This is a genomic window from Microcystis wesenbergii NRERC-220 (assembly GCF_032027425.1).
GTDB classification, from domain to species: domain Bacteria; phylum Cyanobacteriota; class Cyanobacteriia; order Cyanobacteriales; family Microcystaceae; genus Microcystis; species Microcystis wesenbergii_A.
This window is the reverse complement of the sequence record NZ_JAVSJA010000001.1, coordinates 4511368-4567518: the sequence shown is the minus strand read 5'-3', so window position 1 is coordinate 4567518 and position 56151 is coordinate 4511368. Positions and strand designations below refer to the sequence as shown.

The 56151-nt window shown below is 41.7% G+C and carries 56 protein-coding genes and 11 pseudogenes (2 of these 67 cut by a window edge); 28 read left to right on the top strand and 39 right to left on the bottom strand.

What is annotated here, in order from left to right; translation table 11 throughout:
- Positions 1-1081, top strand: the 3' portion of a protein-coding gene (gene cobQ / locus RAM70_RS22220; RefSeq protein ID WP_312675657.1) for a cobyric acid synthase CobQ. Its footprint begins 395 nt before the window's first position; only the last 1081 of its 1476 coding nucleotides appear in the window; the start codon falls outside the window, past its left edge; the stop codon is at positions 1079-1081.
- Positions 1082-1090: 9 nt separating this feature from the next.
- Positions 1091-1330 carry a 2Fe-2S iron-sulfur cluster-binding protein gene (locus RAM70_RS22215; protein ID WP_002732958.1) on the top strand — a complete coding sequence of 80 codons (240 nt, stop codon included), beginning with the start codon at positions 1091-1093 and terminating at the stop codon, positions 1328-1330.
- 141 nt (positions 1331-1471) lie between these two features.
- On the opposite strand, the gene RAM70_RS22210 is transcribed toward RAM70_RS22215, so the two are convergent.
- Positions 1472-2176, bottom strand: a complete 705-nt coding sequence (locus RAM70_RS22210; protein WP_150975688.1) for a cytochrome b/b6 domain-containing protein — start codon at positions 2174-2176, stop codon at positions 1472-1474.
- A gap of 44 nt (positions 2177-2220) precedes the next feature.
- Between RAM70_RS22210 and RAM70_RS22205 the strand changes: the two genes are divergently transcribed.
- The gene (locus RAM70_RS22205) at positions 2221-2961 is read left to right on the top strand and encodes a TIGR00297 family protein (RefSeq protein ID WP_045360628.1); all 741 of its coding nucleotides are present in this window, start codon (positions 2221-2223) and stop codon (positions 2959-2961) included.
- 24 nt (positions 2962-2985) lie between these two features.
- A complete protein-coding gene (locus tag RAM70_RS22200; RefSeq protein WP_045360629.1) occupies positions 2986-4041 on the top strand; it encodes an amino acid ABC transporter substrate-binding protein in 1056 nt (351 codons plus the stop codon).
- A gap of 2 nt (positions 4042-4043) precedes the next feature.
- On the opposite strand, the pseudogene RAM70_RS22195 reads toward RAM70_RS22200, so the two are convergent.
- From RAM70_RS22195 to RAM70_RS22165, 7 genes and pseudogenes are all read right to left on the bottom strand, one after another.
- Positions 4044-4322, bottom strand: a pseudogene (locus tag RAM70_RS22195) (lipid kinase); the annotation flags it as partial.
- Between the two features lie 91 nt (positions 4323-4413).
- Positions 4414-4899: pseudogene (locus RAM70_RS22190) on the bottom strand (IS630 family transposase); the annotation flags it as partial.
- A complete protein-coding gene (locus RAM70_RS22185; RefSeq protein ID WP_312673834.1) occupies positions 4845-5285 on the bottom strand; it encodes a helix-turn-helix domain-containing protein in 441 nt (146 codons plus the stop codon). The pseudogene RAM70_RS22190 and the gene RAM70_RS22185, both read right to left, overlap by 55 nt.
- A 156-nt stretch (positions 5286-5441) precedes the next feature.
- On the bottom strand, positions 5442-6380 hold the full coding sequence (locus RAM70_RS22180) for a glycosyltransferase (RefSeq protein WP_312675656.1): 939 nt from the start codon (positions 6378-6380) through the stop codon (positions 5442-5444).
- Positions 6381-6395: 15 nt separating this feature from the next.
- A complete protein-coding gene (locus tag RAM70_RS22175; protein ID WP_312675655.1) occupies positions 6396-7025 on the bottom strand; it encodes a DUF6817 domain-containing protein in 630 nt (209 codons plus the stop codon).
- 42 nt (positions 7026-7067) lie between these two features.
- Positions 7068-8204: a glycosyltransferase family 2 protein gene (locus RAM70_RS22170; RefSeq protein ID WP_190381558.1), complete on the bottom strand. Its 1137-nt coding sequence runs from the start codon at positions 8202-8204 to the stop codon at positions 7068-7070.
- A 267-nt stretch (positions 8205-8471) separates the two neighbouring features.
- Complete coding sequence (locus tag RAM70_RS22165; protein WP_045360635.1) at positions 8472-9020, bottom strand: aldolase/citrate lyase family protein; 549 nt, start codon at positions 9018-9020, stop codon at positions 8472-8474.
- A gap of 11 nt (positions 9021-9031) precedes the next feature.
- On the opposite strand from RAM70_RS22165, the gene RAM70_RS22160 reads away from it, so the two are divergent.
- Together RAM70_RS22160 and RAM70_RS22155 are read left to right on the top strand one after the other, a co-directional pair.
- Positions 9032-9535, top strand: coding sequence for a dTDP-4-dehydrorhamnose 3,5-epimerase family protein (locus RAM70_RS22160; protein WP_312675651.1), 504 nt, complete (start codon positions 9032-9034; stop codon positions 9533-9535).
- Positions 9529-9888 (top strand): annotated as a pseudogene (locus RAM70_RS22155) (amino acid ABC transporter substrate-binding protein); the annotation flags it as partial. The gene RAM70_RS22160 and the pseudogene RAM70_RS22155, both read left to right, overlap by 7 nt.
- 2 nt (positions 9889-9890) lie before the next feature.
- Here RAM70_RS22155 and RAM70_RS22150 read toward each other — a convergent pair.
- Positions 9891-10778: a lipid kinase gene (locus RAM70_RS22150; RefSeq protein WP_045360637.1), complete on the bottom strand. Its 888-nt coding sequence runs from the start codon at positions 10776-10778 to the stop codon at positions 9891-9893.
- A gap of 254 nt (positions 10779-11032) precedes the next feature.
- On the opposite strand from RAM70_RS22150, the gene RAM70_RS22145 reads away from it, so the two are divergent.
- Positions 11033-11791 (top strand): sulfite exporter TauE/SafE family protein, encoded by a 759-nt coding sequence (locus tag RAM70_RS22145; RefSeq protein WP_045360638.1) that lies wholly within the window; start codon positions 11033-11035, stop codon positions 11789-11791.
- 261 nt (positions 11792-12052) lie between these two features.
- On the opposite strand, the pseudogene RAM70_RS22140 reads toward RAM70_RS22145, so the two are convergent.
- A pseudogene (locus RAM70_RS22140) lies at positions 12053-12391 on the bottom strand (Rpn family recombination-promoting nuclease/putative transposase); the annotation flags it as partial.
- A gap of 14 nt (positions 12392-12405) precedes the next feature.
- A pseudogene (locus tag RAM70_RS22135) lies at positions 12406-13385 on the bottom strand (IS30 family transposase); the annotation flags it as partial.
- Between the two features lie 308 nt (positions 13386-13693).
- On the opposite strand from RAM70_RS22135, the gene RAM70_RS22130 reads away from it, so the two are divergent.
- On the top strand, positions 13694-14026 hold the full coding sequence (locus RAM70_RS22130; RefSeq protein WP_312675963.1) for a transposase family protein: 333 nt from the start codon (positions 13694-13696) through the stop codon (positions 14024-14026).
- Here the strand turns inward: RAM70_RS22130 and RAM70_RS22125 are convergent.
- The gene (locus RAM70_RS22125; protein WP_312675649.1) at positions 14023-14466 is read right to left on the bottom strand and encodes a F0F1 ATP synthase subunit beta; all 444 of its coding nucleotides are present in this window, start codon (positions 14464-14466) and stop codon (positions 14023-14025) included. The genes RAM70_RS22130 and RAM70_RS22125 overlap by 4 nt on opposite strands.
- Before the next feature lie 125 nt (positions 14467-14591).
- Between RAM70_RS22125 and RAM70_RS22120 the strand changes: the two genes are divergently transcribed.
- Entirely contained in the window at positions 14592-14744 is a 153-nt protein-coding gene (locus tag RAM70_RS22120; protein WP_193745632.1) for a TFIIB-type zinc ribbon-containing protein, read from the top strand.
- On the opposite strand, the gene RAM70_RS22115 is transcribed toward RAM70_RS22120, so the two are convergent.
- Positions 14733-15263, bottom strand: a complete 531-nt coding sequence (locus RAM70_RS22115) for a zinc ribbon domain-containing protein (protein ID WP_045360662.1) — start codon at positions 15261-15263, stop codon at positions 14733-14735. The two genes, RAM70_RS22120 and RAM70_RS22115, sit on opposite strands and share 12 nt — an antisense overlap.
- Positions 15264-15427: 164 nt before the next feature.
- Entirely contained in the window at positions 15428-16504 is a 1077-nt protein-coding gene (gene acsF, locus RAM70_RS22110; protein ID WP_002752007.1) for a magnesium-protoporphyrin IX monomethyl ester (oxidative) cyclase, read from the bottom strand.
- Positions 16505-17008: 504 nt separating this feature from the next.
- Between acsF and RAM70_RS22105 the strand changes: the two genes are divergently transcribed.
- The 4 genes from RAM70_RS22105 to RAM70_RS22090 all read left to right on the top strand — a co-directional run bounded on the left by RAM70_RS22105 (position 17009) and on the right by RAM70_RS22090 (position 21130).
- Positions 17009-18592 (top strand): ApeA N-terminal domain 1-containing protein, encoded by a 1584-nt coding sequence (locus RAM70_RS22105; protein ID WP_288002192.1) that lies wholly within the window; start codon positions 17009-17011, stop codon positions 18590-18592.
- A 430-nt stretch (positions 18593-19022) separates the two neighbouring features.
- Entirely contained in the window at positions 19023-19592 is a 570-nt protein-coding gene (locus RAM70_RS22100; RefSeq protein ID WP_045360664.1) for a hypothetical protein, read from the top strand.
- The gene (locus RAM70_RS22095) at positions 19589-19978 is read left to right on the top strand and encodes a hypothetical protein (RefSeq protein ID WP_045360666.1); all 390 of its coding nucleotides are present in this window, start codon (positions 19589-19591) and stop codon (positions 19976-19978) included. The genes RAM70_RS22100 and RAM70_RS22095 overlap by 4 nt, the downstream gene beginning before the upstream one ends.
- 249 nt (positions 19979-20227) lie before the next feature.
- The gene (locus RAM70_RS22090) at positions 20228-21130 is read left to right on the top strand and encodes a DMT family transporter (protein ID WP_190381576.1); all 903 of its coding nucleotides are present in this window, start codon (positions 20228-20230) and stop codon (positions 21128-21130) included.
- A 5-nt stretch (positions 21131-21135) separates the two neighbouring features.
- On the opposite strand, the gene RAM70_RS22085 is transcribed toward RAM70_RS22090, so the two are convergent.
- Together RAM70_RS22085 and RAM70_RS22080 are read right to left on the bottom strand one after the other, a co-directional pair.
- Complete coding sequence (locus tag RAM70_RS22085; protein ID WP_312675642.1) at positions 21136-22386, bottom strand: vWA domain-containing protein; 1251 nt, start codon at positions 22384-22386, stop codon at positions 21136-21138.
- A gap of 55 nt (positions 22387-22441) precedes the next feature.
- Positions 22442-22543 (bottom strand): annotated as a pseudogene (locus RAM70_RS22080) (ISNCY family transposase); the annotation flags it as partial.
- A gap of 74 nt (positions 22544-22617) precedes the next feature.
- On the opposite strand from RAM70_RS22080, the gene RAM70_RS22075 reads away from it, so the two are divergent.
- Complete coding sequence (locus RAM70_RS22075; protein WP_312675640.1) at positions 22618-23607, top strand: transposase family protein; 990 nt, start codon at positions 22618-22620, stop codon at positions 23605-23607.
- A 70-nt stretch (positions 23608-23677) separates the two neighbouring features.
- On the opposite strand, the pseudogene RAM70_RS22070 reads toward RAM70_RS22075, so the two are convergent.
- The 4 genes and pseudogenes from RAM70_RS22070 to ahcY form a co-directional block, all read right to left on the bottom strand.
- A pseudogene (locus RAM70_RS22070) lies at positions 23678-23846 on the bottom strand (ISNCY family transposase); the annotation flags it as partial.
- An 89-nt stretch (positions 23847-23935) separates the two neighbouring features.
- Positions 23936-24157 (bottom strand): hypothetical protein, encoded by a 222-nt coding sequence (locus RAM70_RS22065; RefSeq protein WP_312675638.1) that lies wholly within the window; start codon positions 24155-24157, stop codon positions 23936-23938.
- Between the two features lie 6 nt (positions 24158-24163).
- Positions 24164-24769, bottom strand: coding sequence for a DedA family protein (locus tag RAM70_RS22060; RefSeq protein ID WP_312675636.1), 606 nt, complete (start codon positions 24767-24769; stop codon positions 24164-24166).
- Positions 24770-24926: 157 nt separating this feature from the next.
- Positions 24927-26204, bottom strand: a complete 1278-nt coding sequence (gene ahcY, locus RAM70_RS22055; protein ID WP_272104153.1) for an adenosylhomocysteinase — start codon at positions 26202-26204, stop codon at positions 24927-24929.
- Between the two features lie 243 nt (positions 26205-26447).
- Here ahcY and RAM70_RS22050 point away from each other — a divergent pair, with 243 nt between their 5' ends.
- Both RAM70_RS22050 and RAM70_RS23145 read left to right on the top strand, forming a co-directional pair.
- Complete coding sequence (locus tag RAM70_RS22050) at positions 26448-27623, top strand: ImmA/IrrE family metallo-endopeptidase (protein WP_312675635.1); 1176 nt, start codon at positions 26448-26450, stop codon at positions 27621-27623.
- Positions 27623-28093 (top strand): annotated as a pseudogene (locus RAM70_RS23145) (PIN domain-containing protein). The gene RAM70_RS22050 and the pseudogene RAM70_RS23145 overlap by 1 nt, the downstream one beginning before the upstream one ends.
- 62 nt (positions 28094-28155) lie before the next feature.
- Here RAM70_RS23145 and RAM70_RS22040 read toward each other — a convergent pair.
- From RAM70_RS22040 to RAM70_RS22025, 4 genes are all read right to left on the bottom strand, one after another.
- Positions 28156-28827, bottom strand: coding sequence for a riboflavin synthase (locus tag RAM70_RS22040; RefSeq protein ID WP_045360680.1), 672 nt, complete (start codon positions 28825-28827; stop codon positions 28156-28158).
- Between the two features lie 15 nt (positions 28828-28842).
- On the bottom strand, positions 28843-30138 hold the full coding sequence (proA, locus tag RAM70_RS22035) for a glutamate-5-semialdehyde dehydrogenase (RefSeq protein WP_312675634.1): 1296 nt from the start codon (positions 30136-30138) through the stop codon (positions 28843-28845).
- Between the two features lie 957 nt (positions 30139-31095).
- On the bottom strand, positions 31096-32268 hold the full coding sequence (gene dxr, locus RAM70_RS22030) for a 1-deoxy-D-xylulose-5-phosphate reductoisomerase (RefSeq protein WP_045360683.1): 1173 nt from the start codon (positions 32266-32268) through the stop codon (positions 31096-31098).
- A 491-nt stretch (positions 32269-32759) separates the two neighbouring features.
- Positions 32760-33593 (bottom strand): acyl-CoA desaturase, encoded by an 834-nt coding sequence (locus tag RAM70_RS22025; RefSeq protein ID WP_002748596.1) that lies wholly within the window; start codon positions 33591-33593, stop codon positions 32760-32762.
- A gap of 119 nt (positions 33594-33712) precedes the next feature.
- Between RAM70_RS22025 and RAM70_RS22020 the strand changes: the two genes are divergently transcribed.
- A complete protein-coding gene (locus RAM70_RS22020; RefSeq protein ID WP_312675633.1) occupies positions 33713-34936 on the top strand; it encodes a methionine gamma-lyase family protein in 1224 nt (407 codons plus the stop codon).
- Positions 34937-35406: 470 nt separating this feature from the next.
- A pseudogene (locus RAM70_RS22015) lies at positions 35407-35988 on the top strand (prohibitin family protein); the annotation flags it as partial.
- Here RAM70_RS22015 and RAM70_RS22010 read toward each other — a convergent pair.
- From RAM70_RS22010 to RAM70_RS22000, 3 genes and pseudogenes are all read right to left on the bottom strand, one after another.
- A pseudogene (locus tag RAM70_RS22010) lies at positions 35989-36491 on the bottom strand (nuclease/transposase family protein); the annotation flags it as partial.
- A 66-nt stretch (positions 36492-36557) separates the two neighbouring features.
- A complete protein-coding gene (locus RAM70_RS22005; protein WP_288016859.1) occupies positions 36558-37574 on the bottom strand; it encodes an IS4 family transposase in 1017 nt (338 codons plus the stop codon).
- Positions 37575-37663: 89 nt separating this feature from the next.
- A pseudogene (locus tag RAM70_RS22000) lies at positions 37664-37795 on the bottom strand (RNA-guided endonuclease TnpB family protein); the annotation flags it as partial.
- Positions 37796-38304: 509 nt separating this feature from the next.
- Here RAM70_RS22000 and RAM70_RS21995 point away from each other — a divergent pair.
- Positions 38305-38529 (top strand): hypothetical protein, encoded by a 225-nt coding sequence (locus tag RAM70_RS21995; protein ID WP_045360691.1) that lies wholly within the window; start codon positions 38305-38307, stop codon positions 38527-38529.
- Entirely contained in the window at positions 38522-38959 is a 438-nt protein-coding gene (locus tag RAM70_RS21990; RefSeq protein WP_045360693.1) for a putative toxin-antitoxin system toxin component, PIN family, read from the top strand. Before RAM70_RS21995 ends, RAM70_RS21990 begins: the two co-directional genes overlap by 8 nt.
- A 268-nt stretch (positions 38960-39227) precedes the next feature.
- On the opposite strand, the gene RAM70_RS21985 is transcribed toward RAM70_RS21990, so the two are convergent.
- Complete coding sequence (locus tag RAM70_RS21985) at positions 39228-40133, bottom strand: metal ABC transporter permease (protein ID WP_045360695.1); 906 nt, start codon at positions 40131-40133, stop codon at positions 39228-39230.
- 135 nt (positions 40134-40268) lie between these two features.
- Here RAM70_RS21985 and RAM70_RS21980 point away from each other — a divergent pair, with 135 nt between their 5' ends.
- From RAM70_RS21980 to RAM70_RS21970, 3 genes are read left to right on the top strand one after another with little or no spacing between them, the layout of a single operon-like run.
- The gene (locus RAM70_RS21980; RefSeq protein WP_149979136.1) at positions 40269-40787 is read left to right on the top strand and encodes a cofactor assembly of complex C subunit B; all 519 of its coding nucleotides are present in this window, start codon (positions 40269-40271) and stop codon (positions 40785-40787) included.
- Between the two features lie 7 nt (positions 40788-40794).
- Entirely contained in the window at positions 40795-41211 is a 417-nt protein-coding gene (locus tag RAM70_RS21975) for an acyl-CoA thioesterase (RefSeq protein ID WP_045360698.1), read from the top strand.
- A gap of 3 nt (positions 41212-41214) precedes the next feature.
- Complete coding sequence (locus RAM70_RS21970) at positions 41215-41853, top strand: DUF1361 domain-containing protein (RefSeq protein ID WP_312675631.1); 639 nt, start codon at positions 41215-41217, stop codon at positions 41851-41853.
- A gap of 8 nt (positions 41854-41861) precedes the next feature.
- Here RAM70_RS21970 and RAM70_RS21965 read toward each other — a convergent pair whose 3' ends face one another.
- The 5 genes from RAM70_RS21965 to brnA all read right to left on the bottom strand — a co-directional run bounded on the left by RAM70_RS21965 (position 41862) and on the right by brnA (position 46620).
- Positions 41862-42326, bottom strand: coding sequence for a DNA phosphorothioation-associated protein 4 (locus tag RAM70_RS21965; protein WP_008201626.1), 465 nt, complete (start codon positions 42324-42326; stop codon positions 41862-41864).
- Between the two features lie 100 nt (positions 42327-42426).
- A complete protein-coding gene (locus tag RAM70_RS21960; RefSeq protein ID WP_045360702.1) occupies positions 42427-44019 on the bottom strand; it encodes an ArnT family glycosyltransferase in 1593 nt (530 codons plus the stop codon).
- Between the two features lie 238 nt (positions 44020-44257).
- Positions 44258-44386 carry a hypothetical protein gene (locus tag RAM70_RS21955; protein ID WP_287999633.1) on the bottom strand — a complete coding sequence of 43 codons (129 nt, stop codon included), beginning with the start codon at positions 44384-44386 and terminating at the stop codon, positions 44258-44260.
- 513 nt (positions 44387-44899) lie between these two features.
- Positions 44900-46201 (bottom strand): glycosyltransferase family 61 protein, encoded by a 1302-nt coding sequence (locus tag RAM70_RS21950; RefSeq protein WP_312675629.1) that lies wholly within the window; start codon positions 46199-46201, stop codon positions 44900-44902.
- A 176-nt stretch (positions 46202-46377) separates the two neighbouring features.
- Positions 46378-46620: a type II toxin-antitoxin system BrnA family antitoxin gene (brnA, locus tag RAM70_RS21945; protein ID WP_002789212.1), complete on the bottom strand. Its 243-nt coding sequence runs from the start codon at positions 46618-46620 to the stop codon at positions 46378-46380.
- Between the two features lie 170 nt (positions 46621-46790).
- Here brnA and RAM70_RS21940 point away from each other — a divergent pair, with 170 nt between their 5' ends.
- Both RAM70_RS21940 and gshA read left to right on the top strand, forming a co-directional pair.
- On the top strand, positions 46791-47183 hold the full coding sequence (locus tag RAM70_RS21940; RefSeq protein WP_312675628.1) for a pre-16S rRNA-processing nuclease YqgF: 393 nt from the start codon (positions 46791-46793) through the stop codon (positions 47181-47183).
- Positions 47184-47222: 39 nt separating this feature from the next.
- Positions 47223-48377, top strand: coding sequence for a glutamate--cysteine ligase (gene gshA, locus RAM70_RS21935; protein WP_045360707.1), 1155 nt, complete (start codon positions 47223-47225; stop codon positions 48375-48377).
- A 4-nt stretch (positions 48378-48381) separates the two neighbouring features.
- Here the strand turns inward: gshA and RAM70_RS21930 are convergent, their stop codons facing one another.
- Positions 48382-48669 carry a YggT family protein gene (locus tag RAM70_RS21930; RefSeq protein WP_045360710.1) on the bottom strand — a complete coding sequence of 96 codons (288 nt, stop codon included), beginning with the start codon at positions 48667-48669 and terminating at the stop codon, positions 48382-48384.
- Positions 48670-48943: 274 nt separating this feature from the next.
- On the opposite strand from RAM70_RS21930, the gene fumC reads away from it, so the two are divergent.
- Complete coding sequence (gene fumC, locus RAM70_RS21925; RefSeq protein WP_312675626.1) at positions 48944-50347, top strand: class II fumarate hydratase; 1404 nt, start codon at positions 48944-48946, stop codon at positions 50345-50347.
- 120 nt (positions 50348-50467) lie between these two features.
- On the opposite strand, the gene RAM70_RS21920 is transcribed toward fumC, so the two are convergent.
- From RAM70_RS21920 to map, 5 genes are all read right to left on the bottom strand, one after another.
- Positions 50468-52795, bottom strand: coding sequence for a WD40/YVTN/BNR-like repeat-containing protein (locus RAM70_RS21920; protein WP_312675624.1), 2328 nt, complete (start codon positions 52793-52795; stop codon positions 50468-50470).
- Between the two features lie 134 nt (positions 52796-52929).
- On the bottom strand, positions 52930-53556 hold the full coding sequence (gene pth / locus RAM70_RS21915; protein ID WP_312675622.1) for an aminoacyl-tRNA hydrolase: 627 nt from the start codon (positions 53554-53556) through the stop codon (positions 52930-52932).
- 49 nt (positions 53557-53605) lie between these two features.
- Positions 53606-53830 (bottom strand): DUF2811 domain-containing protein, encoded by a 225-nt coding sequence (locus RAM70_RS21910; protein WP_002800048.1) that lies wholly within the window; start codon positions 53828-53830, stop codon positions 53606-53608.
- Between the two features lie 437 nt (positions 53831-54267).
- Positions 54268-54669, bottom strand: a complete 402-nt coding sequence (locus tag RAM70_RS21905; RefSeq protein ID WP_045360719.1) for a universal stress protein — start codon at positions 54667-54669, stop codon at positions 54268-54270.
- Positions 54670-54772: 103 nt separating this feature from the next.
- Complete coding sequence (gene map / locus RAM70_RS21900; protein ID WP_045360720.1) at positions 54773-55618, bottom strand: type I methionyl aminopeptidase; 846 nt, start codon at positions 55616-55618, stop codon at positions 54773-54775.
- A 131-nt stretch (positions 55619-55749) separates the two neighbouring features.
- On the opposite strand from map, the gene trxA reads away from it, so the two are divergent.
- Together trxA and RAM70_RS21890 are read left to right on the top strand one after the other, a co-directional pair.
- The gene (trxA, locus tag RAM70_RS21895; RefSeq protein ID WP_045360722.1) at positions 55750-56067 is read left to right on the top strand and encodes a thioredoxin; all 318 of its coding nucleotides are present in this window, start codon (positions 55750-55752) and stop codon (positions 56065-56067) included.
- Between the two features lie 33 nt (positions 56068-56100).
- On the top strand, positions 56101-56151 hold the 5' portion of the coding sequence (locus tag RAM70_RS21890; RefSeq protein ID WP_045360724.1) for a DUF427 domain-containing protein. Its footprint extends 234 nt past the window's final position; the window shows 51 of its 285 coding nt (coding positions 1-51); the start codon lies at positions 56101-56103; its stop codon lies beyond the right edge, outside the window.

The following is a 56151-nucleotide window of genomic DNA, read 5'->3' as shown; positions in this document are numbered from 1 at the left end:
AGGTGCGGGAAGTCCGGCGGAAATAAATCTCAAACATCGGGATTTAACTAATATGCGGGTGGCTAAATATCTCGATGCCGCTACTATTTTAGTGGTGGATATTGATCGCGGGGGGGCTTTTGCTCACGTCGTCGGTACGTTAGAATTATTAGAGCCGGAGGAAAGAGCTTTAATTAAAGGTATTGTGATCAATAAATTTCGTGGACAAAAATCTCTCTTAGATTCGGGGATTACTTGGCTAGAAGATTATACCAAAATTCCTGTGTTAGGAGTTCTTCCCTATAGTGATATCTTTTTAAGTGCCGAGGATTCTCTTAGTTTACTCGATCGCCCCGCCCAAAAACCCAAAGCTGAACTAAATATCAGTGTCATTCGTCTGCCTCATATCGCTAATTTTACTGATTTTGACCCTCTCTGTGGTGAAGCAACGGTTAATGTCCGTTATCTAGAATTACAGGAATCTTTAGGTGATCCCGATGGGGTAATTATCCCCGGCTCTAAAACCACTGTTGCTGATTTAATTGCTCTTAATCAAAGTGGTATGGCTAATCAATTACAAGCCTATCACCAAAGGGGAGGTATTATCTTTGGCATCTGTGGTGGGTTGCAAATGTTAGGGCGATTAATTCTGGATCCTGACCATCGAGAAGGTCCCGATAGTGAGGCAGCTGGCTTAAATTTACTGCCCTTAAAAACGGTAATTACTGCCGAAAAAATTACCCGTCAACGACAGGTTTTATCTAATTATCCCCAAGCTGGTTTACCAGTAACAGGATACGAAATTCACCAAGGAATAAGCCAATGGGAAAGTGAATCAGGTTATCAAAAAATGTTCGAGGAAGATGCTAGTCTAGGAATTGTCAGTGATTCTCTCTCAATTTGGGGCTGTTATTTACATGGTATCTTTGATAATGGTTCTTGGCGAAGAACTTGGCTAAATCATCTACGTCAGCGTCGCAGTTTATTATCTTTGCCGACGAGAATTGCTAACTATAGTGAACAAAGAGAAATAACCCTAGATAATATGGCTAATTTAGTGGAAGAACATTTAAATATTAAACCTATTTTTGCTCATTTGTAAGGAGAAATTATGACTATTTCAGTGCGTTTTTTACCCGATGATATCATCATAGAAGCGGAAACTGGAGAACTATTATTAGACGTGGCGAAAAAAGCAGGAATTGACATTCCTACCGGCTGTTTAATGGGTTCCTGTCACGCCTGTGAAGTAGAATTAGATGATGGTACTCAAATTTGTAGTTGTATTACCGGTATCCCTGGCGATCGAGATTCTTTAACCGTTCATTTATACTCCGATCCGCTTTGGTAAGCTAAGACGCATTTAAAGCGCTTATTCTTAAGATTAGCCGAATCTCCCCCAATCCCTTTACTGTTGCCTCTTGCCTCTTGCCTCTTGCCTCGTCTCAACAAGCAATTTAAATGCGCGGGCAGCTTAGTTGCTCCCTTAGATCTAGTCAAACTTGGGAACAATCCAAGCCGCTATAATAGCCAATAAGACAACAATTTCTAGGACTTTATATAAGTTAAGAGATTGTAGCCACTGCAAAGTATTAGCTAGACGCAAATTTAACCGCCATTGACGTAATTGAGATAACCATAATTTCGGATTATCTTGTTCACGAAAACGCCATTTAAGAATAGATAATAATAGGGGAATCCCTCCCACTTTAGCAGTCATGAGTAGGTGCAGGATCAGAACTACCGCCATAATTAACCAACTGAGCAAATGAGCATAATACCAAAAGTGATTTAATTCCCCTTCCGGTAGCCATTCGGAATCCATCATCCGCCCACTATACAAAGCAAAAGTTAGGGCAAAAAGAGTCAAAGTATTAACTAAACGATGGAGACTATACCACCAAATCGGCTTACCAAATTGGGTTAATTTGTTAAGAGAATCACTTTGAATTAATCTTTTGTTGCCCCGACGAAAAGCATAGATAGCAAAAACGGGAAAGATAATCAGAGTATAGAGGCCAAAAGTGCCATGAATACTTTCAATTTCTCGATATTCTGGTAAAGGCAGTTTTAACCAACGACCGTCAAAAGTATCATAGGTCCAATAGGCCGTAACCATGGCGGCAATGAGGGCAATTCCCGTGAATCCGTGCAGAATTCGCAGTAAAAGAGGTTGATAAGGTTGATTAGTTTTCATGAACTCGATCGATACAATGGGGGATGTAAACTTGCCCAGATACTATGTTAACTAATCCTTGGCTCGTCGCTATTCTTCTCAATACCGTCCTCCTCGGAATCGCTGCAATTGCCCCAAAAAAGCTCTTAACTCGGATGGGTTATCTCCATGCTTGGGTTTTAGGGGTAATTGTCTGGGGAAGCTTGGGATGGCGCGGTTATCTGATTGTTTTATTCTATTTCCTCGTCGGTTCTACCGTCACCCGCATCGGTTTAGCGCGCAAGGAAGCGGAGGGAATTGCCGAAAAAAGATCGGGGGTGCGCGGTCCAGAAAATGTCTGGGGTTCCGCTTTAGCGGGGGCAATTTGCGCTATCCTAAGTCTTTTTGCCGCTTCTCCCTGGGATTACCTGTTAATACTCGCTTATGTGGCTAGTTTTAGCACTAAATTAGCCGATACTACTGCCAGTGAGGTGGGCAAAGCTTACGGTAAAACTACTTATCTAATCACTAATTTTAAATCCGTCCCCCGGGGAACGGAAGGGGCTGTTAGTTTAGAGGGAACGCTCGCCGGTTTGCTGGCAGCCACGGCTATTTCCCTGTTAGCATGGGGTATCGGTGCGATCGATCTTCTTGGTGTGTTATGGTGCGTAATTGCGGCCTTTATCGCTACCAATATCGAAAGTCTCATCGGTGCTACTCTACAAACTCGCTTTCTGTGGTTAACTAATGAATTGGTCAATGTGATCAATACGGTTATCGGTGCGATCGTGGCTATACTGTTAAGCTTGCTCTGGTCTTTCAGCTAAAATTAAGTGACTAAAGAAATATCTATGCTAAAGTGGCGTTTTTGTGCATTTTCCCTGCTTTTACTGCTAATTACTGCCTGTGGGACGGAAAATCAACCCAATTCTGGTTCTACCACCGCAGGTAGTCCCGATGCTGGCCGCTTGCCAACGGTGAAAAATCGCGGTAAGTTAATTTGTGGCATTAACGGAGAAGTGCCGGGGTTCAGCTTTGTTAATGAAAAAGGCGAATATTCCGGCTTAGATGTGCAAATTTGCCGAGCTATTGCGGCGGCTCTCTTTAATGATCCCTCCAAAGTCGAATATCGTAAACTTAGCCCCCAAGAGAGATTTACTGCCGTACAGACGGGAGAAGTGGATATTCTCAGTCGCAACACCACCTGGACGATTAACCGGGATACCGCTCTGGGGATGGAGTTTATCACCCCGGTTTTCTATGATGGTCAGGGAATTATGGCCACGAAAGCCAGCAATGTTAAGAAATTAGAAGATTTAAGCGGAAAGTCCATTTGTGTGCTATCGGGAACCACCACAGAACAAAATCTGGCCGATGCCATGGCAAAAGCGGCAGTGCAAGGCTATAAACCGATCGTTTCCGATGATGTGGAGGCTTTATATACAGCTTATCAGGCGGGGCGCTGTCAGGCTGTCACCTCCGATCGCTCCCAATTGGTGGCCCGGCGCTCGGTTTTTCCCCGACCGCAGGATCATCAATTATTAGAAGTGGTAATATCGAAGGAACCCTTGGCCCCGGCCGTGGCCGATGGTGATCCCCCTTGGTCGAATGCCGTCCGCTCGATCGTTTTTAGTTTAATTCAAGGGGAAGAATTTGGGATTAACTCGAAAAATATTGCCACTTTTGCCGATAGCAAAGACCCCAGTATTCGGCGCTTTTTGGGTATCGATGAGAAGTTAGGTGAAGATATGGGTTTACCCAATGATTTTGCCCAAAGAGTCTTAAAACAGGTGGGTAATTACGGTGAAATTTATGATCGTGAAATCGGTAAACCCCTACAACTCGATCGAGGTTTAAATAATCTTTGGACAAAGGGGGGTTTATTATATTCTCCTCCTTTTCGTTAGTTTTAAGATTGTGTTTCCTGACGGGGAATATAGACCCCTATGGCCGCTGGAATAACTCGAAACATGGCGGGAGTAGTGCTAGTAATTTCGCCATCGGTGTTAATACTATGGGGTTTACGAGTCTGAATTTGAATTTCTTTCCCCTTAAGAGTTCTCACCCAAGATAATAAACCCTGTTGTCCTCGCGGTAATGTCCATAAAAGCGGGAAAATTTGCCACCAGTGTTCAATTTCTAGGCTATATAAATCTAATCTTTGATCGTCGATTTGGGCATCATGAGCGAAGGTTCCTTGTTGCAAGGCAGAGCCTTGGAACACAATATCGAAGGCTCTGCCTTAAAGTAGTATTCAGGTATGGCATAGAACGAGTTAGTTAGGACAGATGCCTGAAGGCTTTACTCACAGCATCCACAAGGTTTTCACTATCATTGATAATCTGACTAACATAGTTTTTCAATCTAGCCCAGAACTTTTCAATTTTGTTGAGGTCTGGAGAATAGGCGGGTAAAAATAGCACTTCACATCCCGCTTTAGCTAACAATTTTTTGATTCTCTCTTTGGGATGAAAACTGGCGTTATCAATGATGATAATTTGACCGGGTAGTAGTTCGGGTAATAGCAATTGTTCTATCCACTCACACACCAACTCTGTATTACAGTACCCCTCAAACACCATTGGCGTGATCGTGGAACCACGCCACCAACCGCTGATCACACTAACTCGTTCGCTACAGTGACCTAACTTTAAAGCCTCAAATCTTTCTGATTTGTGACAATATCCATAAGGATAATCGATGGTGTTATCTATTCCAGCTTCATCAATATAGACAAATCTTTCCGGGGCATAACCTCTGATTTTTTGGAGAAACTCTTTTCGGGCTTCTTCATCTCTTTCTCTGTAGCCATAAGTTTTTTTTTTCTAGTAAATCCAATTCTTTTGAGCGCTTGACCAATTCTCATCCTACTGACTGGGTTAGCCCATTTTTGCGCCATTTTTTCTTGGGTCAAATGCCCATATTGTTCGGCCAACTTTTGAAAGGCTTCTAAATCGTCAATTTTGGGCTTCGGCCCTCGACGATAGTTAGTTTTAGCGGCCACCGTCCCAGTTTGTTTCTTCCGTTTCAGCCAGATGTCTAATGTATTACGACTAATATTGAGGGTGCGACAGACATGGCTTTTTTTCTCCCCTCGCTCTACGGCACTCACTGCTTTCTGTCTTAAATCATCACTATAGGGTGCTGCCATGAAAGCTTCTCCTCATTTCTTTTTCTCTATTATGTCCTAACTATCCCGCTCTTTGCTATAGAATCTGAAGAGAGAGTTCCCCTGTAGAACCTGGGAACGATATAATAATTCTCCTTTGAAAGCTTGATCAAGGATACTGGGAAGGATTGCGTCACTTCACTTTGTAGTTTTTAAAATTACGCTTTTTCTGGAAGGGGGATTATTACGGGATCTCATTGCCTTAACTAAAATATTCCAAGACCTCATAGATAATACGGCAGGAAAAGAGATTCTGATGGCGAAAACAAAATGTTTTTGTTTTAAGGCCACTAATAACCAATGTAGTTTAACATAATTACATATATATGAGAGTGGTGGCAGAACAGACTGATATTTTGGATTAACTAAGTTATATATTTTCTCTTTGATAAAAATGTTAGTGTTGAGTCGCTTTAACAATGAAGACTTTTGATTATAACTACCTGACCAAACTACTCGATACACTAAACAGGAGTTAACAAACACAGCATCCCCAAACCGAGCAATGCGAAGCCAGCAATCAATGTCATTGTAACAGTCATCTAAACTTGAATCCCAACCCCCTGAGTTAAGAAAAGCATCTCTGAGAAAAGCAACTTGGCTAGTTGTTCCGAAGGGAACTTCTTCTAGGAGCATACCATAGTGTATATCTGCTTGAGCGATATAGAAAGCCTGTTCAAGTCCTATTTTTGGAGTTTGACAGATTTCTACTCCTTTAATATCCACCTGTGTAGCCTGACAGGAACAAATGACAGCTTCGGGATACTGAGCAGTATTTTTCATTATTTCCTCTATACAATTAGGAGCAAGATAGTCATCATCATCGAGTAGTTTAATCCAATCTCCTTGAGCAGCTTTAACCCCTACATTTACCGAAAAGGATTGCCTCATATTCTTGAGATTACGATAGAAGATAATATCTTCCCCCAGGCTTTGAATATATTCTGCTGTACCATCAGAGGAACAATCATCAACCACAATGACTTCACAGGGAATAGATTGATTTAGGGACGAAGCGATTGCTCTTTTAAGCAACGATAAACGATTGCAGGTTGTAATAACAATACTAAATTTCATCTTTATTAACTATAATTAAATTTTTCTCCTATGAGCCATCAGAAAATCAGCATAAGCTTTTTGAGTCAGGAAAGGTTTAGCTTTAAGATAAAATTCTTGATGACGATAATCACGGGTATAAGGTAATTGTTCTAAGTGATCTGCTAAACGAATAGTTATTAAAGCACTAAGCTCTGTTTGAGTTAAAATTATTTCCTTGTTATCACGATAATTTATCAGTTTAAATTCATTAACTTGCTCAAAATTAGAGAGGAAATGTTTTCTATCTTCAAGACAATAATAGTAAACTAATTTTTCAGCATCAGAACCAATAGCAGCCTTAATTATACCTCTTTGTTCTAGATTAACCAAACTTTTTCTATAGCTATAAGTTCCATAGATGCTGTGATAAAGACCAGCTAGACAAATATCTTCAGATGAGTTCCATTTTTTCAAGATTCTATAAGTTCCTAATAAATGACTATATAAAGAGCGTTTATTAAGATGTTCAGTGGAATCAGTTGCTAATTTCTTCAAAATTTCTCTTTGCTCTTTAGGGGGATCATATTGTCTATCTCTCCATAAATATATAAATTCACCTACAATATTTGGGGCGAAGTGTTGTAAGTTTTTCAATCGATTTTTAATGAGGGTATTAGTAGCCATATTGTTGATTGAATTAATGATTATATAATTTGTCATAGTAATTTATCGGGGCATAAGCTTATTGCTTATCAAAGGTGCAAACTCTACTAATAAAGCCCATAAACTTAGGTCAAATGGATGTGCTAATAGATGTCTCGGAAGGATTCTGCTTAAAGCAATTCGCTCTCTCAATCCTTGGCGGGTTTTGGCTGCCTTATTTGGCCAATGTTTGAGGATGATTTTCAAAGTAAATTCTTGAGGGTCTAAGTAAGGATATAAAAACCATAACAGCAAGTTACACATTGAGCTAATAAAAGCAGTTGACTCATTAGCTAGACTTTCTTCAAAGGAAATAGCACCTTTCACCAGCAGTGATTGATCAGCAGTGATAGTGGCTGTGATAATATCCGAGATATTAGTTAATGATTTCAATCTATTTTCCAGTAATACAGCATCTTGGGGATAGACAGAAACCCGATAACGAAGAGCATCTGCTAAAGTGTTTATGTGATTATCTATTAATTTTTCAAGGTTTTGTAATCTTAACTTCGTCCCCTGAGAATTATTATGGCGACGATATCCAACCGTAATACAATGGTTTCTTATCAGAGATTGATTAACACTTAACCTTAACCAAGTATAGTAATCTACAGCAGTTCCCGTAAACTGTGTTGGCCAGCCATTGATGGAATCGAGTGCTTCGCGTCGAATCACAATGGCTGAGGGAGTGGCGACAGAATTGGTAGGGAAAAAGTCCCAAGGAGCAAAAAACTGAGAATTAAGGACTGGAGAGGGAAAATTTAGGCTATTTTCATAAAAATGGGCGCAATTGGCTACACAAGCAGCAGATTGGGGAAATTGCTCTAGGATCGTACTCATAAGGCGCAGGTGATCTCGATGCCAGATGTCATCCTGATCGAGAAATGCTACTAGAGGCGCATTGGTATGTTTGAATCCAAAATTGCGGGCGCAATGAGAACCCTTGTCAGGATTTCGTAATAAAGTGATACCTGAAAAAGACTTGACAATCTCTAGGGATTCGTCCTCAGAACCATCGTCAACCACTACTATTTCTCTCGGTGGTTGAGACTGGGAAAATACTGACTCGAGTGTTTGTCGAATCCATTGAGAGCCGTTGAATAAAGGGATAATAACAGCTACGTCTATAGCCTTAGCGTTTTGATCTATAAGCCATATCATAATTCTAATTTGCTCCCAGTCGCTTTAAAAATGTGAGATGATCTGCTAAAACTGCTTCCCGACTGCGAAGACGCGCCGCTACCCAAGCAGCTCGAATCGCTTGGATCTCCGCCTGAAGATTCCGGCCACTCATTTCGTTTTTAAAAGTACGCCTCAAAACACTTAAACCGCAATTGAGCCGCGCCATCTCATGCAGAAGTTCGAGGAAGGGTATAGGGTTGCCGCCACTAATTCTCGTTACTCCACCGAATCCAACGATACGATTGTTTAAAATTTGAAAAATTTGTTCAACTGTACCATCTGCCAGTAAATCCCAAATAGAGTTTTTTGGCGTGAAATCATTAAATCATTCAGTCCAATATAACTATAGTCCCAACCTAGATCTCTAAGCTCATGGCAATGTTCTACTAATGTGTGAGTCTCAATTTGGACTAGGGTTTTAGCTCTTCCATTGACTAGAGAAATAAATTTATCTACCTCACTGGGAACTTTTGCCATCGGTAGCATAATAATCTTAGCTCCAGAATCTAGGGCAGTTTCTATCTCGTCAGAAGTATTGTTATCTAAGGGATTAATTCTTACTGTAATTGGGATGGAGATAACTTCAGCTAGAGCAACCACATCTTCTGGTGTATCGGCGTTGATTTGGGTTGAATAGCTAATCTGTCGCTCTCGTTTACCAATCCGTTCCCAGTCTACAATGATACTATCAATCCCTACTTGCTCGGCTTGTTTAGCTAATAAAGCATCTGTGGTAAATAGAAATAAACGCAAATGGTCAATATCTGTAGTATAGTGGCTCGTTATGGGGTTCATTATAGTGATCAATGATTCTTAAGTCTTTAGCTATGACAAAGTTAACACAATCTAATGAGCAATGGATAGAAGGTGTAGAAGTTTGCCCTCTCAAGTTATTGCCAAATGAAAAAGGACGACTCATGGAAATTCAACGGGCTGACGATAAGATTTTCCCCGGCTTTGGACAAGTTTATATTACTTCAACTTTGCCCGGTATTGTTAAAGCTTGGTACAGACACACAACGCAAATTGATCAAATTGCCGTCATGGTAGGACTGTTGAAACTTGTCCTTTACGATGACCGGGAAACCTCACCCACCAGAGGCAAAATTAACACAATATTTTTAGGCGAATTGGCTCCTAAACTGGTACAAATTCCTCCCGGTATTTGGCATGGTTTTCAGACAATTGGCGAGCGGGAAGCTTTTGCACTGCATCTAAACTCGGTCGCTTTTCAGGCAGACGCACCCGATGAAGATCGCTTACCTTATGATACTAATATTATTCCCTATCAGTGGGAAACTAAGTGGTAATATCAAAGGAACCCTTGGCCCCGGCCGTGGCCGATGGTGATCCCGCTTAGTCCAATGCCGTCCGCTCGATCGTTTTTAGTTTAATTCAAGGGGAAGAATTTGGGATTAACTCCCAAAATATTGCCACTTTTGCCGATAGCAAAGACCCCAGTATTCGGCGCTTTTTGGGTATCGATGAGAAGTTAGGCAAAGATATGGGTTTACCCAATGATTTTGCCCAAAGAGTCTTAAAACAGGTGGGTAATTACGGTGAAATTTATGATCGGGAAATCGGTAAACCCCTGCAACTCGATCGAGGTTTAAATAATCTTTGGACAAAGGGGGGTTTATTGTATTCTCCTCCTTTTCGTTAATTTTAAGATTGTGTTTCCTGACGGGGAATATAGACCCCTAAAACCGCCGGAATAACCCGAAACATGGCGGGAGTAGTGCTAGTAATTTCGCCATCGGTGTTGATACTATGGGGTTTACGAGTCTGAATTTGAATTTCTTTCCCCTTAAGAGTTCTCACCCAAGATAATAAACCCTGTTGTCCTCGCGGTAATGTCCATAAAAGCGGGAAAATTTGCCACCAGTGTTCAATTTCTAGGCTATATAAATCTAATCTTTGATCGTCGATTTGGGCATCATGAGCGATCGGCATTCCTCCCCCATAATAACGACCATTTCCGATCGCTATTTGTAGGGTTTTAACTTTGATATTTTGGCCATCAATACCGATCATAGCGGTAAAAGGACGAGTTTTACTTAATAACTGTAGGGCTGTCCAAGCGTAGGCCAAAATCCCCAAACGTCGCTTTAAACCCTTGTTCAGTTTTTGGGTAATTTTCACACTTAATCCTAAACTAGCCACGTTGAAAAAGTATTTATTATTTACCCAACCTAGATCGATATATTTTAAATTACCTTCCGCAATAATTCGACAGGCTTCGGCAATAGAATTCGGTATCCCTAAAGTCCGGGCCAAATCATTAGCCGTTCCCAAAGGTATAATGCCTAGGGGCAGTTGAGTTTCTACCAACACATCCACCATAGCATTAAGAGTCCCATCGCCACCACCGACGATAACTAAATCAATATTAGAGCGATATTTTTCCATCAAAAAAGGTATATCTTCTACCTTTTTCAAAGGGACGCTGATAATTTCAAAATCCCAATGATTGAGCAGCTCGACAGTTTGAGCAAAGTTTTCTTTACCCTTGCGCGAGTGACGATTGATTAGTAGTAAAGCTCTTTTAGTCATAGGTAAGTTTCTCAGAGTGCCGGGATAAAGGTTATGTAATTAGGAGTTGCTGAATAAATGTGAAATATAGACGAGGTAAGGGTTTTAGTGGCTGGTTTTGCGAAACAGGTGCAAGTCCTGTAGGGGCGAAGCATTCGGGCATAAACTATCGCTGAAACCGTAGATTTTCTATCCGAATGCTTCGCCCTTACTTTTTCAGTAAGTCCTATGTATAATAGCAAATTCAGACCCTTAAAGGCCATGAAACGAAGATAATGGCAGAATATTACTTAATTTTACTGATAACAGGCGTTTTTTCGGGCTTATTAGCGGGTTTATTCGGTATTGGGGGTGGCACTATCTCCGTGGCGATCCTGTTAAATTTAGGCTACAGTTACGGGGAATCGGTGGCTACCAGCAGTTTAGCGATCGTTTTCACTTCCCTAGGGGGTACGATCCAAAATTGGCGATTAGGTTCCCTCAAATGGCAGCGAGTTCTCCTCTTAGGTTTACCCGGGATTTTTACGGCATTTATCGGAGTCTATCTGGTCAAATCTAGCCCCAAACACCTCCTAGAAGCGGCTTTTGGTTGTTTTTTACTGTTCAATATCTATTTAACCAATCTCAAGCAAAATTTAAGCCAAAAAGAGCCAGTTTCTGCCATTAGATTGCATCCTAATCTAGCCTGTCTGCTAACCGGAGGAATCGCCGGATTTCTAGCCGGTATTTTCGGAATTGGCGGTGGGGCGATCATGGTGCCACTACAAATGATTTTTTTGGCAGAAAAGATCAAAATCGCCATTGTCACCAGTTTAGGTGTGGTTTTACTCAATTCGATCGCCGCCTGTTTCGCTCATGCCCAAGCCGGTTATATTCTTTATCTACAAGGGATTATTTTAGGTATCGGTGGTTCACTAGGTGTACAAGTAACCACTCGTTTTTTACCGAAATTACCCGATCGATTGGTGCGGATTACTTTTTATATTTTTCTGCTACTGATGGCCATTTATTTCTTCATCCGCGCTTGCTCTTAGACCGCATCAACGGACTCGTTAAATCTCAACTTTCTAACCCTTCCACTCTCTCCCCGATGGGTTTTTTCCGTGTTCATCAATAAAAAACGGAGAATACTTGACAAATTGGGGGGGGGTAGAATAGGGCTTGCTGTTAAGCAATGATTTATGGGGTATAAATAGCAATTTTTCCCCAGTATTAGCCATAACATTAGCTTGAATCAATCAAATCAAACAGGATTTAGTATAACAGGACATCCTAGACATGAGGACATAAGGAGATTATGTCCCGTTTTGTATAGCTCTAACCTGTTTAACCTCTAACTCTAACGCGGATGCGACTTGCTCAACGCTTAACCCTAAGGCCAACAAACGAGGGACCGCCTCTAGTGCTTTGTTTAGTCTGCCTTCCTCGCGACCTTCCTCACGACCTTGCTCGCGACCTTCCTGACGACCTTCCTGACGCGCTTCCTCGCGCACATCTTGAAAATACTGAGTTTGTTTTAATTCATCTAAACTAAACATAGTTTCTATCTCCCGACGATTGAGAAGCGGTAACTTATAAACGAGAATCGTCTCTATTAATTGTAAGAGTTCTTGCGGTTTTTGGTCGGGGGTTAATGGCCAATTCAAGTCTAAATTGCATCACTGTCTGATCTACCTTCATAGAATACCTCATTCGGGGTACGATAGTCAAGACATTTTCGAGGACGATTGTTAATCAAGTTTACGGCTCTTTCTAGCTGCTCTGGCTTAACAATTTTGAAATTCGTTCCCTTGGCAAAAAATTGTCTTAACAGTCCATTGGTAGGCTCGTTTAATCCCCTCTCCCAAGAATGATAAGGAGTAGCAAAATAAAAATCTGCTCCTAGTTTCTGACTCAACTCTTGATGTCCACAAAATTCTTTGACCTGGTCACAAGTAAAGGTTTTTCTTTGGTCAGGGTGAATCTCTTGGAAAAGTTTTTCTGTGACAAGGGTTGATTTCCGATGCGGTTTTGTTTTTGGCTAATCCTGCTACTAAAAATTTCGAGCCTTTGTCCATATATGTAACGAGAACTCCTAGATGATTTCCTCCAATCATTGTGTCACTTTCCCAATGACCGATTTCGGTTTTCTGGTCAGCAATTGCTGGTCGCTCGCAGCTATCTACACGCCACAGAATCCCTCCACGCTTACTTTTCCCACCGTATCGACTCTTTCTTTTTCCTCGTCCAGCCGCGTAGGTATTCTTGATACTTTCCACAGTCTTGATAGTTCTGATAGATCATTTGATAGATAGTTTCGTGACTGAGAGATTCTTGACCAGCTTTTTTCAGACGACCTGCTATTTGTTCGGGACTATGATAATATTTCAATCCTTTTTTCACCAACTCTAAGGCTGACTCGCTGACATTTTTAAAGGGTTGTTTGGCATTTTTTCGGCGCGTCTCGCTTTGAGCTTGTGCTGTGTCAGGTAGATAGCAGCCGAGGCAACTTTGATTCCTTCTTAATTCTCGTGCTATCGTGCTTTGATGACATCCGAGCCAGACGGCCATTTGCCGTTGAGATAAATTTCCCTCTTGACTAAGTTGGTAGAGTAAGTTTCTTTGTTCTCTGTTAAGATGTTGGGGGCTTCGTTTTTGGGTCTGATTTGTTTTTGTTAATGATCAGACAGTACCTGATGAGCCTTTCTTTGTCAACTCTTGAGGTTGATGCGTTTCATTTTTGAATTGGCGATTTCTCCAACATTTTCCAGAGGTGAAAGAAGTGATAGTCCCTCGGACCTTCATACCGATAGCTCGTCCCAAAGACGCGGAAAAACAGAAAGAGAACTACTCAGGAAAGAAAAAGCGATGCACCCGAAAAAACCTAGCAGCTAGTGCAGAAGAGAGGATTTTGCTGTTAACCCCTAGGAAAGCGCGGAAAAACCCATGATAAAAAGATACAAGAACAAGAAGACTTAATTGGCGGCATCCCTGCTCAAATCCCAGTCTTGGTTGATTCAGGATTTCAGGGAGTGCAAAAACAGTATGTAAATATCCGTTTGCCCCACAAAAAACCGAAGGGAGGAGAGTTAACAGCAGAACAAAAACAAGAAAATCGAGAACTAGCCAAAGAAAGAGTTGTGGGTGAAAATGCTTTTTCTGGGGTGAAAAGATACCGTGCAGTTTCCGATATTTATAGGAATCGTGTAGCTAATTTTGATGCTCAATTAATCTTAACGGCTTGTGGATTATGGAATTTTTATGGGTGCGGCAGCATAAGCATTAATTAAAAGGAGAAGCCAGCTGAACTTCTCACAAAACAATTCATTCGGCTTTTTCTTATGGGAGGAACAAGTCTCTTGTAAATCAAGACTGAAAATATAGTTGCACACGGGGTGAAGATATTGTTAATTAACAGTAAGACATCTTGTTTGGCCGTGTCGCGAAAGTATTCCGACATCGTCAGTGCGGCGTGTCCGACGCGAAATCTGACACCGGGCGGTTCATCCATCTGCCCAAAGATCATCACCGTATTCTGCAAAACCCCGGCTCCGCGCATTTCTTGATATAAATCTAGGGCTTCCCGACATCGCTCCCCAATTCCACAGAAGATACTAATTCCCTGATATTGCTTGACGATGTTATGAATCATTTCGGTAATCAAAACCGTCTTGCCAACACCCGCTCCGCCAAATAATCCTGCTTTCCCCCCCCCGTTCCAACGGGACAAGCACGTCTATGGCTTTAATACCATTTTTCACAAGTAATGGCAGAGATGGTTAATTGCCCTCACCCCTAACCCCCCCGATGTCGGGGGGCAAGGGGGGGTAAGATACCTGCCAAGAATAAAGAAAAATGGTATTAGACATCGATAAACACGCCATTTGGTACGCAAAGTGCGATCGCTGTGGACAAATCTGGTTGGAAGCAGGTCAATTCAGCCAATATAAACAAAATTTTGCCCGAAAAGGAGTTATAGATTTAGCTAAACAGGTTTTATTGCTGTAACTGATGACCACAGCTACTACAAAAGCGATCGGTTGCCGCTACTTTTGCCCCGCATTGACGACAAAATCGGACTTTGCTGACGGTTTTTGTGTCTCCCATACTCATTTTCATATCTCCCATCTCCATTTCCATGGGGGCAAAATTCATCGACATATTACCCATTTTCATCGGTTGCATCGGTTGCATCGGTTGCATCGGTTGCATCGGTGAGGAGGAGAAACTGGTAGCAGTGGTCGATTGAGAGGACTGAGAAGCTCTAGAGGTATGAGGGGAGGAAAAACCGATACTGCTTCCTTGAATTTGGATTCTGTGGGGGCCGGTTTCGGTGATAATTTCAATCATCGCCCCTTGGGGAATTATCTCTATTTGGGGTTCTTTTGTCCAAACTCCCGTGGCAAAACTACTGCTAGACTGCTGTTGTTGTCCCACTGCACCACTAGCGAGGGTAACAATCGTCTGCAGCCCTTGATTATCGAGATAGAGACGTTGTCCTGTGGGTAATTCACTATAAATAGCCATATTTTTGACAGGAAAAAGTAAAAAGTAAAAAGTAAAAAGCTAGTTAACACCCCCAGGATCCAGTCTAGCGAGGATAGAAATGTTAGAGGATTTTCTTAAGAATTTTATCGACAAAAAAAGGGCGGTTTAACCCACCCTCACCATGTCTCAAGAAAACAAACTTTTTAACGGACGCTACCGGCTAATTTATCGACCCGAATCGGTTTCATCAGGTACAATTTGAGGAATTGCCAAGCGTTAGAGGCGAAGATCGGCAATTTCTTCAGGAATTTAACTGGTGCGGCACTGTTTTCGCTATCGATCGCCCGTAATCCCTCGTTATTGCGAACACAAATCTCTAGGCGATCATAAAATTCAGGACTATCCACATCGAGAACAATCGGGAAGACGCGGCCGGCGGTTTCATTGGTCTTCTCGATCACATACTTATCGTACTCGCGAGCGTCCAAACCGAGAATGGCGTAGAAACCGGAACGCTGAGTATCATTGAGATACATCGTAGCGAAGACCGAAAGCAGGAAGAAACGACACCAGAGACGAGCGCGCCAATCGTTAAGAATATCGGGCTGCGCACGCATGATCGCATCAAAGAAGTCCCCGTGACGGTTTTCGTCTTGACACCAATTCTCGAAGAAGTTAAAAATCGGATAAACCCGATCTTCGGGATGTTGTTCGAGATGACGATAAATGGTGATATAGCGCCAATAACCGATTTTTTCGGAAAGATAGGTGGCGTAGAAGATAAATTTCGGTTTAAAGAAGGTGTAGTTACGGCTTTTGGTTAAAAATCCCAAGTCAAGGGAGAGGTTAAAATCCGATAAAGCCTTATTAAGGAACCCAGCGTGACGCGCTTCGTCCCGGGACATGAGGTTAAAGCATTCTGCGAGGACGGGATTTCTGTTTTTTAAACGTCTGCCGAGTTCTTTGTAGAGAAGAAAGCCGGAAAATTCAGCCGTGCAGGATCTTTCCAGAAATTCCACGAATAAGCGACGAGTTTCGCCATCAATATGCTCCCAAGAGCGATCGAATTCTTGATTGCGAACGAAGTGATGCCGGTTATAATCGGTACGGAATTCCTCTAAAATCGCTTTCAGTTCTTCCTCGTTAGCGGCGATCGACATTTCCGCCATCGCTTCAAAATCAGTGGTGTAGAAGCGGGGAGTGAGGATCGTTTCTTTAGCGGGAACTTTTATACCCGGACGGATTTCCTCGAATTCTGGTTTTTGGATCGTGCTGACCATAGGGATTATTGATTTTACTCTGGGATGATGATTAGGACGAGTAAAGGCTCTGAGATGATAATGACGAGCCGTGAAAAAACGGCTAGGATTCACTATAGCAAGCTCTCAGCCCTAGACTCCCTTCCTGTTCATTAAAAGTTACAACTCTTAATTAAGCTGTGTAAACAAACGCGGCTTTTTCCCTGGGAGTCTTGACAACTGTTCGGAGAGGTGGGGTGATATGGGGAAAACTTCTGGCGATTGCGCCTAAATGGAGTATTATGCAGAAAGTTTCCGTATATCTTTACTCTGGAGAGTGTTATGCAGAAAGTTGACCTATAATATGTAGTTATGCCGCTTAGTCCTTGGTAGGGGCGTAACCGGAGGCGAAGCTGTTGGGATGTAGGGTTAGACTGGCGGAAAGTTTTTAGTAAAATGTAATTTAAGGTTACTTGTGAGCAAACATTGCTCTGGATAAAATTTCATAGTATAATCAGCGCCGAGCCAAATACATACTGAACGCAGATGCTTGAAGAATTTGTGAGCTTAGGGAAGTGGTGGCTTCCTAACAAACCAGAAGTAGTAGTTCCAGGAAAACTAAGCTTTTCGCCTGAGAGTGGCGCAACATTAGAATTAATTGGTTCGCTTTATAGTTCACAGTTTGAAGAGATAGGTCAGGTAGAAGACATTGCCTTTCCAAATGAGATTTTTTCCATTGAAGGGGAATCAAATCTAACATCAGCTGTACGACTTGACTTTATAAAGTTTGAGGAAATCATTATTCTCGGTTTGCTTGATAACAATGAAGAAATTACCTTATACAGGTGTTCTGAACGAAGTAAAAGCTTTGAATTTGTAAAAGGCAGATTGACACGCATTTCGTTCAATGTCAGGTATGTTTTTAGAAAAATTCACTTTGAATATGAACAGGACATAAAATTTAAATCTATTTCTGTTCAATATTCTCATCTAGAGAAATGGGTTGGCAAATCTGGAATAGAGGTTTTTGTATCTCAAGAAGAGAACAAAATATGGATGAGTTATCAGCCGCCATCGAGTATTCATTTGGCGAAAATTGGCAGTCTCGATTTATATATTACCTTTTCTTCAGTATGTGTTTATCCATTTTACCCTAACGCGTACAATGCAAATATTGAGCAAAAAACTTATCTGACCATACAAAATCCCTGCAATCAACCAATAGATGATTGTGTCAATTTATTGATAAGATTCAGTGATTTGTTAAGCTTTGCAATGACAAAAGCAACTTTAGTAATTGAGGTTACTGGGAAAGCAGATGTCATTCATGAAAAGCCTGTACAGCAAGCAAATGGAGATTTCACACTGGAAAAAGAGGCGCGGGAAACTCAAGTCATCATAATATTTGATGTATGCAATCCTACGAAGAGTTCTGAGATAAACTTGTCCCCCAATGAAATGCTATTTCGATTTAGTGATGTAGAAACCAATTTGGGATCATTCTTTGAAGCATGGATTAATAAAAGGGAGGAATATGAACCTGTTTTTGACTTGTTAATGGCAACAATGTATAGCTCTAGCCTTTACTTGGGTTATAAATTTCTAAATATAATCCAAGCTTTGGAGGCTTATCATACAAGCAAGTATGAAGGTTCATATCAAGATAGAAAGATTTACAAAAAAGGACTTTACAAGAAATTTATAGAGGTATTGAACGATTTTCCAAGTGAAAGTGATAATCAAGAAAATGGAATTAGTGATGAGTTTAGAAATGCTTTAAAGGGAAAACTAAAAAATCAAACAAGCTTTACTTTAGAGACAAGACTCAAAGAAATTCTTAATAAAGTGTCCTCCTTGCTGCCAAATAAGCCAGATTTTATAGGAAACAAAAAAGATAGGGAATTATTTTCTAAGAGAGCTTCTGAAACTCGGAATGCATTGACGCATCATAATAAAGAAAAACGACAACAGGCGGCAAGGGGTCGGGAGTTATTTCAACTTTTTCATACGTTGACTGTGATTCTACAAATTTGCTTATTAAGAGAGCTAAACCTTCCCGATGAGTCTATTAAAATTCTTGTGGAGCGAAATAGAGCATATCAGAAAGAATGGCGACCACCTTCAAACTGATTAACCACTCACGATTATATTGCTTGTTAAGTGCGATCGCCGATCTGGTAGGGTGCGTTCCCTAATGTGACTCCCACTGCTCCACCGATCGATTTTTGGGGAACGCACCATGCACATTTATTGCAGCTGTGGGTTAAAGTGCGATGCCGCTCTGGTGGGACCAGTTGAGGAATGTTAGCGAAGATTCCCAATGTTTAGGTTAAAATAGAGGGGCAAAAGTTGCAACAGGGTCGCTTATTTTTAGCTGTGCTTCGTGTCACTGAGCCTTTACATTGAGCGTGTCGAAATGTGTCGAAGTGTGGACACTGAGCCTGTCGAAGTGCTGTTTTATATTGGCGTAGCCTCTCATCTCCGAGGTAAAACCGAGGGTTCCTTCAAGCCGACATTTAAGGTAAAATTGAGCCTCTAGTTTCTGTGGGGCAATAACGCTTTGAGTCAGCCTCTAGTTCTAAACTTACAAAGCCTTAACCAAGGACTTCCCGCTATCACACCCGCTTTTGGGTCTGCGATCGCGGAAGCGGGTGCGATTTGTCTAACCGATGAAGCTCACCAACCAGGAGTAACACTCGAAGTTAAGGGAGAATTTTCCACTCAATTCAAACTCGATTGGCAACCTGTCACCGAGCAAACCCGACGATGTTGGAATGATCAAGAGTACACGACGGAACAAGCTGCTTATGGAATCGCATTCCTGTTAATTCTGCAATTGACCAATCTCACAGTTATTGAACGTTCCCGAAAAGGGACTGGATTTGATTATTGGTTAGGAAGTCAAGATTCAGCTATCACATTGCCGTTTGAGCGAATGGCACGCCTAGAAGTCTCTGGGATTCGTAAGGGCAATCGCAGTAAAATTAATGCCAGAGTCAAGCAAAAAATCGAACAAACTGGTCCATCTGACGCAGAAGGGTTGCCAGCCTATATCATTGTGGTAGAGTTCAGTCGCCCGATCTCTGTCGTTAGCACAAAACAGAATCCTGAAGGAGCCTTACTTCAATGAGCCAGATTCAAACGTTTCACCAACAAGCAATGGATTTAGCCGAGGCAGCGGCAGTCGCCCGCTTGAGAGGTGCGATCAAACAGGCGACACAGTTGACACGCCAAGCCTTTGAACAAGAAACCCAAGCTGCTAATTTAATTGCTGGCGTTCTCGATGCCGAACCCACTCGATCTGTCCTCCACCGTAGCGCTGCATCTTTAGCGATCGAATGTGGTGAGCTACGAGCCGCAGAACGCCTGATCGCAACAGCATTATCCGGGAATCCACCCCCAGAGATCGCGGAAGAACTCAAAGATCTATTCATTCAAATCAATCTGAGTCAATATCTGAAGCGTCAAGGAATTGATATTGACATCAAAGAACTGCAAGGCTTAGTAAATCAGTAATGGATCGGTGAGGCACGGTCTAACAACACAGTGGAGCGGACGGTACAAAGTCTTTGCGCTTCGTTCTAGTTCTCTCACCGCCGCTCACTTTAGCCGTTATCTTGACAAGAGGGAAGAAGGATTTTCTCAATTCAAACCATAACAATTGATGATACATAGCGCTTTTCACGTTACTAAGGTATCGACAAGTTTTGCCAACAAGGGACTTAAGCCCCTTGCCCATGCCTCATCCTGATAAAAACTGCTATAATGCTCAACGGATTTAGTCTCGGTGAAAATTTAACGGGAGAGATAGCGGCTTTGAGTGCGGCGGCACTTTGGGCGATTTCTGCGGCGATTTATAGCCTATTAGGCCAGAAAATCCCGCCTTTATTGCTTAATTTTCTGAAAGGAGTAGTCGCAATCGCTTTAATTGCCCTGACGCTGCCCCTTTCCGGACAATGGCGCGATATTAATCAGCAAAGTTCGGTATTTATACTCTTGACAAGTGGCGCAATTGGTATAGGAATCGGTGACACGGCCTATTTTACCGCCCTTAATTATTTGGGACCGCGAAAAACCCTCCTGTTAGAAACCCTTTCGCCTGCCTTGGGGGCGATTCTGGCGGCGACTTTTTTGGGGGAATCCCTGAAAATATCGGCTTATATTGGCATTATTTTGACCATCTTCGGGGTTGCTTGGGTTATTTCCGAAAAAACTCTCGAAATCAATAGTCAACGCCCTTGGCGGCGAGGAATTCCCTGGGCTTTAATCGCAGCGATTTCCCAAGCAGTGGGGGCGGTTTTATCTCGTCAGGCACTGGTGCAGTCGGGAATGTCGTCTTTGCAGAGTACCCTTTTTCGTCTGTTAGCGGGGACGGGAATAGTGTTAATTATGATGTTTTTTCGCCGTCAGGAATCATCACCAGCGATTAACTGGTCATTGCGTCTGATTGCTATTATTATTGTCACTGCTTTCGGCAGTACGTTTTTAGGCATTTGGTTACAGCAAACTGCTTTAAAATTCTCTCCTGTGGGTATTGCCCAAACTCTCACCGCTACCAGTCCTTTATTTGTCCTGCCGATCGCTGCCATGATGGGGGATCGGATTAACTTGCGGGCGATTTTCGGGGTGATGATTGCTTTGCTAGGAATTGGGATTTTGTTTCAATGAGTGGTTTATTCATCGGTTTGTAGTCTTGTTTTAGCAATAATGCGGGTTTTCTTTAAATCACCCTCGCTCAATTCTTCTCCCACCTGTAAACGGGTGGCATTAGTTTGGAGGACAGTGGCGGCGTTTTTCTCTCCCAATTGTAGGGCGGTTTTGGCCGCGGTTTGTAGCATGGTGGCGGCGGCTGCTCGATCGCCCTGTTTTAATTTTTCTTCGGCGATTTGGGTTTGACGATATTTGGCTAAAGTCAGAATTGATTTGTGAACTTGATCGTTTAATTGGGATTGATAGAGAGCTTGGGAGGTGATATTAAGGCTAACAGTCGCAGTTTCTAGCCCTTTTTGACCGGAAGCGGGATCATCGTAGCGAATCTTCACTTTAGCTATGGTGTGAGTACCGGGGGGAATTTGGTCAATATAGAGATTGAGGAGGAGAATTTTTTCTTCATCTATCATTAAATCACCCAAACGGGTGATGTAAAAATTGCCCTCTTTTTGTAAGCTCATTTCTATAGTTTCTGGGGCAACTTGGGCAATGGGTTTTAACTCCGCTAAATGAGTCCGAGCATCTAATTCTAATTGCAGGAAAGCGTTAGTTAACCGGACAGATTGCAGCCGGTTAAATAGACGAGTAAATTCAATTAAAGCTTGTTCGGGTCTTTCGATATAGGATAAACTTCCCCCAGCGATATCGGCAATTTTTTCTAGGATATCTTGATTCCAATGATCGCCAAAACCGAAGGTATTTAAGGTGATACCGTACTCAGCCGCCACTGCGGCTAATTTTAAACAGCGTTGATTGTTTCCGTGTTCATTTTCACCATCGGTAAGCAGAAAAATATGAGACACATAACCTTTGCTGCCAGTAGAACTTTCTTGAATACCTAATTTTATCCCTTCATCCATCGCCGTGCCTCCTCCCGCTTGTAATTGTTGAATTTTTGAGCGAATTAAGGTCAGATCATCCTGTCGCGATTGGGAGGGAAGAATAACTTTGGCGCGATGATCGAAAGCTATCACCGAGAGACGATCGTTAATACCGAGGGATTCTATTAAACTTAAAGCCGCTTTTTTGACCGTTTCTAGGGGTTTTCCCTGCATAGAACCGCTATGATCGAGAACTAAACAAAGATTAATCGGTAAATTTGTGTTGATCTGTTCACTGGTGGCGGCGATCGATAGCATCAGTTGACGTTGACTGCTGCTTTGATTAGCATCGATATGACTGTCACTCAAGGCCGATTTTAGAGTTACCCGCATAAGAGTTTTTTATCGTGGTCGTTGATATTTCTATTGTAATGAGTATAGTTAGATTTGTGGGGGTGGTGATTTGTTTGGTTTCGTCAGAGACGGTTTTATTAGTGGGATTGATCACAAACGGTTGACCACATTCTTTACATTGACGTTTGGGGTTTCCATTAGACCTCGACCTAATTTAATTAAATCACAATAATAGGATATAATAAAAAAAATAGTAACTCAAAAAAAGCCTTGAAAAACTACCCTTGGCAATACATTCAAAAATATCCGAAACAAACTAAAAGACTATTAGGGATTGACTACCAACAACTAGAACAACTGATGGCCCTTGGAAAACTTATACATCGGAAAAACCAATCAGAAATCGAAAAAACCAAAATTAGGATTAATCAACCAGGAAGCGGAACACCTCCTAAATTGTCAGAAGAGGAACAAATTGTTCTAATGTTGGTTTATTTAAGACATCATCTAAGCTTTCAAATCTTAGGACTAATGTTTCAATTGAGTGAATCAACGGCTCATAATATCTTTACCTATTGGCAAAAACTTTTTGAAGGAGAGTTACCGCCAAGTTTGTTAGAACAAATAAAGAAGTGCCAAGAAGAGGAAATAATAATTGAACAATTAAGGAATTATGAGTTGATTGTCGATAGCGCAGAACAGCCCGTGGAGATGCCGACCGATTATCAAGAGCAAAAAATATATTATTCGGGAAAGCAAAGAAGACATACTTTAAAAAGTCAATTTATTGTTTTGCCAAAAGCTGAAGATATTGTTGATGTAGTTATTGGTCAACCTGGTCCGACGAGCGATATAAAAATCTGTCGGCAAACTTTAAGCAAATTCGATTCTCAACAAACTTTTATTGGAGATAAAGCTTACCTGGGAGAAAATCAAATCAGAACTCCTGATAAAAAACCTAAGAACGTAGAATTAACCGAGAATCAAATTAAAGAAAATAAAGTTTTATCATATCGGCGAATTTTTGTTGATCATTTAATTCGAGTTATCAAAGTATTTAAGGTAGTTCAAGAAAGATTTAGATTAAATAAAAGTCGATATAAATCTGTTTTACTGACCGTTTGTGGCTTAGTAAGATTGAGAATTAGTGCGCTAATTTTAGAAGTAATAGAATGGGAGCAATCAGGGGAAGTAATTGACGTTATAATTAGCCATAGTTTTCCGTCAAAATTCGATTTTGTCTCTTTAAACCCTGATTAATCCGTTTTTAGAGCTAATTTTGACTCTTGGTCTAATCTGCCTGTCTTCCTTGCTGTGACTGACTTATAAATTTTTGGAGATGTCTATTATGAATAGAACCATTCTTGATAGTATGGTGAGAACCACAACACCGGACAGGGGAATAGAGTCGGACTAGAGGGGTGATTTTGTTCGGTGCTAGACTGATATTTGAGTAAGCCAGACAGGAGCCACAAAAAGATATTTATCAGAAAAGTCATGATCAAGCTAGAGGTATAAAGACTGATCGGGTTCCAATTATTTTTATTAATAAATATTTGACACACTTCATACCGGATAAGCAAGAGGGCTACGGCACTACTACCAAATCATTACCCCGGCTCCCTATTCCTTCCAAATCAGTATCGGGGTGACGCTGGCCTATTTGCTGATCACGGCCGCCTTGAGTAGCCGGGGTGATTAGATACCTTTGCTGCAGCGTTGTCGGTAGTAAAACGTAGGGCGCGTTAGACGGCAAAAATTGCCGCTGTGACTGGAAGGTGACAATCCGTCGTAACGCACCACCTATCATCAACATTTACTCGTACCGGCGGTTACGTTTGCGGATAATCCAGAGGATAAACCAGATAACGAGGACAAGTAGAGCTATTTTTGACACAGGAGCCAGATATTCTTCCACAAGGGGGTAATTTTTCCCTAAAAAGTAACCTGCTGCTGTTAAAAAAACGACCCAGAGGGTCGTGCCGATGGTGGAGTAAACTAAAAAGGGAATCATCGCCATGTGATTCATCCCGGCGGGTAGGGAAATCAAAGTTCGCACTCCGGGGACCAAACGACAGAGTAAAACCGCTTTACTACCGTGACGGTTAAACCATTGATTTGCTTTTTGAATATCTTTAGCGGAAACGGTAATCCATTTGCCGTATTTATCGGCTAGTTTTTCGATTTTTTCCTCATCCACAACGCGACCGAGATAATACCAAGGTAGCGCTCCGACTACGGTTCCGACAATCCCCGCTACCACTGCCGGAATAAATTCCATTTGTCCCTCATGGATGGTAAAACCGGCTAGGGGCATAATTAATTCCGAGGGAATGGGAGGAAAAAGATTCTCTAAAAACATTAATAGGGCTATGCCTAAATAGCCCATAGAAGTCATTGTATTTGTAATCCATTCAGTCATAATTTTTGAGGATTTAGAAAACAGTTTAAAAGTAAAAAAAGGGAGTGGGGGAAGTATTTTCAGTAAAGAGTAAAATGATATCCCACATCTGAAAACTGAAAACTGAAAACTGATAACTGAAAACTGATAACTGATAACTGATAACTGATAACTGATATTAGGTTCCGGAAGTCCAGGAGTTGATATATTCTAATTGGGCTTCGGTGAGAGTATCGATTTCAATCCCCATGGCTTGCAGTTTCAAGCGGGCGATTTCTTGGTCTAATTCGTAGGGAATCGAGTAGATGCCGGGGGCCAATTTACCTTGATTTTTAACCAAGTATTCTACACCGATCGCCTGGTTAGCGAAACTCATATCCATAACGGCGCTAGGATGACCTTCGGCGGCTGCGAGGTTAACTAGGCGACCTTCACCGATAACAACGACGGATTTACCGCTTTTTAGGCTATATTGTTGGGTAAAGTTGCGAACTTCCTTAACATTATCGGCTTTTGCGCCTAAAGCTTGCAGGTCGATTTCAATATCAAAGTGACCGGAGTTGGAAACAATCGCCCCATCTTTCATCAGGTCGAAATGTTCAGCCCGGATAACGTGCTTGTTACCAGTGACAGTGATGAAGATATCGCCTTCTTTGGCGGCTTCATCCATGGGCATAACCCGGAAACCGTCCATCGCTGCTTCAATGGCGCGCACGGCGTTGATTTCGGTGACAATTACATTAGAGCCTAAACCTTTGGCCCGCATAGCGACACCCTTACCACACCAACCATAACCAGCCACAACCACGGTTTTACCGGCAAGGAGGATATTGGTGGCGCGAATGATACCATCAAGGGTAGATTGACCTGTACCGTAGCGATTATCAAAGAAATGCTTGGTTTCTGCGTCGTTAACGTTCATTGCGGGGAAGGATAACACCCCAGCTTTGAGCATGGCTTGCAAACGGACGATACCGGTGGTAGTTTCTTCGGTAGTACCGATAATGTCGGGTAATTGGTGACTTCTTTCTTTAACCAGGGTGGCCACTACATCACAACCATCATCGATGATAATCTGGGGTTTATGATCGAGGGCGATTTGAACGTGACGGTGATAGGTGTCGTTATCTTCCCCTTTGATTGCATAAACGGGGATGCCGTAATCAGCGACTAAACAAGCGGCCACATCATCTTGGGTGGAAAGGGGATTACTAGCAATTAATAACGCATCAGCGCCACCGGCTTTGAGTGCGATGGCCAAATTAGCGGTCTCGGTGGTAACGTGACAGCAAGCGACTAAACGCAGTCCAGCAAAGGGTTTTTCGATGGCGTAACGTTCGGCTAATTGACGCAAAACGGGCATTTCCCGACCGGCCCATTCGATGCGCTGTTTGCCGATGGGGGCTAAACTAATATCTTTGATGTCGTATTTCTGTTGAACTGGTGTTGCTACCATAAGGGGTTTTCCTTAAATACAAGCCTAGGCTATTGGTTAATTTAACTTAACATTGTCTGGGGATTTTGGCTAATGTCAAGCTTTTCACCGGTTTTTTATATAGGAAAAAGTTATCAATCCCTCACTGACCTATCCAGAACTCAGTATATTGTCTCTATTCTGTCCGATTATTTAGTACACTTAGACTACTGCACAAGCTAAATTAAGCTAGAAATCTCTATCTGGTGATGATAAGATAAAGTGATGGGCGAGAAACTGACAGGCGTTAATCCCAAGATAATCCAATGGGCAAGAGAAAGGGCGAGATATTCTCTTGAGTCTGTGGCGGTCAAGTTGAAAAAAGATGTTTCTGTTATCGAGAAATGGGAGTCAGGAGAGGACTTTCCTACCTATAGTCAATTGGAAAAGTTAGCAGAAATATATAAACGTCCTCTCGCTTTATTCTTTTTCCCAGAACCTCCCCTAGAAGCGGAGGAAAAACAAGAATTTAGAACTTTGCCAGACTTTGAAATCGAAAATTTGGCCGCCGATACTATCTATGCTTTACGACAAGCAAAAGCGATGCAATTGTCGCTACAGGAAATTAATAATGGTATTAATCCTAGTGCCAAGAAAATCTTTCAGGATATTGCGGTTAGTTCTAGTGATGATTTAAGGAGATTAGCCGAACAGATCAGAAATTATTTAAACGTTACTCTAGAAGAACAACTGACCTGGAATGATCAGGAAACTGCCTTAAAAAAATGGCGGAGTACCGTGGAAGAAGCCGGTATTTTTATTTTTAAGCGTTCTTTTAAGCAGCGAGAAATTTCGGGATTTTGCTTGATAAATATTGAATTTCCCATCATCTATCTTAATAATAGCACGGAAAAATCTAGACAAATATTTACCATTTTTCATGAATTAGCACATATTCTTTTGCAGACTAATGGAATTACTAAGTCTAACGATAGATATATTAATAGTTTGCAAGGAGAAAATAAATATATCGAGATATTTTGTAATAAATTTGCTGCGGAGTTTTTGCTTCCTAATCATGTTTTTTCTGAGATAATCAGAGAAACAATAGTTAACGATAAAATTATCTCGAAAATTTCCAGGGATTATAAGGTTAGTCGAGAAGTAGTTCTACGAAAACTATTAGATAATAACTTTATTTCTCAGAAAGAATATACTCTTAAAGTAAACGAGTGGTACAGTGAGCAGGTGGGAAAAAGTCAGGACAAAAATAAAAAATCTGGAGGTAATCCCTATGCTAATCAGGCGACATATTTGGGAGAAAATTACCTAAAACTGGTGTTCAATAAATACTATCAAGGCCAATACGATATCGAGCGCGTTGCTGATTATCTAAACATTAAAAAAGTTGCTACGGTGGAAAAACTTGAACAATATTTATTAGACAAAGGACTGTTTTGATGGTTTACATTTTTGACACAAGTAGTTTTAAGGTTTTAGGAAACTATTTTCCCAAAAGTTTTCCTACCGTTTGGCAAAAAATCGATTTGCTTGTGTCAGAAGGTAAACTAGAATCAGTACGCGAAGTGCTTAAAGAAGTAGAATAGGGCAATAATAAACAATTTGTTTTAGATTGGATAGACTCCAATAAACAAATATTTTTACCACCCACTGCTCAGGAAACTTTATTTATTGCTGAAATTTTTTCTATAAGTAACTTTAAGGATTTAGTGAGTGAAAAAGCAAGATTACAAGGAAAGCCAGTGGCAGCCCCATTTATTATTGCTGCTGCTAAGATAAAAGACGGTTGCGTAATTACCGAAGAAGCCTTGAAGCCTAATGCTCCCAAAATCCCCACCGTCTGTCAACACTTTTCTATCGATTGTACCAATGTTCAGGGTTTAATGGAGCGAGAAGGTTGGCAATTTTAAAACTAAAATTAATGGATAAATTGCCAATAAATTTATATGTTGAAAAGGCTTTTTCTGGAAAACTAATAACCATGTTCAGTCAGAAATTCTAGGCTAATCTCGCTAGGAGCGTGATAAGAGCGCATTCCTAGCAATTTTTCCACATATTTGCCTAAAATATCCCCTTCTAGATTCACCCAATCGCCTAATTTTAAATGGGAAAGATTGGTTTCGGCGTAGGTGTGGGGGATGACAGCCACTTTAAACCAGCTGCCGGAGGCATCACAATCGGCCACGGTTAAACTAATCCCATTAACAGCTATACTGCCCTTACCGACGATATAACGAGCTATGTAGTTATTCCACTGGTCTTCTAGGGAACTAGGAGCAGCAAAGGTCATTTCCCACGAATTAGCCACGATTATCGATTCGACTAAACAACCAATACCGTCCACATGGCCAGTGACAAAATGACCGCCGATTTTACTACCCACCCGCAAAGAGGTTTCTAGGTTAACGTTGGTTTCCGTGTGAATTCTTCGTCCTAAAGTAGTGCGCTGTAGGGTTTCCGAGGAAGCGGTGGCCAGAAAACCCTCTGGGAGAATTTCCTCGACTGTCAAACAAACCCCATCCACAGCCACACTATCACCAATCATTAAATCTCGGAGAATTGTATCAGAGGATACAGACAAATAGAGTCTATCGGTATCCACGACCCGAATCGTTGCCAAGGCTTGAATTAATCCTGTAAACATCGGCTTTTTTCTCGACTATAAATCCTTATGAGTGAAAGATTGGGCATTTTCCCCAGAATAATCGGCGACAATATGACCATCTCCCACTAATTGATATTTGTAGGTCACTAATCCCTCTAATCCCACCGGACCGCGGGGAGGCATTTTTTGGGTACTGATACCCACTTCGGCCCCGAAACCGTAACGGAAACCATCGGCAAATCGCGTGGAACAATTATGAAAAACTCCGGCGGCATCAACTCGATCGCTAAAGGTTTTGGCCGTGTTAAAATTTTCGCTGACAATGGCTTCCGTGTGTCGAGAACCGTAATAATTAATATGTTCGATGGCCGATTCTAGACTATCGACAATTTTAATTGACAGGATTAAATCACTATATTCGGTTTGCCAGTCCTGTTCTGCGGCCGATGGCACGTTAATAATCTGACGAGTTGCTTCATCTCCTAATAATTTAACCTTTTTTTCCTCTAATGCCTGGGCCACTGCGGGTAAAAATTGTCTAGCGATGTCTTGATGAACCAATAAAGTTTCAATGGCATTACAAGCGGCAGGATATTGGGTTTTACCATCGACGGTAATCCTAATTGCTTTGCTTAAATCGGCTTCTTTGTCGATGTAGAGATGACAGATCCCATCGGCATGACCGAGGACAGGAATGCGGGTATTATTTTGGATATAACGCACAAATTCGTTAGAACCTCTAGGAATTATTAAATCGATGTATTGATCAAGTTTTAATAGTTCCTGAATTTCTTCTCGTGTTGTTAATAATCGTACCGCCGCCGGATTAACTTTAGTTTGACTCAAGGCCTGATGAATAATTGTTACTAAAGCTTGACAAGAACGGAGCGCCTCTTTCCCCCCTTTTAAAATAACGCCATTACCGGATTTAATCGCTAAACTGGTAATTTGAATTAAAGCATCGGGACGAGCTTCAAAAATAACACCTAAAACCCCTAAAGGACAGGTTATTCTCTGAAGAATTAAACCTTGATCTAATTCCCGATTAATTTGCATCGTAGCTAAAGGATCTGCTAATTTAACCACATCTCGCACCCCGGCAATAGCGGCTTTTAATTTGCTGGAACTTAACTCTAATCGCGCACATAAAGCTGGGGATAATTCCATCGCCTTGGCCGTTTGAACATCCGCCATATTAGCTTCTAGTATCTTATCGGCATTGGCAGTTAAAGCCTCAGCAATAGCCTCTAAAGCTTCATTCCTTTCTTCGTTAGTCAGGATGGCCAGTTGACGACTCGCTTGACGGGTTTCTCTGGCGATTTCGGGGAGGGATAGAGAAGTTGTAACCATAGAAAATTAAAAGTAATAATCGCTATCTTGTTTATTTTATCTTATTTTTGAGAAAGTTTCAGGGTCATTAGACCTCTGGTAAAAATAAAAAATTGTTGTTAGGAGTCGGTAGTCAGGAGAATTAAGAATCAATAATAATCAATTAAATGGTCTATAGCGGTTCTCGCATCTGTGCGGCACACTTAAACCTTTGCTGATTAAGCTGTTCAGGATCGGGAATGTACCTCTTGTGAATCAGAAACGCTATATTTACAGATTTTATGGGTGCATCTCATTTTTGTAAATCTACTGAGTTGGGATTTTTAAGGGGAAACTCCCTGCTAAAATTGAGCGTCATTTCCGATTTTATCACTCAATCCAAACCTTTGGGGGGTTCTACCCCCCAAACCCCTAGGGTTGATTCATAGTAGGGTTGATTCATAGTAGGGTTGATTCAAGGTAGGGTTGATTCAAGGTAGGGTTGATTCAAGGTAGGGTTGATTCAAGGTAGGGTTGATTCAAGGTAGGGTTGATTCATGAATCAACCCTACCCAAACCCCGGAGCGCATTAGCTTTTCGGTGAGATGCTTACACGCAGCTGCTGACACATTTGTAATCATTTAAGAGTCACAGATAATTGCTGACTGTCGGTATTTCTGTAAGTGTGATACCATTTTTCTTTATTCGTGTCCCTCTCCCTTTCTGGGAGAGGGGTTCGGGGTGAGGGTAATTAACCATCTTTGCCATTACTTTAGAAAAATGGCATAAGATGCACCTGATTTTAGGCAATTTAATCCTTATTTTTGCTGGTTTTGAAACCTAAAAAATTAATTAGCCAAGAGGTTTATTGAAGGTTATCAACTCTTGTCATGATCATCATAAATCTAGTTAAATAGAAAAAATAGCCGAAATTAGTTATTTTTCTATCCTAGACCTTTAGAGACATTATAGTTAACATCCCTACAGGATCTAGACTATCTAGACCAGATTGGCAATCAGACAGTTAGATACTTCTTGACGCGCCCAACTATCGGCGGCTAAAATGTCATCTAGGCTAGGGGTAGAACTGTTATGAATTACAAAGCGATCGCAAACTTTTTCGATCACCCGGGGAATATCTAAGAAACTAATCTTTTCTTCTAAAAATAATGCTACCGCTTGTTCATTGGCCGCGTTTAATACTGCCGGCATTGCCCCACCCGCGCGGCCGGCTGCGTAGGCTAATCCCATACAGGGATATTTTTGATGATCGGGTTCTTTGAAAGTTAAACTGCCGGCTTTAACTAAATTTAAAGGTTCCCAATCGGTATAAATTCTTTCGGGCCAAGACAAGGCATATAACAGGGGTAAACGCATATCTGGCCAGCCTAATTGAGCTAAAACCGAGGTATCCTGTAACTCAATTAAAGAGTGAATAATACTTTGAGGATGAATAACAATATCGATCGCATTATAATCTACACCAAATAAATAATGAGCTTCGATAACTTCTAGACCTTTATTCATTAAAGTAGCCGAATCGATGGTAATTTTTCTGCCCATCGACCAGTTAGGATGTTTCAGGGCATCAGCTACGGTTACTTGCGGCAATTTTTCCACCGGTAAATCGCGAAAAGCACCCCCAGAAGCGGTGAGAATAATCTTTTTTAATCCCCCAGTGGGAACTCCCTGTAAACATTGAAAAATAGCTGAATGTTCCGAATCGGCAGGTAATAATTTAACTCGGTGTTTTTCCACTAAAGGCAGCACCACCGGACCGCCAGCAATCAGGGTTTCTTTATTAGCGAGGGCGATATCTTTACCGGCAGTAATAGCGGCAATCGTGGGCAGCAATCCCGCACAACCGACAATTCCCGTGACGACGCTTTCGGAATCGCCATAACGGGCCACTTCGATTACTCCTTCCTTTCCTGCTAGGATAATCGGGGTATAGTCAAGGTCGGAAATTAGGCTTTTTAGGTCTTCTAGTTGACTTTCGTTATTAATCGCCACGATTTGCGGGCGAAATTGCCGAATTTGCTCCGATAGTAGTTGAATATTATTACCCGTGGCTAATCCCACCACTTGAAACTTATCGGGATGATCGGTGACAATATCGAGAGTTTGAGTACCGATCGAGCCAGTAGAGCCTAAAATCGAGATTTTTTTCATAGAAACTTACTATAATTTGGGGATTAGCTTTTAATATACGTTCTCTGGGGTCTTTCCGGCACATCAGCGTAAATATTAAATATTTGTTAAAAAAGTTGCTATTTTGACTTTTTTGTGCTAGCGCTTAGAAAAGGTCGGCGATAGAGATGGTGACAGAGAAGAAATCGCATAGAAAAGCCGATGGATTAGGCTGTCTAGCGGGGGGTCTGGTTTTTTGCCTCTTATTTCCCCTGTGTTTTTTCGTTTTTGCTTGGTTATCCTTCGCTGTTGGCCCGATGGGTTGCGCTTTCCCCAGTCAATGTTCGGCAGAGGAGGAAATAATCAAGTTTATCCTATCAATGATTTCGTTTTTTGGGGGAGGATTCGCCGTACCTATATTCCTCAGTTGTGCTGTGGGAAAAGCCGTCAGATTTGGGTTAAGTCGGAGAAAAAATAACCGAACTTAAACTTAAGTTCGGCTAGATTATAATCTATTTAACAACTGGATAAAACTAACTTTCTGTCGCCGTTGCCGTGGTGGGGGGTAACTTAATATTAGTAGCTAATCCTAGAATTTGCAGCAGACGAATGGTCATCCAAGTCAGGTCAACTTCCCACCATTGTAGGCCATGACGGGCAGAATACTGATAGGCATGGTGATTATTGTGCCAACCTTCACCGAAAGTTAAGAGGGCAACCCACCAACAATTTTTAGAATTATCGTGGGATTCATGGCTAACATAACCAAATTTGTGGGTGGCGCTGTTGACAAACCAAGTGGAGTGGAAAACTAAGACCAAGCGAACAAAAATTCCCCAAATTACAAACGGCCAACCACCCATAGCATAGAGAATTAAGCCTAAAACAATTTGGATAGGAACAAAATAATTTTGACAGAATTTATAGAAAGGATCGTCGGCGATATCTTGGGTAAAACGGGCAATTTCTTCATCGGCAGGAATTTCGTGCAGCATCCAACCCATGTGACTCCACCAGAAACCTTTATTAGAATCGTGGGGATCGGGAGCAGTATCAGAATATTTATGATGAATACGATGTAAACCTATCCATGCGATCGCACCCCCCTGACAAGCGAGGGTCCCGCACAAAACCAGAAAGTATTCTAACCATTTGGGAGTCTTAAAACTCCGATGGGAAACCAAACGATGAAAACCGAGGGTAATTCCTAAACCCCCGGTAATCCAATAAAGAATCAATGTCACTCCCACAGCACCCCAGCTAAAATTGCCGGGCAAGAAGGCTAAAAGAGCCACTAAGTGGATAAAAGCCATGTAGATGAGAGTCACCCAGTCGATGGGAAGTTTTTCGGAAGTCGCAACAGTCATTGAATAACCCAAAGGGAAACAACAGGAGACAGAGCATCATTGTCTTATCCGTCTCGATTTGACACAGGGGGAACTTTGACGCTTAATGAATAGTAACAAATATCACAGTCTATTGTTTGATGGATATCCCCCCTCTACTCCACAGGGCAGAAAAGGCCTTACTCCCCATCTTTTCGGAAATTGACGCACAGGTCAAGGAAAATCTCCGTCAAGTCCTCGCTGCTTTCCGTGCAAACCGCGTCGGGGTGCATCATTTTGCTAGTGTTAGCGGTTATGGTCATGATGACTTGGGACGGGATACTTTAGATCAAGTGTTCGCCCAAGCCCTGGGGGCCGAAAAGGCGGCGGTGCGGGTACAATTTGTTTCGGGAACCCATGCGATCGCCTGTGCCTTGTATGGGGTTCTTCGACCGGGGGATGAGATGTTAGCGGTAGCGGGTGCGCCCTACGATACCCTAGAGGAAGTAATCGGGATTAGGGGCAGTGGTCAAGGCTCTTTAAAGGATTTTGGCGTTATTTATCGGCAATTAGAGCTAGATTCTACCGGTGCGATCGATTGGTTGGCTTTAGAAACAGCAGTTAAACCCCAAACCCGTTTAGTACATATTCAAAGATCCTGCGGTTATTCCTGGCGATCGAGTTTGTCTATTGACGAAATCGAGAGAATTGTCCGTATAGTTAAACAACAAAACCCGAATACGGTCTGTTTTGTCGATAATTGCTATGGAGAATTTATCAACACCCAAGAACCCACCGACGTGGGGGCAGATCTGATGGCCGGTTCTCTAATCAAAAATCCCGGAGGTACAATCGTCACGGCCGGGGGATACATAGCAGGTAAAGCGGAATTAGTAGAAATGGCCTGCTACCGTCTGACAGCACCGGGGATCGGTAGGGAGGGAGGGGCAACTTTTGACCAAAATCGTCTTCTTTATCAGGGATTGTTTCTAGCGCCGCAAATGGTGGGAGAAGCGATGAAAGGCAGTCATTTAATTGCCTATGTGGGCGATAAGTTGGGTTATCCGGTCAATCCTGCTCCTTTTGTGCCTCGACGCGATATTATTCAAGCGATTAAACTCGGTTCCCCCGATAAGCTGATCGCCTTCTGTAAAGCCATTCAAGCCTATTCTCCCATCGGTTCCTACTTGGACCCCATTCCTGCCCAAATGCCGGGCTATGAGAGCCAAGTAGTGATGGCCGGTGGCACGTTTATCGATGGTAGCACCTCGGAATTCTCCGCCGATGGACCCCTACGGGAACCCTATATCGTTTTTTGTCAGGGGGGAACCCATTGGACTCATATTTCCCTGGCCCTAGAACAAGCGATCGCAGCTTTATCTTGAATGGTTCCTCTCACCTTCCTTCTCTCCCCTAGTTAAAGTCCTCATACCTTTAATAGTATTATTAACTCCGAATCGAACTTTAAAAACTCAGTTATTGATTGTTTCTCCCCACTCCCAACTTTCCTATACTTTTTAAACAGGATTATAATAACAGTGCTACGATAAAACCGATCAAATATCTAAGTAGTTGTCATGAATTACAATCGCAATATAATACCATTAATGGCGGGGGGAATTTTAATATTAGCTTTTACTAAGTACCTAAGCAAAATTAATTACACATCTAAGCCACTACTCCGTCAGACTTCTGGTGTGAGGAAACAGTGAACTGAAAACTCAAATCCGATCCCTAATAGCTGTCTCCCGTCTCCCGTCTCCCGTCTCCCGTCTCCCGTCTCCCGTCTCCCGTCTCCTGACGACCGTCTCCTGACGACCGTCTCGACTAGGAAATTAATTTTGCACGACTACTTACCATACTGCGCCCTTTTGCCGTTATTGATACTGGCGAACGCGGCGTTGTCATGTACTTTGGCAAAGTGCAAAAACAAATCCTCGATGAAGGAATTCATCCCGTTATACCGATTGTCACCAAGATCAAGCACCTCAATGTTCGAGTACAAACAACCGAAGTAAAAGCAAAAGGAGCTTCCAAAGATTGGCAAGATGTGGAAACAACTATTATCGTTAACTGGCACATCGACCCCGACAAAGTTAATCAGATTTATCAACAAGTTGGGGATATCAATGTGATTGTCTCCGGTATTATAAATCCAGCAGTATCGGAAATTGTCAAAGCGGCAACAGCACAACGTCCCGTACAAAATATCTGGCAAGAGCGAGGAGAACTCAAACGTGAAATTGACACTTCCCTCGCAGAAAGACTGAGACGTTATGGGATAATTATCAATGATGTATCTCTCGTTAATTTTGGTTTTTCTGAAGAGTTTAACGCGGCGATTGAAGCCAAACAAGTAGCGGAACAAAAGGCACAAGAAGCTGCTTTTCGCGCACAACAAGCAGAACAGGAAGCGAAAGCGGAAATCAACCGCGCGTCCGATACACTTACCTGATGGCTTAACATCCTCTTTTACTTCACAAGAAAGAACAAATTGACAATAATAGCCGTCAGCGCGTTTAATAAGCCTAACTCGCTTGATGTCAGACTGCTGAAAGTATCCTAAGTCCCAAGTCCCTTTTAGCTTAAGTGTTCCAATCTCCTTTTTGTCGCTAAAGTGAATAGTTTTCGGATTAATAAGTTTCCATCCCGTTGTTTTATATTCAACCGAGCGGGAAAACTTTTTAAACCGTGGATACCCCTTTTTCCCGATTACCTTCTGCTTGGTGCGGGGACTTGCGCCGTGCGACGGCGCATCCGCGCTCCGCTTCTTACAGTTGTCAAAGAAACGGGAAATAGAAGACCATGCCCTTTCAGCGGCTCGACTGAGCATCGCCGAACGTCCGATGCTTGCCTTGCCTGAGAATTTAATTGACCAGCAAATTTAAAGTCATGGGCTAAAACTCGACAATAAGCCGATAGATCATACTTATTTACACCCAGAAACGTTGAATCCTGTAATAAAACTTTACATTGACAAGCATAATACCCCTATAACATCAAATTTTAAATTGAATAGACAATCCTCCGGAACCAGTGTACATAGCTAATATGTTGACACATGAAACTCTGTAAATAGCGCAGTTTGTCTAATAAGCTTTTCCCAAATCCTTCTTCAATATCTATTAGCTGTAGAATCAGATAAGCGATAATGCAACTATAGATCTGTAGGCGGATTCCGTTCTCGTTTTTAGTGATTAGATTATCCAACTTTAGATGCATTTTTAAAAATTTCCACAGCAGTTCTATTTGCCATCTTTGGATGTAAATTTCGGCAACTTCTTCATTACTAACTGCTCCTTCTCCTTCTAGAGGTAAATCTGTCGCCAGCCGAAATTCTGTTTGACTTTCTAGGTCGCAAAAAGCGACTACTCTTACTTCTATTTGTCTTTTATCTTTTCCGAGTTTACACTTGCCATTTTCGAGCATCTCTAGGCTAATATTATTTTTCACTCTCAAGACAAAATGCTTGTCACTACTCTCTAATAATTCGGTGATTCTTTGATTAGACGCAAATCCTCTATCCATTGCTCCAACTCCATTTACAGGAATTGCTTCTATCGTTTTTCCTCCTTCTTTTGAGTCATGACCTTGACCAAAATGGATGAGTATTCCGACCACCTCTGTTGTGATACTATTAAGACCAGAGAATAGTTTTACTTGATGCCATCCCTGGGACCATAGTAATTTACTGGTTAAGCTAATTATTGTTGAGTCAATAGGAAATAAAGCTCGCGCATTCTCTATTCCTTTTTTGGCAACTAAACGCTTATTTAATTCGACAATGACTTTCTCAAATGGACTTGTTTCTCTAATTTTGCTTGCCTTAGAAAATGTGGATAAATTTACATTAATTCCTTGAAGTACCATTCTACTGCATAAGTCCCTCATACTGACGATGCTTTTATCTAAAGCAAAACCAATCCAACAGGACAAAAATGTAAAAGTATCTAAAGCGGGGTAGTCATTTTTAGGCAGTGGTTTGAGAAGCTCTTTTATGAGTTTTGAAAAATTCGTCATCAGGGCAAACTCCCTATTGTGAGGGGAATAAGTTGTCTAGATTCTATCTATAATAGCATTTTTTTTCTGACTTTTCTCAACGTTCAACACTTCTGATTTACACCTTTGTTGTCCATCCAATATCTTAAGCATTTATTGCGGATGAATTGGGCGGTGCGGATAGCATCGTCTATAGCCTGATATTGTTTTAATTTAGCCTCAACTTTAAACTCTAGGACAAACATTTACGCTAAAATTTCAAGAATAAACTTGTTCTAACACATTAAATATTAACTGACAACCCATTATCTAAAAGCCGCCCTCTGCTACGCGGGCATGGCGGGGAACCTTAAACCCAAGTTTTCGGTAATGCTTCATCCTCAGAAAAGGGAAACTCAACTGTACTAGGCATGAGCAGCTGCAAACATCCTGAATCATCTGCATCAGAATGTTTGCAGCTGCCGTTGCGTCGTAGGGCGACCAAATTGGGTACTCTGATGCGGAGAAGATGAATTGTAGTTCAGCGTCTGGGATTTGTGTGGCCAGGAGTTTGAAGAGTGATAATTTGTCTGACTGGCTCAGATTGTTGACCAGAGGAATTAACTCAGCGAGTGACATGGTTTAAACTTCTAGAGGTGCGAGAATGAATTCTCAATAAAATCTTAATTGGGGGTATTATCTGGAAAAATTCGTCTAGTATATAGTCAGAGAGAGTTTTAAATAGTTTAGAAACATTCTTTGGTATGTAAAACCTATGGAAGTTAGAGAGATTAAAATTCGTGTTGACGCGGAATCGGCCGAAATTTATGAATCAGCTATATTTGCTGATCGCCAAAAGCTTGATGCTCTTCTTAGTTTGAGGTTGAAAGAATTTGCTAGAAAACGCCGCCCACTAGAGGCTGTTATGAGTGATATCAGTCGGAAAGCACAAGCTAGAGGCTTAACTCCCGAAATTTTGAGTAATTTGCTAAGTGAGTAAAGTGAGATACGTTTTTGATACCAACGTGATCATTAGCTCTTTGCTGTTTGAGGGCAGTAATCCTGACTTGGCAATTAGGTATGCACTCCAAAATGGCAACATTTTGTTCTCATTAGAACTAATAGAAGAAATTGACGAAGTTCTCAGTCGTGCAAAGTTTAGAAAATATATCACAGATGAAGAAAGGGAAGAATTTTTAGACAGCTTTATAGATAGGGGAATATTGATTGAGGTGGTAGATGTTGTCAAGGAGTGCCGTGATGCCAAGGATGACAAGATTTTAGAGTTATCGCTTAGTGGTAAAGCTGATTTGATTATCAGTGGAGATAAAGATCTGTTGGTTCTTAATCCTTTTCGCTCAATACAAATACAATCTGTTGAGCAGTTTCTAAAAAGTGTTGGTCACTATCCACCAAACAAAGAGGCATAAAACATCACTGCACTCGACCGTATGCTAAACTATCCGTTAGAGGTGCGAGAATGAATTGATTATAAGCGATAGATTAATCTCTGTAATATCCCCAAGGGAGGGATGAGAAGGAAAATTTCCCTAGAGTCTTTCCATCAGGGGGATTACATGAATAAATTCTCAATAAAATCAACACAATATCAGAGTAAGAGCCTCTAAAAATCTAGCAAATTATCGCAGTTATCTCGGCCGTCGGCTTTTTTTGATCACTCCCACCTTATCCCCCAAACTAACGTCGTCTCAACAAATTTTTCATCTCTCCCCAGATAGAAAGTTGACCACCTAGACTAGAGGGATGAGTGAAAATTCCTTGACGGGGACTGAATAAAAAGGCCAACATAAATAGGGTAAAAGCGACAAGCACGATCGCCGGTCCAGAGGGTAAATTCCAGTAATAACTTAAATACATCCCACTGATACTAGAAATAATACCCACACCCACACCCACACCCATGACTTGATGAAGACGAGTAACTAAAAGATAAGCAGTGGCTGCCGGGGTAATCAAAAGGGACAAAACGAGGATTACTCCCACCGCTTGGAGACTAGCAACGATTGTCAGGCCGATCAGGAGCATTAAGCCTAAATCTAATAAATTTACCGGTAAACCCGCCGCTTGCGCCCCGATTTTGTCGAAAGTGTAGAATAATAGTTCTTTATACAGGAGCAAAACGGTTAATAAAACGATAACGGCAATAATTAGGGTATCGCGAATGTCGGCAGCAGTAACACCGAGAATATTGCCGAAGAGAAAGTGATTAAGGTCAATTTTGTTGTTTTTTTGGATGAGAGTGATCAGGGTGATGCCAAGGGCAAAAAAAGCCGAGAAAACAATACCCATGGCCGCATCTTCTTTGATTGGGGAACGATTACGGATCAAGTTAATCAGTAGGGTACTGACCATTGAGGCTAGTAAAGCACCCAGGAGAAGATTAAAATTACCAATAAAAGCGATCGCTAGTCCGGGTAAAACCGAGTGACTGATGGCATCGCCCAAGAGGGCCAAACGTTGTACCATCAGGTAGGTTCCCACCACCGCACAGATGATCCCGACGATGATAGCTTCAATTAGGGATCTCTGCATGAAACTATACTGTAAGGGTTCGATTAATCCTGTTAATAGATTGTTGCCCATGAATCTGCCTTGGGGTTAAATTTTTCTGATTCTCGATCGAGGTTTTGCTCCTAGGGTCTATCTTCTAAATCGGGGGAGAAGATAGGTTAGGATAATTAGGATTAATTGTAAGTTTTTTCGCTCCCAACCGCCGCCATGGATACCCCCGTTCTTTCCTCAACTTTTTTTCTGACTCTCCTGCTCATGGTGGGATTATTCTTTTTTATTCGCGGTTCCGTCAAAGAGCGTATCGAACAGCGTGTCTATCTTACCAGTACCAGTGACGACCAACTATTAGAACAACTGCGAGATTATTTTGACCGACGTTCCTATCAAGTCAAAGCGATCGAACCCGAACAGAATATTGTCAGATTACAGGGTTTTGTGCCGCCTAGCCCCTTTCTAGCGATATTTTTGACAATTTTGGCGGCCTTGGGTTTATTTTGCTTCTCACTGGTGTTATCGGTGTTATTTCCCGATACTAATCCCTATATTTTTGCTCTTGTGGCTTTATCTCCCCTCGCCGGTGTTTTCTATTGGCAAAAAGTCGGCCGTTTAGAAGAAGTGGCTTTTAAAGTGGAAAGCAAATCTCAGCAAACGGAATTAACTGTCAAAGCCCATCGGGACGAGTTAAGACAACTACAAGATAGTTTAACCTTTCTGGAAAGACAATAAGCTTTTTATGCCCTATGAACGCCTAATTTATCTGGCCGATACCGATGCGGCCGGTGTGGTTTACTTTGCCCATCTTCTCTCGATCTGTCATGAAGCCTACGAGTTTTCTTTAGCACAATTTGGCATCAATATCAAGGATTTTTTCAAAGATTCTCCGGTTGCCCTACCGATTACTCAAGCGGAAATCCAGTTTTTTCGGCCCCTTTTTTGTGGTGATCGCATACAAATTGATTTCACTGCCCGATCCCTGAGCGAAAACGAGTTTGAATTGCAGTATAAAATTTATTTCGCTGAAATCATGGTCGGAAAAGCAAAAACCCGCCATGTCTGCATCGCTCCCACCACTAGAGAAAGAATCCCTTTCCCGGAATCTTTAAAAAATTGGTTAGGATATTTATCAACCCTAGAGGAGACTGGTATTTAAGGGATGATTTGGACAGATTTAACGATAATTTTAACTAGGGATTGGTGGCACAATGCTTGGCAATTATTTAACCTTAGTACCGGGAGGATTGTCTGGAATTCTTTTCTGGCCTTTATCCCCTTTATCCTCAGCTTTTGGTTATTTCCGACTACCCTCGATCGTTCCCTAGTCTGGTGGTTAATTCTCTTAGTTTTCCTGCTTTTTTTACCCAATGCTCCCTACATTCTCACCGATAGTATTCATTTAATCTCTTATATTCAGCAGGATTACGCCAAAAGTTTAATTTTTTTAGTTTTAATTCCCCAGTATAGTATCTTTATTTTTGTTGGCTTTCAGCTATACGTTCTCTCCTTACTTAATTTAAAAAGTTATTGTCAGCAAAGTCAGCTAAATTCAGCAGTTTTACCCCTAGAAATAACTCTCCATTTTTTAAGTGCGATCGGTATCTATCTAGGGCGTTTTCTCCGGCTGAATAGTTGGTATCTAATCACTCAACCGCAGCAACTATTCTGGAGTTTGCAGAATTTACTGACTCAAAAATCTTTGATATTTATCCCTGTCTGTTTTTTAATTATTTGGTTACTATACGAGATCAACAAAAGACTTTACAATCGATTTTTTGCCTCCTGCGAGAATAACTAGAATTTCTACTACAAAAATCTGCCTAAATCGAATTCGGTTGTGGCAGTAATGTCTCGAAAACGTTCTTGACTGATAATTAACAATAATCTTTCAGTATAATCCACCGCACCGCGCAATTCTCGTTCTAATCTTGCTAAACCGGCGTTAGCATATTCCTCGAAAATTGTCACTCGCAAAGCTTCTGAATCTACCCCGTGGGGAGAAAGAATTTTTGTATCTTGGAATTCATTGACTGCCAATAATTTGATTAGGGTATCGTAGCCACGAGAAATAAAAATTTCCAGGTTAATAGGTGAGGGTTCCTTCGCTACATTTTCTATCGCCACCCTCTCTTGATATCTTACCCCTAAAGCCGCCGCAAAAGCGATGACATCAGCATAGGTTTGAAAGGGTCCAATTCCCTGATTAAAATTAACTAAGGACTGGACAAATTCCCCTTTATCTCTAGCAATACGCACTCGATGAATGGACATATTTATCAAGTAAAAAGTAAAAAAGGTTACAAAATTCAGGAGATAGAAGTTATCAGTATTTATCAACTAATTTGTCTATCCCCTCCCCGCTATAACTGCTTTAAGGATAAGTTTTAATTAGTCCTTTAGCTTGGTAAACATGAAATTGTTCGATGGCGACACCACCGCGCTTGATGGGAATGACAGCTACTTTAGTTATATCTTGGAAATAGGGACGGTAGCGATCGATTATTTCCGGTCTTTCTAGGGAACTATTTGTAGTAATTAATAAACCATTTTTACCGATCCATTCTTGAGGATTAAACCAAATTTGATAACCCCTTTGATCGTTGTTAAAACAGGTGACAGGAATAGGAACTAGGGGATAGAGAGCCATATCTAGCCATGCTGTCACATAAAAACTATGGGTAAAAACGAAGCTAGAATCTTTTAAGAGTGCTAATAATTCTGGCGAATTAGCAAAGCCTTGGCGCAGTTGATCGATATCGACAATTTCCCGAGAAGGGTCCTGTTCTGGGGCAATAATTCCCCCAAAAATTGCGTATTGACTAGGTTTTTGGAAAGTGCCAAAAGTAACGTGAAGCATTGCTATAGATAAAACAGTAACGATAAAAATTCCCGATCCCCATAACCATCTTGTTACCCAGATTCGAGAAGATTGCTGCCAAGTATTGGCCTTTTCTCCTAATAAAATCGTGCAGGACCAAAACCCGGGTAAAATCCAACTAGGGGCGAGATAATGGGAAGCACCCACATAAAGCATTCCCAGTATTAAAGGCAGAGAAACCGAAAGAATTAACCATTTTTTGAGGGATTCTTCATCTCGCTGAAAAAATCTTTTTTTCGAGAGAAAGTTAGGGATTTGTTCGCCAAAGCTTTTAAATGTCACCCACCACATCGGCAAACCGAAAGGAGGAAACATCGTGGCGATACTAATGCCAATAACCGAGAGAATACCAAGAATATTAAAGGTTTTGGGTTCTCCAGAAAAACGGTCTTCTAGATGAAAGCGAAAGGAAATCCAATCATGGTTAATATTCCAGTAGATAATCGGCAATAAAGTTATCAAAAAAAGAATAAATCCTAATCCCAACCAGGGCGATCTAAATACAGGCCAATAGCGGGGAGTGGTCAGACAAAATAAAACTAAACCAAAGCCCAAAATAAAGCCATGATATTTACTTAAAACCGCCAATCCTACGGCAAGTCCAATATAAGCGAGACGATAGCTAGGATGATAGTTTTTTCCCCGAATTGGCCAGAATTCTTGGGCAGCTAAATAGACTGTTAATGACCAAAAAAAGATTAAAGGACTATCTGGCTGCGAGAGAATCCCGAAGACGATCCCATAGATGGGGATGAGAGTAGCGATCGCTAAAGTCATTCTGGCGACCGGCAGACTGAACAATTTTAAAGCCGTCAGATATAGCAAGCAGAGGCTGCCGGTATAGAGAAGGAGAGTACCGAAGCGAATGGTAAATTGATTGACTAATCCCGTGATCCAAGTCCCAAAACCCGTGGAAATCGCTACTATTGGCGGATGATCGAAATAACTCCAATCTAGATTATGGCTGTAAACGTAATAATATGCCTCATCGTACCCGGGATAAAGCCCCAGAGCGATGATTATTCTAAACAGGAGTCCACCGATGAGCAGATAAACGGCAATGCGATCGCTAAGTATTTTGGTCAAAATTCTTACCTCATTTCATCGCTAAAACTGATGTTAGAGACGGGAGATTTTTGGGGTTGCCAGATTCGAGATTGTGCATCTATGGCAAGGTTAGATTTAAGTGTGATCTTTAGTTACTATATCACCAACTCTGTCATCTCTTAGCCCTTGGCTATCGGCAAACTCTCCCTAGTCGTTGCTGATTGGGGATATGAACGAGGATTAAGGGAAGGGGGAACTTAGATAAAACTGATGTTAATTAAATAACTTTTGCCCCTATCAAAGCAATAATAATCAGGGCGATAAATTGCGGAATTAATAATCTTAGTGCTTGTTTAGCAATTTCTTCAGTCAGGAAAATAGAAGTTAAAACACCAACAATTAACACTATATTTTGCGAGAAGATAATACTATTTTTCTTGAACTGATAAGTGTTACAAAAAAAAAGTAAAACTGATAAGTTTTTTAAATTTTATGAGATTTTTTCCTTGGTAAACAATTCGAGCGCTTATCGCTCTCTTCGGTAATCTAAAGCCTTTTTTATATCCTGTCAAGACCTTCCCTCTTTGGGGGGAAGACAGGTTTCCCGTTTTTTTGTAGTTGCCAGCGTTTTTGCGAGCGGTTCATCCGCTCGAATGGTCTGGACTATGCCAAAACAAAAACTGTCTGATCGGACGATACCGATTCTCGATTTTCGGTGTACGGTCTGGCTGGCATTTCGAATAATTTCTAAGTGCGAGTAGAGAGACAATTACGAACTTCGTTACAAACACAAGGATATATCTTGACTTATCTTTCTGCCAGAGTTCTTGTTTTCTGTTAACAGACCAATGCCAGAGGACTAAATGCCCATCTCTTCCCAATAAAGTTCAATCCCGGAAGAGAAATCCTTCGGTTTATTTTAAAGTAAATTAGACTCTTTCAAACCCGATAATGCTGCATCTACATCTAGGATTTTCTGACCCATGATGTGGTTATCATCTTCTCCTTCTGATTGAATAGCGGCAATATAGGTTGAATTAACTGATTTTAGAGCATCAAACTGAGCAAAAACGGGCAATAAGTTACCTTTATCGCTGAGACAAAAAATATTTTTAGAGTCAGACAGGCTGAAGATAATTGTATGTAGTGATGATGCCCAAGTACCGACAATATATTTATGCTTATTTACTAAATATATCTTTTCTTGTAGAGTCAAATTTTCTGAATAAATAATAGCAAAGCCACGTTCTCTTAATATATTTTCTAGTTGCTCTTCCCCTAGAATTTGTCGGTTGGCTTTTTTTAGTTTAGTTCGAGAAATGTAAAGCGGTTGCTCAGTTTGCGTGACTTTATCGGGTAAGAGCTTTTGGGCTACTAACTCGGGAACAAGTTTATGACAGCTAAAAACCTCTCTTCTGTGAAGACTCAGAGAAGGATAAGGAAAAACAACCTCTCCTAGTATCACAGGTCTAGTTAACTCTAAGAATTGCTCAGAGTCTAAGTCAAGAGCAGTCATAAATTCGTCAACGAAATTCCTAGAGACCTTTAAGTCACTGATAGACTTAGCTTTATGAGGTTGTCCGATTACCAAAATTCCTAATTTTTCAGCTTGTTCTAAGTACCAAAGACGACTAATTGTTTCACAAAGAAAATGTCCATAGTGTAGTGTGATATTTTCTCCATACATAAATTTCTGATCAATCTTTTTGATTTTAGTAGTATCAATAGATTGATGGTATAAAGATTTAAATTCCTGAGAATCTTGCTCGGATTTTGGAATCCATGGCATTTTAGATGTGTTAATTCTTGAGCCATCTCTTAAATCATAGAAAGCTTGATACCTAGGAACATAAAGGACATCTTTGACAGTGATAGTCTTCTCTAGAGGTAGTTTCTCACTGTAGTTTATACTATAATAGTTTTCTTTAACTACTTCCAATTTATCGGGGTGATAATTCAAAAAATTGATCCGGTATCTCTGTGGATATTGTCTCTCTATAGGACTAATTTTTAAGGATTTGTAATTATTTTCCCATTGACTCGATACTGAGTCTCTTATCCTTCTAGGAACAAATAGAGCTTGGCTTTTTGATAAATATTTAGACAAATTATAGTTGGCTACATCTAGTATTTTGGCGGTAATTCCTTGCATAGAAGTTTTAATACAAATTAGAGCTACGTAGGCATTATAACATGAATATTTGCCAATATCAAGGTTCATGGCTAGAAAGTTTCCATTCTGACTAATTTCTAAGCGCGAGTAAAAAGCCGTTGGTGTCAAGGTACAAACTACTTAGGTTAGGTATAAATTTGTTGGGCAGTCGTTTCCATTGGATCATCTGAAAAAGCGATCGCATCTTAAAACCTGACTCAGTGACAAACTGCGATCATCCCCATTCAATGGGTTGTTTGCAGAAAATTAGAACTAGCTAATTTTTCCTCAATCCAGTCTTTGACAATAGCTTGTAACGGTAAATCACGACGCTGACTTTCTTGCTCAAGAGCCTCTACCATCCATGAGGGAAACTCAAACGCAATTGTTTGTTCCTCGGAATTAGAACGTTTAATTTTAGTTAAATCCAAATATTCGATGATATTTTCTCCATCATCAAATTTGCGGTCAAAATCTTCAGCTTTCATAAATTTGCACCACTTCAGGTTTAGAGCGTCGGGCTGAAATAATAGAGTCCTATTCCTAGATTAGACCATTAGGGGATAGGGGAATTTCAACTAAAACCCCAAAACCCAACACCCAACACCCTAATTTAGTGATTTAATAAAACCGACCACTGCTGCAGGAGATAAAAACTATGTGTATTCTCGGTTTTGATCCGGGTAAGGATAAATGTGGAATCGCGGTCAGGTCATCGACGGGGAAAATTTATACCCATGAGGTGATAGCATCGTCACAAGCGATCGAGCGTTTAGCCAGTCTCTGTCAACAATATCCGATCGAATTATTGGTGATGGGGAATCAAACCACCTCAAAAAGTTGGCGCGAAAAAATTGCCGCTCGTGTCACCATCCCGATTACTCTAGTGGATGAACGCAATAGTACCCTAGAAGCGCGCGATCGCTATTGGGTTATGTTTCCCCCCAAAGGATTACAGAAACTCATCCCCCAGGGGATGCGTCTTCCCGATCGCCCCATTGATGATATAGTAGCGATTCTGCTGATCGAACGTCATTTACAGTCCAAATAATGTCACACTACAAAATAGACACAGCAGGGTGAATTGACGATGCTCCTAAGTAAAGGTTTTGAAGTGGAAATGTACACCGGAACGGCAGCCGGAGAAATTATCGGTTTATCCGATCGCATTGTCAAGGATTTAGATGGTTTTGTCCGAGAACCGGATAGTCGTAACGTAGAATATACTACGGCTCCCATGACTAACTATGACCGTCTTTTATGCGCTACTTTAAAACCTCGTCTGGCTCTACGGCAATATTTGCGTCGTTTAGGCGATTATACCCTCATCCCTGGCAGTACCCTCTCCTTGGGCGATAGTCAACATTTTTATCGCAGTGACCCCCACAATCCCTATCATGACTATATCGAACAGACCTACGGCACTAATGTAGTCACGGCCAGTATTCATATTAACGTCGGTATTAGCGATTATGAGGATTTAATGCGTGCCTGTCGCTTAATTCGCCTAGAAGCTCCTTTATACTTGGCTTTAAGCGCTTCTTCTCCCTTTCTCGACGGTAAAATCACCGGTTCCCATTCCCGTCGTTGGCAAGTTTTCCCCCAAACTCCCGCTTATGTTCCCCTCTTTGAAAGTCATAAACATTTTGTCACTTGGACTGAGGAACAATTAAAACTCGGTACGATGCAGAATGTTCGTCATCTCTGGGTGTCGGTACGTCCTAACGGGAGCAATCGTCCCTATAATCTCAATCGTCTAGAATTGCGAATTTGTGACCTGATTGCTCATCCTATTAGTTTATTAGCAGTTATGGCTTTTTTAGAGGCCCGTTTAACTCAACTTCTCCACGATCCCCAATTAGACCCCTTGATTTTAAGTCAATTACCCAGCAGCAGTCGCAGCGAGGATTTATTAACTTTAACCCAAGAAAACGAACAGGCTGCCGCGCGTTTTAGTCTTGATGCCACCCTGAGACATTGGTACGATGGCCGGGAAATCTTAGCTAGGGATTGGATTAAAGACCTCTATGTTCAAGTTTATCCGATCGCTAAAGAAAGGGGTTTTAGTTGTTTCCTCTCTCCCTTACAAAAAATCCTCCGCGAAGGTAACACTGCACAACAATGGTTAAAACAATACGACCAAGGTATGGATGTTAAAAGTATTATCAAACAGGCGATTCTTACCCTAGAAGAACAGGAACGAGACTTAGAACATAAATTATGTCAGCATATTCTAGTCGCTTAAATAATTATTTTAAGGACATGGTAATTAAACCCTGTTGACCGAGAAGAATTTCCCGCAGCAGCGTACAAATTCCCACCCAAATAATCGGAGAAATGTCAACTCCTCCCAAGGGGGGTATGAGTTTACGCACGGGGATTAAAAAAGGTTCCGTTGGCCAGGCAATCATATTAAAGGGAAAGCTATTTAAATCTACCTGTGGATTCCAAGTCAGCACGATCCGTAAGATAAACAAAAGGGTCATCAACCCTAAGATAATTCCCAATGTCCAACTTAATGCGATCGCTGTGTCCATAGTCTCCAATCCCGTCTTTTTTACCGATTATCTTCCCTAAAATATAACAGTTTTTGTCTCATTTAATCATCCTAATCGCCCCAGCACCCTGCCAGTTATTCTTGTCAACCTCCCGGGTAAAAATGCCTCCAAGAAAAAGTCCCCATAGGGCTTGACAAATCAGCCAGACTTGACTTATACTTTTCTTATAATGGGAATCCGTGTCGCCCTGTAACCACCCTCTTTTCAGACCAGATAACGACCATCTTTTGCTGACCTCAGAAGTAACTTAAAGATGACAGAATTTCGCCTCGAGAAAGACAGCATGGGAGAAATTCCCGTACCTACCGATAAACTTTGGGGAGCGCAGACCCAAAGATCCCTACAATACTTTAGTATCGGTGATAATCTCATGCCCCGGGAGATGATCGCGTCCTATGCCATTCTCAAAAAAGCCTGTGCAATTGTCAATCAGCAAAAAAATCGTCTCAGTCAGGAGAGAAAAAACCTAATCTGTCAAGTCTGCGATGAAATTTTAGCCGGACAACACGCAGATAACTTTCCCCTCTACGTTTGGATGACGGGAAGTGGCACTCAATTTAACATGAACATCAACGAAGTCATCTCCAATCGTTGTAGTCAACTGACGGGGAATCCTCTGGGTAGCAAAACTCCCGTCGATCCCAACGATCATGTTAATATGTCCCAATCGACGAATGATTCCTTTCCCTCGGCCATGTATATTGCCGTTGCCTTGGCAGTCAAGGAAAAATTAATTCCCAGTCTGCAACTATTACGGAATAGTCTCGATGAAAAGGCGCAATTATGGGCAAATATAGTTAAAATTGGTCGCACTCACCTACAGGATGCCACCCCTTTAACCCTCGGACAAGAATTCTCCGGTTATGTGGGTTTATTGGATGATGGCAGCGATTGGCTAGAAAAATGTCTAGAAAAAGTCTATCGTTTATCCTTGGGAGGAACTGCCGTCGGTACGGGAATTAATGCTCCCCCGGATTTTGATCGAGATGTGGCGGCCGAAATCGCTAATCTGACCAAATTACCCTTTATTACCGCTCCTAATAAGTTTACCGTGCAAGGTTCCCACGATGCTCTAGTTTTCTTGAGCGGGGGACTGAAAACTATCGCTAGTTCCCTCTATAAAATTGCTAATGATATCCGTTTACTTAGCTGTGGTCCCCGTTGTGGAATCGGAGAATTACAGCTGCCGGAAAATGAACCGGGTTCTTCAATTATGCCGGGGAAAGTTAATCCCACCCAATGCGAAGCTTTATCGATGATAGCATTGCAGGTGATGGCTAATGATTTAGCGGTGACGATGGGAGGCGCTGGAGGACATCTGGAAATGAATGTCTATAAACCGCTGTTGATTCATAATCTCATGCAGTCTATCCGTTTGCTCACTGATGGTTGCGGTAATTTCTGTCAGTTTTTGGTTCAGGGGATGACTGCTAATCAAAAACAAATTGAGACTTTTTTAAATCAGTCCTTGATGCTGGTGACTGCCTTAAGTCCCGTGATTGGCTACCAAAAGGCTGCCTACGTCGCTCATTATGCCCTAGAAAAGGATTTAACCCTGAAAGTGGCAGCCTTGCAACTGGGATACATCAAGGAAGCGGATTTTGATCGCATTGTTGACCCCGCTAAGATGGTAAATCCCTACGTTGCCGATGGTTAATTCTCTGAGGGGATAACTGCCGCAAAAATCAGAGGTCGCAGGCAGGCACGGATTCCCATTATACATATAAGTATAAGGCAAGCAGCGGGATTTGTCAAGCCCCGCCAGCAAAAATTTCCGCTAAACTTGGGTAATGATAGCGAAGAAAACAAACAGAAAAATCATCAATGCTGCTGCCATGCGGAAGAAGGATTTAGGAAGATTAATAACTTTCTCCAGTTTCAAGAAACCCACCAGAAAATAAGCGACGATTGCCAGGAGAATCGGGATAACTAAGCGCCAGATTGTGCCAAGGGGACCAGAGAAAAACTCACCGATTTTATAGCGGGGTGTATCTTCTTCTGCGTGAGGAGGAATAGTTACACTTGTCCAAGTTTCTCCCCCATCGGTGGAACGAAAAACTGTAGTTTTAGCACCACCAAAACCGAATAAAGTTTTATCTTGAGCGTAATTAGGGGAAAAGCGGATGGGGATACCAGAGGAAGGGATACTATGAATTTTCACTAGGGGTATTTTAGGATCACCAATTAGCTTAAAAGTTGCTCCGCCATCGCTAGATTTAAACAATCCATCTCCCTGTAAACTAACTATTACCGTGCGATCATTAGCATAATCAGGAGAGATAGCAATGGTTTCTACTGATGCCTGCGGATTAAACCCTGGTTTCTCTAATTTTGTCCAACTTTTAGCCCCATCTTTGGTGACAAACAAACCAGAAATTGTCCCAGCAAAAATAGTTCCATCCTTGGGATAATTGGGAGACATTGCCAACTGCACATTAGAGGTTTTTGATAGGGGTGTTCCTTGGCTGACATTGTTCCAAGTTAGTCCACCATCAACACTTTGATAAATACCCTCTTTTCCCGTGACAAACAAAGTTTTATCCTTAGCAAAATCGGGAGAAGCTACCATAGCAGGGGCATAATTACCGGAAATTCCGCCCACTTCACTGATATTTTTAACCGTATTTCCTCCATCGGTAGAACGAAATATTCTACCCTGCTGATTGGTGAGAAAAAGAGTTTTATCCTTGGCAAAATCTGGGGAAGGAACTATTCTCGGACCGCGGACTCCTTCATCAATTTCGATAATTTTCCATAAATCACCACCGTTAGCGGATTTGGCAAATCTATTGCGTAAAAACCCAGCAAAAATAGTTCGATCTTGTCCATAGTTAGGAGAAAAGGCAATGTCAAAGAAACGCCGGGGATCCTGTCCTGATTCTTCGGGATCTTTACCAAGTCGATAAACTTCTAAACCGCGATTAATTGGTGTCCAAGTTTCCCCTTTATCCCGACTGATGAAGATATTGCCTACATAATTAGCAATGACGACAGTGGCATCCTCGGCATAATTAGGAGAAACCGCCATGGCGATAACTGTTCCCCGGGCTAAAGTTTCTATTTCCTGCCATTGTTTGCCCCTATCTGTGGTTTTAAATAAGCCATTAAATCCCCCCAAAAACATCGTATCTTGAACGACTTTTAAATCCATAAAATGGGGAACTTTATAATCATCAGCTTGTTTGTCTTTGGTTAAACCCTCGCTCATTTTTGTCCAACTTTTGCCCCCATCTTGGGAAACATACATCCCGTCATACCAAGTAATGGCATAAAGGGTAGAGTTTTGGGCATAGTCGGGAGAAATAACGATGTCTTCGATGATTTTATCTTTAATTCCTTCGTTGACGGCTTGGAAGGTTTTACCATCATCAACGGTTTTAAAAATACCCGCTTCTTTTGTGCCGACAAAAAAGGTTTTATCCCTGTCTAGATTAGGAGAAAAAGCAATTGTATCTACTGCCCCCACATTGGTAGGTAAGGGGAGATTCTGCCAAGTTTTCCCCCCATCGGAGGAAGTGTATAATTTACCCTGTTCATCCCCGAAAAAAATTCGACCGGGATTGTTGGGAGTAATAGCTAGAGAGGTTATCAGTGCCGTGGTGGGGAAAATATTTGACCAATTTTTACCGCCATCTTCGGTTAAATAAACCCCTTTTTCTAATCCCACTGCCGCTGCTATATTGGCATCGGAAGGGGCAATTTCTAGGAAGTTAACAAAGTTAGTTTCTAAACCCTGATTAACTTTCTGCCAAGATTCCCCCGCATCTTCACTTTTATAAATACCATTGGATCTTGAAGCTAAATAGAGAATATTTTTATTGAGGGGAGAGAGGGATAGGGAACTTAATTCCCCCGTATAATCTAAACCTTGAATTAATCTTGTCCAGTTGCTACCTCCATCCCTAGACTTATAAAGGTTATTTCGCACCAAGATATATACTGTATTATCTGTCTGGAAATCAGGAGAAACTTCCACTTGACTAATTACATCATGGGGACGATGGGCAAAAGCGGGATTACTCCAAAGACAAAAAACTGTAGCAATTATCAATAAAATGAGATTAAACTTGTGGGCGCATCTCAGCAAACTTTGGCGATTAATCATACTTAAACTGCTAATATCGAGGATAAAAATTGACCTAATCTAGCAAAGGGCGATCAAAATTTAAGCAAGGGTTCTGTAAGAGTATAGACGAAAATGGCGATTATAACCATTACTAAAATCAGGCTTATTTGCTATCAGCATAGATTAGAGCCAATCTCTACACTTTGATTATTGTAGAGACTCATTGCCTTTTGTAATCCTTGTTTGAGACCAAGTTCGATCGCTTTTCTGGACAAGTCTAACACTTTCAAGATTACTTGGTTTTCTTGGGGGGTGAATCGGCCTAAAACGTGGGAAATAGTCGCTTTTTCGCTTGATTTACCGATTCCTATGCGTAAACGAGCGAAGTTTTCCGTGCCAACGTGGGCAATCATTGATTTAATACCGTTGTGTCCGCCCGCCGATCCCGATAGACGGATTCTCAACCGGCCTAGGGGCAGATCCATATCATCGTAAATGACTAAAATCGACTCTGGGGCTAGTTTATACCAGTCCAGCACCGATCGCACCGATTGCCCAGAGCGATTCATATAGGTTTGGGGTTTCAAGAGACGAATTTTGCCCGGGAGAGGACTGTCACCCTCGGCAATAAAACCTTGAAATCGCTTATTTTCCTGCCAAGATAGCCGCCAATCCCGCGCTAATGAGTCCACAGTTTCAAAACCGATATTATGACGGGTGCGATCATATTTGGGTTCGGGATTACCCAAACCGATAATTAGTTGAGGAATAATTAAATTAGGGGTTTTATCGGAATTCATAGGGAGAAATCGGGCTTTTAACCATGACCCGACTCTTATTATCACCGAATTAGCACTCGGAGCGCTGGAACAAAGTTTCTAGATAAACCTTGGCACAGCTATTTTGCTCCTCAAAATTCATCCTTTCGGAGGATTGACAATTAAGCAGAAAAAATGACAATGCCGCCGTAAACACACCATCTTGATCCCAACCGGGGTGGGTTTCTAGATATTGTTGTAGGGATTGGTGGAGGATTTCGGGGATTTCTGCCAAGATACTGACTGATGTATTCATATCGTTTACCTCTGATCGGAAGTGGGGAAATCCCTGACTGGTGCAGTGGACAGTAAGGACTATTGTGAGCCAAGTTGGGGGGAGTTGCAATATTACCAGATGTAAAGGAATGCTTTAGAAAAACTTAATATTTACGAGGGAATAAGGGTTAGAGCTAGATTTTATTTACTCAACTTAACAGTAACTCAGTATCTATCGATGGGAATTTTGACAATCAAGATTAATTTTTTCTCGAAGCAAGTGCCGATTCTATCGCTGTTGCCTGTGGAAAAGTCTGGGTAAACTGTGGAAAACTTGGGAGTGAGTGGGGAAATACTGGGGAATGTATGGGGGAAAACATTGGGGAAAAATAAGATTTGCAAATTTTAGTCAGCAGTGATGATCAAGACTACTTAGGCACTCTTGTCAGAGTACCTTTTCTAGCTGAATGCTGGCTGCTATGCTTTCACCACCAATACTGAACAGGTAGCTTCTGCCACCACGAGACTACTAACAGAATCTTCGATCACCCGTTGAACTCCCGTTAATCCCCGGCTACCGATCACGATCAGATCAGCATGATAGATATTAGCTAAACGAATAATTTCCTCCGCTGGATCACCAAAGATGACCTCGATTTCACTAGGGGCAGCAATCTGGGATTGATAGCAGCGCAATTGATCTTCAATGATCTCACGGGAGGGGTGAGGGCGATCAACTGGCGATTCATCTCCCTCCTTGCCGAGGATATGGGTGAGGATGATGCAAGAATTTGCCGTTAGAGAAAGGGAATTCAAGGACTGAAGGACTCGATCCGATAATTCCCCACAATCTAAGGCAACAACGATATTTTTAAACATTTTGACTAAATCCTGCCGCTAAACAAACTTCCAATTAAGATCCCAGGGCAAAAAATCTTTTATTTTGCCATTATCTAAGGATAATAAGCCTAGATAGACAATTTTATAGGTTATTGCGCTCGGTTAAGATTTCGTACCCCGTGGCGGTTACTAAGACAGTATGCTCAAATTGAGCGGAGAGAGCATTATCCATTGTCACCACCGTCCAACGATCGCGCAAAGTTCTGGTATGTTTAGATCCCGCATTGACAATTGGTTCAATTGCCAGAGTCATCCCGGCGCGGAGTTTGACATTGGGTAACTGATTAGTGCGAAAATTAAATACCGAGGGTTCTTCGTGGAGATTTCTGCCGACTCCATGACCGGTAAAATCTTCTACCACCTGGAAACCGTTAGCTTGAACGTGATCTTCGATCGCTCCCGCAATATCGAGCAGATAATTGCCCGCTTTTACCTGATTTATGCCTTTATATAAAGCTTCTTCCGCCACGCGGATTAATTTTTCGGCCTTTGGAGAGACGGAACCGATAGCGATCGTGATACAGGAATCCCCATGATAACCTTGGTAGTAGGCCCCCGTATCTACCTTTAACACAGAACCAGCTTTGAGGCGTTTTTTCGGGCTAGGGATACCGTGAACGACTTCGTTATCGACGGAGGCACAAATCGAGGCAGGAAAGCCATAATAACCTTTAAAACTGGGAGTAGCACCCATTTCGCGGATACGTTTTTCCGCATAGGCATCCAGAGCCGCCGTCGTCATCCCGGGTTGAGCGATCTCGGCAATTTCCTTGAGGACTGTGGCGGCAATTTTACCTGCTTGTCGCATAATCACGATTTCTGCGGCGGATTTGGTCTCGATTCCCCGGCGGCTTTTCTGTACTCGCGGTGAACCTACTTGCTCTGGGGTTTTAGTTTCGGGAAAAAGCAGCTTGGTTAGGATGTTCATGGACAGTTGGCTCAGAGTCTTTACTTAACTTAGCATTTTCCCGGCGATCGATGACTGCTCTGGAGAAATCAAGGAACATTTAGAAAAGCTATAGTAGGAAAAAGGCTATTTTTCCGGCGAGGTGACAATTTATGGCAGTCAAAAAAGAGTTTTCCAGTTTTCAGCAACTGTTGCAAACCACTAATCTTCCCGTGTTAGTGGATTTCTATGCCACTTGGTGCGGTCCTTGTCAAATGATGGCTCCGATTCTAGAACAAACGGGAATGTATTTCAAAAATCGCCTACAAATTGTCAAAATTGATACAGACAAATATCCTAATTTAGCCACTAAGTACGGTATTCAAGCTTTACCGACTTTAGTAGTCTTTAAAAATGGTCAACCGATCGATCGAATCGAGGGAGTGGTGCAGGTTAACCAACTGGTTCAACATTTACAAACTCTGTTGTAAGATAATTTTGAACCAGAACTAGGAGTTAGTGCCATGGCAAAGGCGATTTGGAATGGTGCAGTGGTAGCGGAAAGCGATAACTGC

What these genes read in the sequence shown, in the direction of transcription:
- RAM70_RS22215 (WP_002732958.1), top strand. Translation starts at nt 1,091, where the DNA reads ATGACTATTTCAGTGCGTTTTTTACCCGATGATATCATCATAGAAGCG.
- RAM70_RS22210 (WP_150975688.1), bottom strand. Translation starts at nt 2,176, where the DNA reads ATGAAAACTAATCAACCTTATCAACCTCTTTTACTGCGAATTCTGCAC.
- RAM70_RS22205 (WP_045360628.1), top strand. Translation starts at nt 2,221, where the DNA reads ATGTTAACTAATCCTTGGCTCGTCGCTATTCTTCTCAATACCGTCCTC.
- RAM70_RS22200 (WP_045360629.1), top strand. Translation starts at nt 2,986, where the DNA reads ATGCTAAAGTGGCGTTTTTGTGCATTTTCCCTGCTTTTACTGCTAATT.
- RAM70_RS22185 (WP_312673834.1), bottom strand. Translation starts at nt 5,285, where the DNA reads ATGGCAGCACCCTATAGTGATGATTTAAGACAGAAAGCAGTGAGTGCC.
- RAM70_RS22180 (WP_312675656.1), bottom strand. Translation starts at nt 6,380, where the DNA reads ATGAAATTTAGTATTGTTATTACAACCTGCAATCGTTTATCGTTGCTT.
- RAM70_RS22175 (WP_312675655.1), bottom strand. Translation starts at nt 7,025, where the DNA reads ATGGCTACTAATACCCTCATTAAAAATCGATTGAAAAACTTACAACAC.
- RAM70_RS22170 (WP_190381558.1), bottom strand. Translation starts at nt 8,204, where the DNA reads ATGATATGGCTTATAGATCAAAACGCTAAGGCTATAGACGTAGCTGTT.
- RAM70_RS22165 (WP_045360635.1), bottom strand. Translation starts at nt 9,020, where the DNA reads ATGAACCCCATAACGAGCCACTATACTACAGATATTGACCATTTGCGT.
- RAM70_RS22160 (WP_312675651.1), top strand. Translation starts at nt 9,032, where the DNA reads ATGATTCTTAAGTCTTTAGCTATGACAAAGTTAACACAATCTAATGAG.
- RAM70_RS22150 (WP_045360637.1), bottom strand. Translation starts at nt 10,778, where the DNA reads ATGACTAAAAGAGCTTTACTACTAATCAATCGTCACTCGCGCAAGGGT.
- RAM70_RS22145 (WP_045360638.1), top strand. Translation starts at nt 11,033, where the DNA reads ATGGCAGAATATTACTTAATTTTACTGATAACAGGCGTTTTTTCGGGC.
- RAM70_RS22120 (WP_193745632.1), top strand. Translation starts at nt 14,592, where the DNA reads ATGGTATTAGACATCGATAAACACGCCATTTGGTACGCAAAGTGCGAT.
- RAM70_RS22115 (WP_045360662.1), bottom strand. Translation starts at nt 15,263, where the DNA reads ATGGCTATTTATAGTGAATTACCCACAGGACAACGTCTCTATCTCGAT.
- acsF (WP_002752007.1), bottom strand. Translation starts at nt 16,504, where the DNA reads ATGGTCAGCACGATCCAAAAACCAGAATTCGAGGAAATCCGTCCGGGT.
- RAM70_RS22105 (WP_288002192.1), top strand. Translation starts at nt 17,009, where the DNA reads ATGCTTGAAGAATTTGTGAGCTTAGGGAAGTGGTGGCTTCCTAACAAA.
- RAM70_RS22095 (WP_045360666.1), top strand. Translation starts at nt 19,589, where the DNA reads ATGAGCCAGATTCAAACGTTTCACCAACAAGCAATGGATTTAGCCGAG.
- RAM70_RS22090 (WP_190381576.1), top strand. Translation starts at nt 20,228, where the DNA reads ATGCTCAACGGATTTAGTCTCGGTGAAAATTTAACGGGAGAGATAGCG.
- RAM70_RS22085 (WP_312675642.1), bottom strand. Translation starts at nt 22,386, where the DNA reads ATGCGGGTAACTCTAAAATCGGCCTTGAGTGACAGTCATATCGATGCT.
- RAM70_RS22065 (WP_312675638.1), bottom strand. Translation starts at nt 24,157, where the DNA reads ATGATAGGTGGTGCGTTACGACGGATTGTCACCTTCCAGTCACAGCGG.
- RAM70_RS22060 (WP_312675636.1), bottom strand. Translation starts at nt 24,769, where the DNA reads ATGACTGAATGGATTACAAATACAATGACTTCTATGGGCTATTTAGGC.
- ahcY (WP_272104153.1), bottom strand. Translation starts at nt 26,204, where the DNA reads ATGGTAGCAACACCAGTTCAACAGAAATACGACATCAAAGATATTAGT.
- RAM70_RS22050 (WP_312675635.1), top strand. Translation starts at nt 26,448, where the DNA reads ATGGGCGAGAAACTGACAGGCGTTAATCCCAAGATAATCCAATGGGCA.
- RAM70_RS22040 (WP_045360680.1), bottom strand. Translation starts at nt 28,827, where the DNA reads ATGTTTACAGGATTAATTCAAGCCTTGGCAACGATTCGGGTCGTGGAT.
- proA (WP_312675634.1), bottom strand. Translation starts at nt 30,138, where the DNA reads ATGGTTACAACTTCTCTATCCCTCCCCGAAATCGCCAGAGAAACCCGT.
- dxr (WP_045360683.1), bottom strand. Translation starts at nt 32,268, where the DNA reads ATGAAAAAAATCTCGATTTTAGGCTCTACTGGCTCGATCGGTACTCAA.
- RAM70_RS22025 (WP_002748596.1), bottom strand. Translation starts at nt 33,593, where the DNA reads ATGACTGTTGCGACTTCCGAAAAACTTCCCATCGACTGGGTGACTCTC.
- RAM70_RS22020 (WP_312675633.1), top strand. Translation starts at nt 33,713, where the DNA reads ATGGATATCCCCCCTCTACTCCACAGGGCAGAAAAGGCCTTACTCCCC.
- RAM70_RS21995 (WP_045360691.1), top strand. Translation starts at nt 38,305, where the DNA reads ATGGAAGTTAGAGAGATTAAAATTCGTGTTGACGCGGAATCGGCCGAA.
- RAM70_RS21985 (WP_045360695.1), bottom strand. Translation starts at nt 40,133, where the DNA reads ATGGGCAACAATCTATTAACAGGATTAATCGAACCCTTACAGTATAGT.
- RAM70_RS21980 (WP_149979136.1), top strand. Translation starts at nt 40,269, where the DNA reads ATGGATACCCCCGTTCTTTCCTCAACTTTTTTTCTGACTCTCCTGCTC.
- RAM70_RS21975 (WP_045360698.1), top strand. Translation starts at nt 40,795, where the DNA reads ATGCCCTATGAACGCCTAATTTATCTGGCCGATACCGATGCGGCCGGT.
- RAM70_RS21970 (WP_312675631.1), top strand. Translation starts at nt 41,215, where the DNA reads ATGATTTGGACAGATTTAACGATAATTTTAACTAGGGATTGGTGGCAC.
- RAM70_RS21965 (WP_008201626.1), bottom strand. Translation starts at nt 42,326, where the DNA reads ATGTCCATTCATCGAGTGCGTATTGCTAGAGATAAAGGGGAATTTGTC.
- RAM70_RS21950 (WP_312675629.1), bottom strand. Translation starts at nt 46,201, where the DNA reads ATGAACCTTGATATTGGCAAATATTCATGTTATAATGCCTACGTAGCT.
- brnA (WP_002789212.1), bottom strand. Translation starts at nt 46,620, where the DNA reads ATGAAAGCTGAAGATTTTGACCGCAAATTTGATGATGGAGAAAATATC.
- RAM70_RS21940 (WP_312675628.1), top strand. Translation starts at nt 46,791, where the DNA reads ATGTGTATTCTCGGTTTTGATCCGGGTAAGGATAAATGTGGAATCGCG.
- gshA (WP_045360707.1), top strand. Translation starts at nt 47,223, where the DNA reads ATGCTCCTAAGTAAAGGTTTTGAAGTGGAAATGTACACCGGAACGGCA.
- RAM70_RS21930 (WP_045360710.1), bottom strand. Translation starts at nt 48,669, where the DNA reads ATGGACACAGCGATCGCATTAAGTTGGACATTGGGAATTATCTTAGGG.
- fumC (WP_312675626.1), top strand. Translation starts at nt 48,944, where the DNA reads ATGACAGAATTTCGCCTCGAGAAAGACAGCATGGGAGAAATTCCCGTA.
- RAM70_RS21920 (WP_312675624.1), bottom strand. Translation starts at nt 52,795, where the DNA reads ATGATTAATCGCCAAAGTTTGCTGAGATGCGCCCACAAGTTTAATCTC.
- pth (WP_312675622.1), bottom strand. Translation starts at nt 53,556, where the DNA reads ATGAATTCCGATAAAACCCCTAATTTAATTATTCCTCAACTAATTATC.
- RAM70_RS21910 (WP_002800048.1), bottom strand. Translation starts at nt 53,830, where the DNA reads ATGAATACATCAGTCAGTATCTTGGCAGAAATCCCCGAAATCCTCCAC.
- RAM70_RS21905 (WP_045360719.1), bottom strand. Translation starts at nt 54,669, where the DNA reads ATGTTTAAAAATATCGTTGTTGCCTTAGATTGTGGGGAATTATCGGAT.
- map (WP_045360720.1), bottom strand. Translation starts at nt 55,618, where the DNA reads ATGAACATCCTAACCAAGCTGCTTTTTCCCGAAACTAAAACCCCAGAG.
- trxA (WP_045360722.1), top strand. Translation starts at nt 55,750, where the DNA reads ATGGCAGTCAAAAAAGAGTTTTCCAGTTTTCAGCAACTGTTGCAAACC.